47 protein-coding genes (1 of these 47 running past the window's edge) are annotated in these 57,671 nt (G+C 39.1%); 24 read left to right on the top strand and 23 right to left on the bottom strand.

Going from position 1 to position 57,671, the window contains the following annotated elements:
* Positions 1 to 82 precede the first annotated feature (82 nt).
* From UABAM_RS14760 to UABAM_RS14745, 4 genes are all read right to left on the bottom strand, one after another.
* Positions 83 to 1,318 carry an ATP-grasp domain-containing protein gene (locus UABAM_RS14760; RefSeq protein ID WP_151968774.1) on the bottom strand — a complete coding sequence of 412 codons (1,236 nt, stop codon included), beginning with the start codon at positions 1,316 to 1,318 and terminating at the stop codon, positions 83 to 85.
* 92 nt (positions 1,319 to 1,410) lie between these two features.
* Positions 1,411 to 2,166, bottom strand: coding sequence for a CsgG/HfaB family protein (locus UABAM_RS14755; RefSeq protein ID WP_151968773.1), 756 nt, complete (start codon positions 2,164 to 2,166; stop codon positions 1,411 to 1,413).
* Positions 2,167 to 2,174: 8 nt separating this feature from the next.
* The gene (locus UABAM_RS14750) at positions 2,175 to 2,894 is read right to left on the bottom strand and encodes a CsgG/HfaB family protein (protein ID WP_151968772.1); all 720 of its coding nucleotides are present in this window, start codon (positions 2,892 to 2,894) and stop codon (positions 2,175 to 2,177) included.
* Between the two features lie 12 nt (positions 2,895 to 2,906).
* Entirely contained in the window at positions 2,907 to 5,066 is a 2,160-nt protein-coding gene (locus tag UABAM_RS14745; RefSeq protein WP_151968771.1) for a serine/threonine-protein kinase, read from the bottom strand.
* Between the two features lie 97 nt (positions 5,067 to 5,163).
* Between UABAM_RS14745 and UABAM_RS14740 the strand changes: the two genes are divergently transcribed.
* The 9 genes from UABAM_RS14740 (at position 5,164) to UABAM_RS14700 (ending at position 16,264) form a co-directional block, all read left to right on the top strand.
* Positions 5,164 to 6,300, top strand: coding sequence for a M29 family metallopeptidase (locus UABAM_RS14740; protein WP_229759403.1), 1,137 nt, complete (start codon positions 5,164 to 5,166; stop codon positions 6,298 to 6,300).
* Between the two features lies 1 nt (position 6,301).
* Positions 6,302 to 7,099: an SDR family NAD(P)-dependent oxidoreductase gene (locus UABAM_RS14735; protein ID WP_173013330.1), complete on the top strand. Its 798-nt coding sequence runs from the start codon at positions 6,302 to 6,304 to the stop codon at positions 7,097 to 7,099.
* Positions 7,100 to 7,102: 3 nt separating this feature from the next.
* Positions 7,103 to 8,095 (top strand): alkaline phosphatase D family protein, encoded by a 993-nt coding sequence (locus UABAM_RS14730; RefSeq protein ID WP_151968768.1) that lies wholly within the window; start codon positions 7,103 to 7,105, stop codon positions 8,093 to 8,095.
* Positions 8,085 to 8,543 carry a hypothetical protein gene (locus UABAM_RS14725; RefSeq protein ID WP_151968767.1) on the top strand — a complete coding sequence of 153 codons (459 nt, stop codon included), beginning with the start codon at positions 8,085 to 8,087 and terminating at the stop codon, positions 8,541 to 8,543. The genes UABAM_RS14730 and UABAM_RS14725 overlap by 11 nt, the downstream gene beginning before the upstream one ends.
* The gene (locus tag UABAM_RS14720) at positions 8,540 to 10,012 is read left to right on the top strand and encodes a hypothetical protein (RefSeq protein ID WP_151968766.1); all 1,473 of its coding nucleotides are present in this window, start codon (positions 8,540 to 8,542) and stop codon (positions 10,010 to 10,012) included. Before UABAM_RS14725 ends, UABAM_RS14720 begins: the two co-directional genes overlap by 4 nt.
* 114 nt (positions 10,013 to 10,126) lie before the next feature.
* Positions 10,127 to 10,723 (top strand): macro domain-containing protein, encoded by a 597-nt coding sequence (locus UABAM_RS14715; RefSeq protein ID WP_151968765.1) that lies wholly within the window; start codon positions 10,127 to 10,129, stop codon positions 10,721 to 10,723.
* 26 nt (positions 10,724 to 10,749) lie between these two features.
* Positions 10,750 to 11,472 carry an ABC transporter ATP-binding protein gene (locus UABAM_RS14710; protein ID WP_151968764.1) on the top strand — a complete coding sequence of 241 codons (723 nt, stop codon included), beginning with the start codon at positions 10,750 to 10,752 and terminating at the stop codon, positions 11,470 to 11,472.
* Between the two features lie 9 nt (positions 11,473 to 11,481).
* Positions 11,482 to 12,978 (top strand): glycine betaine ABC transporter substrate-binding protein, encoded by a 1,497-nt coding sequence (locus UABAM_RS14705; RefSeq protein WP_151968763.1) that lies wholly within the window; start codon positions 11,482 to 11,484, stop codon positions 12,976 to 12,978.
* Between the two features lie 76 nt (positions 12,979 to 13,054).
* Positions 13,055 to 16,264 (top strand): bifunctional serine/threonine-protein kinase/formylglycine-generating enzyme family protein, encoded by a 3,210-nt coding sequence (locus tag UABAM_RS14700; RefSeq protein ID WP_151968762.1) that lies wholly within the window; start codon positions 13,055 to 13,057, stop codon positions 16,262 to 16,264.
* A gap of 41 nt (positions 16,265 to 16,305) precedes the next feature.
* Here UABAM_RS14700 and UABAM_RS14695 read toward each other — a convergent pair whose 3' ends face one another.
* A complete protein-coding gene (locus tag UABAM_RS14695) occupies positions 16,306 to 16,983 on the bottom strand; it encodes a TPM domain-containing protein (RefSeq protein WP_151968761.1) in 678 nt (225 codons plus the stop codon).
* Between the two features lies 1 nt (position 16,984).
* Positions 16,985 to 17,803, bottom strand: a complete 819-nt coding sequence (locus UABAM_RS14690) for a TPM domain-containing protein (protein WP_151968760.1) — start codon at positions 17,801 to 17,803, stop codon at positions 16,985 to 16,987.
* 85 nt (positions 17,804 to 17,888) lie between these two features.
* Here UABAM_RS14690 and UABAM_RS14685 point away from each other — a divergent pair, with 85 nt between their 5' ends.
* Complete coding sequence (locus UABAM_RS14685) at positions 17,889 to 18,674, top strand: TatD family hydrolase (protein ID WP_151968759.1); 786 nt, start codon at positions 17,889 to 17,891, stop codon at positions 18,672 to 18,674.
* 38 nt (positions 18,675 to 18,712) lie between these two features.
* On the opposite strand, the gene UABAM_RS14680 is transcribed toward UABAM_RS14685, so the two are convergent.
* The 3 genes from UABAM_RS14680 to UABAM_RS14670 all read right to left on the bottom strand — a co-directional run bounded on the left by UABAM_RS14680 (position 18,713) and on the right by UABAM_RS14670 (position 23,578).
* A complete protein-coding gene (locus tag UABAM_RS14680) occupies positions 18,713 to 20,134 on the bottom strand; it encodes a sodium:solute symporter family protein (RefSeq protein WP_151968758.1) in 1,422 nt (473 codons plus the stop codon).
* 112 nt (positions 20,135 to 20,246) lie between these two features.
* Complete coding sequence (locus tag UABAM_RS14675) at positions 20,247 to 23,066, bottom strand: serine/threonine-protein kinase (protein WP_151968757.1); 2,820 nt, start codon at positions 23,064 to 23,066, stop codon at positions 20,247 to 20,249.
* 95 nt (positions 23,067 to 23,161) lie between these two features.
* Positions 23,162 to 23,578: a DUF1761 domain-containing protein gene (locus tag UABAM_RS14670; RefSeq protein ID WP_151968756.1), complete on the bottom strand. Its 417-nt coding sequence runs from the start codon at positions 23,576 to 23,578 to the stop codon at positions 23,162 to 23,164.
* Positions 23,579 to 23,803: 225 nt separating this feature from the next.
* Between UABAM_RS14670 and UABAM_RS14665 the strand changes: the two genes are divergently transcribed.
* Positions 23,804 to 24,367: a hypothetical protein gene (locus UABAM_RS14665; RefSeq protein ID WP_151968755.1), complete on the top strand. Its 564-nt coding sequence runs from the start codon at positions 23,804 to 23,806 to the stop codon at positions 24,365 to 24,367.
* A 114-nt stretch (positions 24,368 to 24,481) separates the two neighbouring features.
* Here UABAM_RS14665 and UABAM_RS14660 read toward each other — a convergent pair whose 3' ends face one another.
* The 5 genes from UABAM_RS14660 to UABAM_RS14640 form a co-directional block, all read right to left on the bottom strand.
* A complete protein-coding gene (locus tag UABAM_RS14660; RefSeq protein ID WP_151968754.1) occupies positions 24,482 to 26,728 on the bottom strand; it encodes a serine/threonine-protein kinase in 2,247 nt (748 codons plus the stop codon).
* 125 nt (positions 26,729 to 26,853) lie between these two features.
* Positions 26,854 to 28,068, bottom strand: a complete 1,215-nt coding sequence (locus UABAM_RS14655) for a serpin family protein (RefSeq protein WP_229759425.1) — start codon at positions 28,066 to 28,068, stop codon at positions 26,854 to 26,856.
* Positions 28,069 to 28,098: 30 nt separating this feature from the next.
* Positions 28,099 to 29,226 (bottom strand): sugar ABC transporter permease, encoded by a 1,128-nt coding sequence (locus tag UABAM_RS14650; protein ID WP_229759402.1) that lies wholly within the window; start codon positions 29,224 to 29,226, stop codon positions 28,099 to 28,101.
* Positions 29,226 to 30,737, bottom strand: a complete 1,512-nt coding sequence (locus UABAM_RS14645) for a sugar ABC transporter ATP-binding protein (RefSeq protein WP_151968752.1) — start codon at positions 30,735 to 30,737, stop codon at positions 29,226 to 29,228. The genes UABAM_RS14650 and UABAM_RS14645 overlap by 1 nt, the downstream gene beginning before the upstream one ends.
* Positions 30,738 to 30,742: 5 nt before the next feature.
* On the bottom strand, positions 30,743 to 31,780 hold the full coding sequence (locus tag UABAM_RS14640) for a sugar ABC transporter substrate-binding protein (RefSeq protein WP_151968751.1): 1,038 nt from the start codon (positions 31,778 to 31,780) through the stop codon (positions 30,743 to 30,745).
* Between the two features lie 208 nt (positions 31,781 to 31,988).
* Between UABAM_RS14640 and UABAM_RS14635 the strand changes: the two genes are divergently transcribed.
* On the top strand, positions 31,989 to 32,768 hold the full coding sequence (locus UABAM_RS14635) for a TIGR01458 family HAD-type hydrolase (protein WP_151968750.1): 780 nt from the start codon (positions 31,989 to 31,991) through the stop codon (positions 32,766 to 32,768).
* Between the two features lie 205 nt (positions 32,769 to 32,973).
* On the opposite strand, the gene UABAM_RS14630 is transcribed toward UABAM_RS14635, so the two are convergent.
* Together UABAM_RS14630 and UABAM_RS14625 are read right to left on the bottom strand one after the other, a co-directional pair.
* The gene (locus tag UABAM_RS14630) at positions 32,974 to 37,902 is read right to left on the bottom strand and encodes a non-ribosomal peptide synthetase (RefSeq protein ID WP_151968749.1); all 4,929 of its coding nucleotides are present in this window, start codon (positions 37,900 to 37,902) and stop codon (positions 32,974 to 32,976) included.
* 28 nt (positions 37,903 to 37,930) lie between these two features.
* Positions 37,931 to 39,145 carry a serine/threonine protein kinase gene (locus tag UABAM_RS14625; protein ID WP_151968748.1) on the bottom strand — a complete coding sequence of 405 codons (1,215 nt, stop codon included), beginning with the start codon at positions 39,143 to 39,145 and terminating at the stop codon, positions 37,931 to 37,933.
* 229 nt (positions 39,146 to 39,374) lie between these two features.
* Here UABAM_RS14625 and UABAM_RS14620 point away from each other — a divergent pair, with 229 nt between their 5' ends.
* Complete coding sequence (locus UABAM_RS14620; RefSeq protein ID WP_151968747.1) at positions 39,375 to 40,199, top strand: DNA/RNA non-specific endonuclease; 825 nt, start codon at positions 39,375 to 39,377, stop codon at positions 40,197 to 40,199.
* A gap of 46 nt (positions 40,200 to 40,245) precedes the next feature.
* Positions 40,246 to 41,067: a hypothetical protein gene (locus UABAM_RS14615; protein ID WP_151968746.1), complete on the top strand. Its 822-nt coding sequence runs from the start codon at positions 40,246 to 40,248 to the stop codon at positions 41,065 to 41,067.
* A 115-nt stretch (positions 41,068 to 41,182) separates the two neighbouring features.
* Here the strand turns inward: UABAM_RS14615 and UABAM_RS14610 are convergent, their stop codons facing one another.
* Together UABAM_RS14610 and UABAM_RS14605 are read right to left on the bottom strand one after the other, a co-directional pair.
* Positions 41,183 to 41,626 carry a hypothetical protein gene (locus UABAM_RS14610; RefSeq protein ID WP_151968745.1) on the bottom strand — a complete coding sequence of 148 codons (444 nt, stop codon included), beginning with the start codon at positions 41,624 to 41,626 and terminating at the stop codon, positions 41,183 to 41,185.
* Between the two features lie 108 nt (positions 41,627 to 41,734).
* Complete coding sequence (locus UABAM_RS14605; RefSeq protein ID WP_151968744.1) at positions 41,735 to 42,643, bottom strand: FHA domain-containing protein; 909 nt, start codon at positions 42,641 to 42,643, stop codon at positions 41,735 to 41,737.
* A gap of 32 nt (positions 42,644 to 42,675) precedes the next feature.
* Between UABAM_RS14605 and UABAM_RS14600 the strand changes: the two genes are divergently transcribed.
* From UABAM_RS14600 to UABAM_RS14590, 3 genes are all read left to right on the top strand, one after another.
* Complete coding sequence (locus UABAM_RS14600; RefSeq protein WP_151968743.1) at positions 42,676 to 42,957, top strand: hypothetical protein; 282 nt, start codon at positions 42,676 to 42,678, stop codon at positions 42,955 to 42,957.
* A 65-nt stretch (positions 42,958 to 43,022) separates the two neighbouring features.
* On the top strand, positions 43,023 to 43,928 hold the full coding sequence (locus tag UABAM_RS14595) for a leucine-rich repeat domain-containing protein (RefSeq protein ID WP_151968742.1): 906 nt from the start codon (positions 43,023 to 43,025) through the stop codon (positions 43,926 to 43,928).
* A gap of 183 nt (positions 43,929 to 44,111) precedes the next feature.
* Entirely contained in the window at positions 44,112 to 44,804 is a 693-nt protein-coding gene (locus UABAM_RS14590; protein WP_151968741.1) for a hypothetical protein, read from the top strand.
* A gap of 64 nt (positions 44,805 to 44,868) precedes the next feature.
* Here UABAM_RS14590 and UABAM_RS14585 read toward each other — a convergent pair whose 3' ends face one another.
* The 3 genes from UABAM_RS14585 to UABAM_RS14575 form a co-directional block, all read right to left on the bottom strand.
* Positions 44,869 to 45,543 carry a glutathione S-transferase gene (locus tag UABAM_RS14585; protein ID WP_152022010.1) on the bottom strand — a complete coding sequence of 225 codons (675 nt, stop codon included), beginning with the start codon at positions 45,541 to 45,543 and terminating at the stop codon, positions 44,869 to 44,871.
* A 173-nt stretch (positions 45,544 to 45,716) separates the two neighbouring features.
* Positions 45,717 to 46,133 (bottom strand): EamA family transporter, encoded by a 417-nt coding sequence (locus UABAM_RS14580; protein ID WP_173013329.1) that lies wholly within the window; start codon positions 46,131 to 46,133, stop codon positions 45,717 to 45,719.
* A gap of 5 nt (positions 46,134 to 46,138) precedes the next feature.
* Positions 46,139 to 47,071, bottom strand: coding sequence for a bifunctional helix-turn-helix transcriptional regulator/GNAT family N-acetyltransferase (locus tag UABAM_RS14575; RefSeq protein ID WP_173013328.1), 933 nt, complete (start codon positions 47,069 to 47,071; stop codon positions 46,139 to 46,141).
* Between the two features lie 172 nt (positions 47,072 to 47,243).
* Here UABAM_RS14575 and UABAM_RS14570 point away from each other — a divergent pair, with 172 nt between their 5' ends.
* The gene (locus tag UABAM_RS14570) at positions 47,244 to 47,594 is read left to right on the top strand and encodes a hypothetical protein (RefSeq protein WP_151968738.1); all 351 of its coding nucleotides are present in this window, start codon (positions 47,244 to 47,246) and stop codon (positions 47,592 to 47,594) included.
* A gap of 48 nt (positions 47,595 to 47,642) precedes the next feature.
* Here UABAM_RS14570 and UABAM_RS14565 read toward each other — a convergent pair whose 3' ends face one another.
* Positions 47,643 to 48,011 (bottom strand): hypothetical protein, encoded by a 369-nt coding sequence (locus tag UABAM_RS14565; RefSeq protein WP_151968737.1) that lies wholly within the window; start codon positions 48,009 to 48,011, stop codon positions 47,643 to 47,645.
* A gap of 239 nt (positions 48,012 to 48,250) precedes the next feature.
* Between UABAM_RS14565 and UABAM_RS14560 the strand changes: the two genes are divergently transcribed.
* Positions 48,251 to 50,260, top strand: coding sequence for a C25 family cysteine peptidase (locus UABAM_RS14560; RefSeq protein ID WP_173013327.1), 2,010 nt, complete (start codon positions 48,251 to 48,253; stop codon positions 50,258 to 50,260).
* Between the two features lie 325 nt (positions 50,261 to 50,585).
* A complete protein-coding gene (locus UABAM_RS14555; protein ID WP_151968735.1) occupies positions 50,586 to 52,031 on the top strand; it encodes a hypothetical protein in 1,446 nt (481 codons plus the stop codon).
* Between the two features lie 5 nt (positions 52,032 to 52,036).
* Here the strand turns inward: UABAM_RS14555 and UABAM_RS14550 are convergent, their stop codons facing one another.
* Positions 52,037 to 54,499, bottom strand: a complete 2,463-nt coding sequence (locus tag UABAM_RS14550; RefSeq protein ID WP_151968734.1) for a tetratricopeptide repeat protein — start codon at positions 54,497 to 54,499, stop codon at positions 52,037 to 52,039.
* A 169-nt stretch (positions 54,500 to 54,668) separates the two neighbouring features.
* Between UABAM_RS14550 and UABAM_RS14545 the strand changes: the two genes are divergently transcribed.
* The 4 genes from UABAM_RS14545 to UABAM_RS14530 all read left to right on the top strand — a co-directional run.
* Positions 54,669 to 55,301 (top strand): hypothetical protein, encoded by a 633-nt coding sequence (locus UABAM_RS14545; protein WP_151968733.1) that lies wholly within the window; start codon positions 54,669 to 54,671, stop codon positions 55,299 to 55,301.
* 124 nt (positions 55,302 to 55,425) lie between these two features.
* Positions 55,426 to 56,334, top strand: a complete 909-nt coding sequence (locus tag UABAM_RS14540; protein ID WP_151968732.1) for a TolB family protein — start codon at positions 55,426 to 55,428, stop codon at positions 56,332 to 56,334.
* Between the two features lie 52 nt (positions 56,335 to 56,386).
* A complete protein-coding gene (locus UABAM_RS14535; RefSeq protein WP_151968731.1) occupies positions 56,387 to 56,848 on the top strand; it encodes a DIP1984 family protein in 462 nt (153 codons plus the stop codon).
* 801 nt (positions 56,849 to 57,649) lie between these two features.
* Positions 57,650 to 57,671: the beginning of a BRCT domain-containing protein gene (locus tag UABAM_RS14530; RefSeq protein ID WP_151968730.1), read on the top strand. The gene runs 3,116 nt beyond the window's last position; the window shows 22 of its 3,138 coding nt (coding positions 1-22); it begins with the start codon at positions 57,650 to 57,652; its stop codon lies beyond the right edge, outside the window.

The raw sequence follows: 57,671 nt of genomic DNA, 5'->3' as shown, positions 1-57,671 counted from the left end.
AATTGGATTTTTTCTTATTATACCGCGAATGCTAGATAAAGTAAAGGATTGATCAAGCTGCGAATGACGGCTTGTTACCCAGCTAAATAAATTCAAAATTCAGCATACTCATTACTTGGTCGTATTTGTCATACAGCTGTTGCCAACTATCAGCACCGAGATTTAATACGGCGTATTTATAACTGCCACTACTTTGAATGGTATCTGAAAGTCGTTGACCGGCTTTATGTTCTAGTTTCAAAATGAGATCAGGAAATTGCTTTTTGAGTTGCGCGATTTCTTCTGCTGTAGGGATTCTTTGAACAAATTTGTCCTCAAATAACCGTGGTGTAAATGTCGCGGCTACTTTAAATTCACCTTCAATGTTTGGTATGTGTGGTTTTTTTCCTAAAGCAATATCGACACAAGTTTCATAAGTGTTGACGCCTTGCACTTTTTCGAAATAATCGGCAGCAGCAAAAAATATGCGGGGGTTGACTTCGATAATATCTATTTTATTTGTAGATGAATCATAAAACATTTCTAAGTTAAACATGCCACTGTTGTATCCGCTGTTACTTACAAATGTTTTTGCCATTGTTATCATGCGTTGCTGTACATCTTTTGGTAACTTTGAGGGGTATTCAAAACTACGAAAGCTTTCCGTTCCGGGATACATGATGGAATCGACAATTCCCATAATGGTAACATCCCCGTTGTGACAGAATCCATCTAATGTTACTTGTGTACCTTTTAGAACCTCTTCTAAGATAAAGTGATTGGCATCAATTGTAAATTGTGGATATTGGGCTAGAATATCGTTAAATGGTTGCGAGAACGCTCGCAGTTCTTCGCGGTGACAATCGATAAATTCTTGGAGTTGCTGTTTGTTGTCGATTTGCGCCGTTAAAAAGGAGAATACCGCTTTGACTGGTTTGATAAAGCATGGAAAAAAGAGGTCTTCGCGATGGGAAATATTCTCGTCAATTGAGACCACGGTAAACCGCGGTGTATCTTCTGGTAAGTGTTTACATTGAGTTAAACGACTGTAATATTTGTGTTGCAGTGTTATTGTGGCTTCAGGAGTACATGCGGGAATTCCTATTTCGCCCGCGAGTATCGTCGCTGCTAATATGCCTGGATAATCTTGGGAGGTGATTACTGCATCAATTTTTGGGTACTTTTGTTTTATTTTTGCAATAAAACTCTGGATGCAAAACTCTTCGAGGTGTGAAGTGATATTATTTTCACCTTCGAAAAAAAATTGGTGCTCTGGAAATCTTTTCTGGTTTAGAAAAAGGGTGTCGTAATCATTGGGGAACAAAACTAAAATATTCATGAGCGACCTTTACAGTATAAAAAGTAAAACAAAAAAAGTAGGTCTCGCGAGACCTACTTTTTATCTAAACAATTTATTTTTTACTCAAAACCTTACTTATGCATATTTGCTTCCAAGCTGTAGTCAATGTCAGGTAACATTTTTTTTACGGCGCGGTCTAAAGCCATGCGTAGCAACTTACCTTGATTTTCATTGTCTATTTCAACTCTTCCATCGGGACGTGTTGAGATACCTGCGATGACGAGACCTAAACTACTTGCTGTCTCTGTACGTTTGACATCGGAAGAGTCAGCAAATAAGACTTCTCCTGTTGTTGTATCGACAATGCGTACATCTACTCCGATGTGAAAATCCAATTGTACTTTCAAATAGTCGAAGTCCAAGTTGGGTATGGGGACAGGACTATAGTAGTTTGCTACCACGTTTGCAAGGGTACTTAGAATACCGCCGCTGAGTGATTTATCATTGTGTTGAATTTCAAAGTTAGTGATAGAACCAAAACACAGTAAATCAACACCTTTGATTTTACCTTTTTTTATAAGCTCGTCAGGCTCTACGATGCCAGCGAGGTTTTGCTCGGCAAGCAGATCTTTTAGTCTTGTGCGCTCAATGACACGAAATCTTCGCGTTTTAAAGAGTAACGTTGTCATTTGATCGGCCCCGGCCTCCCCGCGTTGTCCACCTGTTTTGTCCTTAAAATCAATGACAGCTAAACGTTTTTTTGTAATACCTTTTTTAGGAGGAGGGTATTGTCCTATATCGGGAATTTCACTGTTTTCTAACTTTGACTCTGTAGAGGCGCAGCCGAGGAGTAAAAAAACAATACATATGGCGATAACATATCTCATAGCGGCCCCTAGTCGTAGTAGGTATTGACATAATCAATATCGCGAAGCATTTTTTTGACCACCTTGTCAAGGGCCATGCGCAATAGTTTTCCTTGATTGTTGTTACTAATACGTATAGAACCATCTCCACGAGCAGATATTCCCACAAGTTCAAGTCCCATAGCACTTGCTGTTTCTGTGCGTTTGACATCTGCGCTTTCGGCAAATATTACTTCTCCTGTTGTGGAGTCTACAATGCGAACGTCTACACCAATATCAAAGTCCAACTTTTCTTTTTTAAAGTCTATGTCCAAAACGCTAATTGGCAGCCTATTTAGAATACCACCGCGATTACGTGTTCTGGTTGTTTTCACTTCAAAGTTGGTGAGCGAGCCATAACATAATAATTCCGCACCTTTTACTTTTCGTTTTTGTGCCATGGTGTTTGGATCGACGATTCCTTCCATATTCTGCTCTTTTAGGACGTCGTCTAGGCGTGCGCGTTCGATAATGCGAAAACGGCGTGTTTTTAACAATAATGTTGTCATTTGATCAATGGCCGCATCCTCGCGATTTCCACCTGTTTTGTCCTTAAACTCTAGAACAGCAAGTGACTTTCTATTGATATTCGGTGGCGGCGGAGTGTAAGAACCCACACCCTCTATTTCATCGGACTTCCACTCGGAAGTAGTCGAAACACAACTTAGTAAAATTAAACTACAGCTCAGAATAAAAAAATGTTTGATCATGATAAACAACTCCTACTTTAGTTTTTGCATTTGCTGTTTGGCTTGAAAAGCCATATTAGAATTAGGAACGAGTTGCAATACACTGTTGAAATCTTTACGTGCAGCTGCTTTATTCTTTATACGCGCGTAGGTTTGCGCACGTAGGAAGTAGGCATGGGCAAATTGTGGATTGATTTGAATTGCTTGATTCAAGTGACGTAAAATATGTTGCATGTCTTTTGCATCTAAAGGTTTCTTCATGTAGAGTGTTTGACTCGCGTAAAAGTGATTCACTGCCGAAGGATTTAAATTTATTGCTTGGTGAGTCACTCGAGTTGCCTGTTCGTGTTTTCCCATAGCCATTAGACTTCTACCGAGGTTGATATATCCCATTGGATTTTGCGGATTGAGCTTTGTGATTTTGACAAAATCCTGTGTCGCTTGAGGAAACTGCTGGATTTGCATAAAAGTACCTCCGCGTTCTGCCAAAGCTTGAATATTGTTAGGATGGAAACGCAACAATGTGTTGAAATCTTGAATGGCTTGTGTAAATTGTCTTGCAGCACGCAATGCTCTTGCCCTGGTATAGTAAGCATCTACCATATTTGAGTTTAAACGCAAGGCGTTGTTACTGTGTTCTATTGCTTTGCGAAAATCTCGTTTTCCCATATAGCTCTGAGCGATGTAGTTATAGATAAGTGCTTGTTTGTTGGTGTATTGTAAGCATATTTTTAAATCTTCGATGCACAAATCAAATTCTTGCATGGAAAAATAAATGTAACCGCGTCGTTGGTAAGCATCCGCGTGTTGATTGTTTTTATTTAGCACTTTATTGCAGTATTCAATTCCAGTAATAAAATCTCTTTTACTTTGGTGTAGCGAAGCGAGTATGAGTAGATTCTCCGCGTCTTCATTATCTAAAGCTTCAATACGCTTTGCCGTGTCAATAGCTCCCGCAATATCTTTTAATTGCATTTTTGTTTGCAACTCGCTTTTTAGTTTTAGTATTTCTTCATAAGAGGCATTATTTTGTGCGGTGTCATCATTCGACAATTGTGTATCGTTGTTTTGTGCTTGTTCGGTGTTATTTTGTAACACGGCGTTGTTTTCGCTGTTTTCGCTGTTTTCACTGTTTTCGCTGTTGTCGATAGGTTGTTTGGTGTTACCTCCCAACCATATATAAGAGGCAATAAATGTCGTTGAAAGCAACATACCAACAATTGCGACAACCACATAAATTTTCATATCTCCGGATAATGCAGGCGTTTGACGATTCTTTTTATTTCTTTGCGTAGAACCAAGAGCTTCTCTTTTGAGGAATATTCCTAATTCTCTGCCGAATTCTCGCGCACTACCATGACGGTTTTGTGGTTCTCTTTTGAGTGCTTTGAGGCAGATATTATCTAATTCTTTCGGGAGCTCTGGATTTATGGTGCTTGGTGGGGTAACTTTTTTATTGGCGACATTGTACAACACTTCAAAGTCTGTGGCTCCGGTAAAAGGAGTTGTGCCGGTAATTACCTCATAAAGAACCGCTCCTAAAGAATAAATATCGGAGGCAGGAAGATTTTTGTCTCCTGAACTTGCTTGCTCAGGGGCAATGTAATGGGGGGTTCCTAGCAATTCGCCTTCCAGCGTAAGTTGTGTCGACTTTGATAAGTTTTTTGCGATCCCAAAGTCCATTAGCGTGGGTTTAAAGTCGGAACGGACCAATATGTTTTCCGGTTTTATATCACGGTGGATGACGTTATTTTTATGAGTGTACTCCAGCGTGGAAGCAACTTGCTTAATAATCTCAAGTCTTTTTTCCAGTGGAATATTGTACTCTGTGATTGCTTTGTTAAAAGGTAGGCCATCAATAAATTCTGTCACGATGTACGAAAAATTCTCCATTTGTTGCACATCATATATTTTAATGATATTGGGGTGATTCAGTTTGGCTGTTGTACGCGCTTCTTCTAAGAATCTTTTTACATCTTGAATAGATGTGTCGTTGTTGTAGACGAAAACCTTAATGGCGACAGTCGTTTGGCTGTGGACATGTTGCGCTTTATACACCTCTCCCATTCCACCGCGGCCAATTGTGTCGATAATTTTGTAAGGTCCTATGTATCGCGCCGCGTTGTTTTGTTGTGGAAGAATCATTTTTTTTGTTGGTTTATTTGCCTGATCCAGATTATCATAAGGATTCATTTGTTTTTCTCCGCGAAAACACTAAAGTGTTTCTTTTTTTTTGATTATACACCAAAATAATCCAGAATGAAAATAAAATAGCAAATAGGAAACTTTGATGAATCTAAACGAACGAGAAATGTCATCTCTTTTTCAGGCAGTATTTCCCAAACTAGAAGACGACCGACAAATTGCACTGCTTGTGGATTTACCCGATGACAAAGAGGAAGATAACTCCCCTTGGGCCTTACGTCGAAAAATTGCATACGAATGGTTCTTACTTTTGCAAGAAATAAAGTCTGAGTTACAAATAGACCACGTTGACCTAATCGTCTATCGCAATGTCAAATCAAACAATGCCGATTTGCCATGTGAGATGTACATATGGAATAAAGAAACACCAAGTACTTTTCCCAATGAAGAATTACCCCAGAGTACAAGTATAGAGGATGTGTTTGGTAAATATCAAATTTTCTTGGTGTTGTCGGAATATTCTGCGACAGCTCCGATGAAAATTGCCGCTAAAAAATACCATTTTCGCGCCGCAACAATGTCAGGTTTTTCTTCTGATATGTTGCCTGCACTTCGTATTGACTATGAGCTTGTGAATAAGCGTCTTTTACAACTAAAAGAATTGTTGGACGCGGCACATACATTGTGTCTAACATTTTCTGTTGATGACAAGTCGTTTTCGATGAAGTTTGATTTACGCTCTACTACGGCTCATGTGAGTGGGGGAAGATTTCCCACGGCAGGAATGGTGGGGAATCTTCCCAGTGGCGAAACGTACATTGTTCCAAATGAAACTCCTCAGAGTCAGAGCGAAGGTGTTTTGCCTGTACAATTTGACGATGAAGTTGTACTATACGAAATAAAACACAACAAAGTGGTAAATGTCATCAGTAGTGGTCGTTTTTCTGAAATAGAACGCGAGCACTTGCAAAAAGAGCCGGCGTATGGAAACATTGCCGAGTTGGGTTTCGGAATTTTGCGTGATTTTGGGATTTCTCCTATTGGCGAAGTTCTACTGGATGAAAAGTTGGGGTTCCACATAGCCTTTGGCCGCAGCGATCACTTTGGAGGACTTGTTGGACCACAACATTTTTCTTCGCCACAGCAAGTTGTACATATTGATTATGTTTATATACCTGAAACACAACCACGTGTTTCTGTAGATAAAATGGAACTTGTTTTCGCGGAAAAATCGCAAACCATAATGAATCATAATGAATATAGTTTATGGGAGAAACCATAAAATGAGTCGTTTGCAAAAGTACTGGCAAGGAAAAAAAATCGTCATTACCGGTGCCTCTTCAGGGCTTGGGCGCAGCTTGTGTGAAGCTTTGGTTCCATTTGGTGTGCACTTTGCTCTTCTCAGTCGGCGTGAAAATAAACTACGTGAACTCGCGGAAGAGTTCAAGGATAGCGATTGTACATTTTGGATTCGCTCATGCGATGTATCCAATCAAATGCAAATTCAACAATGTATATACGATTTCGCCGAGCATGTGGGTCAAATTGATATTGTATGGATAAACAGTGGTGTAAGTCATGATTCCTCTATGGATAATTGGAATTGGCAAAAAGTGGAAACAATGATAGACACTAACTTAAAAGGTGCTATTTATACCGCCAAGGCAGCTTTAGATGTCATGGGAGAGCAAGAGTCTGGTGCGATTGTTGGTATTGGTTCTGCTGCTTCGATGCGTGGACTACCACGACGTAGTATCTACAGCACCACGAAAATAGGTGTGCAATATTTTCTGGAAGCAATGGCTGTTGATTTTCCGAAATTACAGTTTACTACGATTCATCCGGGGTATGTCGACACTCCCATCAATAACAAAAGTCCAAAGCGTTTGTGGCTAATCGATAGTGAAAAAGCAGCGCAGTTAATGATCAAGGCAGTGGCAAAGCGCAAACATATATACATCTATCCTTGGCAGATGCGTCTGTTTTATCATTTCGTACGAAGTTTACCACATTACTTTTATTATAAATTAGCCGAAAGAATGAAAAATTTGAGTCGTCCGCCAAAGGAATTACAGGAGTAAGTGATGAGATATTTAATATTTGTTTTGATTTTGCTCGTAAGCTGCCATGCCGATCAGCGTAAACAAGATTCGTTTGTCATCGCATTTGGATCTTGCAACAAGCAATATAAAAAACAGCCTTTGTGGGATGTTATTTTGCAAAATTCGCCTAACTTGTGGGTGTGGTTGGGAGACGTTATTTATGCAGACACCGAAGATATGTCCATTATGCAACAAAAATATCAACAGCAACGCGATAAAAAAAAGTATCAAAAGTTTCGTAGCAAAGTTCCTATTATCGGTACTTGGGATGATCATGATTATGGTGTGAATAACGGTGGCAAGGAATACCCTGCTAAGGTAGGTAGTCAAAAGTTATTTTTAGATTTTTTGGATGAACCACAATCTAGTAAGAGACGTACCCAGCAAGGTATCTATTGGGCATACACATACGACGTTTCTCCAAAACTTAAAGTAAAAGTGTTGGTTCTCGATACGCGGTACCATCGCGAAATGCCGGGACGAAATACCGATATTTTGGGGGAAAGCCAATGGCAATGGCTTCAAGACGAGTTGCAAAACAGTAAGGCTCATATTCACATCATTTGTTCTAGTATACAAGTTCTGTCGCGTAAACACCGTTATGAAAAATGGGCGAATTTTCCCCAGGCGCGCAAACGTCTTTTGGATTTACTACAAACATGCAACTCAGTGTTGCTACTTAGTGGAGATCGACACTTTTCCGAAATCTCCTGTTTAAAACGTCAGGATTTGCCTCCCATTTTCGAAGTGACTTCTAGCGGCATGACGCATAATGCCTCTATTCCACTTACTGTTTTGCGTAAAGAGAATTCCGAGTATCGCGTTAGTGATTGTTTTAACAAAAAGAATTTTGGTGTGATCACCATAGATGAAAGTAATGAGAGTCTATCTCTAGAAATTCACGATAAAAATAACCGCAGTGTCTTGCAACAAAATGTCTCTTTTTCATCATTGGGGGTTCATTATGCAAAATAACTTTGTTGGTGTAATATTTTTCATTTATATTTTGACTCTTTTGACTATTTTTTTATATGGTTGGAGTAAACATCAGCAACAACATTACTTTGAAACAAATGGGGATAAATCCTCTGCGGTAATCACAAAAAAAAATCACATAAAAGATACATATGTTGTCGAATATTTGTATCATGATAATATTACACAGCAAGGTTACGCCGATTTTAAAATAGTTTCCGCAAATATGTGGAATGGTGTTGAAGTAGGAGATAAGTTGCTAGTTGTTTACGACAAAACCCACCCTACCCATAATATATTCAAATTTACTAGTGAAGATCAGCAACCTTTTCTCGAAGCTTTAAAGCTCATACTTGCTTTAATTGTACCAGTAATATATTTTTATATATTGACGAAAGTTTTATTTAATCAAATCGAATTTATATCAACACAAAGGGGTATAGGATGAAATATGTTGTGCTGTTTATGTGCTTATTTTCCTTAGTCTTTGGTGATGAACTTCCCCATCAAGATTTAGATGAAGGCATTTTGTGGCAAAAAGTAAACGACGATGACGATGATAAGCGCGAAGTTGCTGACGAGACCAACGATGAAGAAGCTAGTGATGACGACGAAGCTAGTGATGATGAAGCTAGTGATGACGACGAAACTAGTGATGACGACAAAGCTAGTGATGACGAAGAAGACGAGGCTAGTGAAGACGACGAAGCTAGTGATAATGACGAAGAAACTTCTTATGATAAAAATTCTCCTCTTAAGGTTACCGTTAGTAAAGCAAAAGGAGCTGTGGTTGTCGGACAACAACTTGTTTATACCGTTACGGTGACGAATATTTCCGATAACGAAGTTCGCGATGTAAAACTTGTACTAACGACTAGTTTTGGTATTGACCCTGTCGAAGTTTTGTCATCGGCGACATCACTTGTCGAAGACGATGATGAAGTGGATGAAGATGGAATTGTTTTTGAACCGCTTGCCAGTTTGAAGTCCTACCAAGCAATTGAATATCAAGTTTCTTGCGATTTATTTAACTTTTATCGTGGAGAAGATGACAATCATCCCGCTTCTGCAATTGTTTACTACAATGTAAGTGACGAATCTACGCAACGCAAGACCATGGCGCGTGGCGAGCATTTTGAAGTGGTTGCGGCTCCATATTTAGAGACAGATGTTGAATCGGCAGAAGGTTTTATTGATACCGGACAAGAATTGAATTATACCATCGAAATTTCGAATATTGGACCAGTAGACGCGGAAAATGTCGCTGTACTTATTACGTATGATGCCCAACAGCTACAAGTGGAAGATATTAAAGCTCCTTGTGAAGTTGTACTTCATTCCGCAGGACGCATTAAACTCGCGGAGTATCCACTCTTAAAATCCGAAGATGTAAACGCCGATGAACAAGAATCATTGGTCATTCATATCAAAGGTAAGGCGATGATTTCTGGCTATGCTTCCGGTTTACATGTGATTGCCAAAGTAGGCAAAAAACCTGTGCAGACTATTTCTGCCAAGGTGAAAAAAGAAGATGTACCTAGCGTGAAGAGTTTGAAGTTGCACAAGGCGACGTTTAAGGGGCGAAAAAATAATAATCGCCGCTGGGATATTGGTTGGAAAAAAGGCGTTTTGCCAGATTCTTTTGTGACCATTTCTGTCGCAGAGAATGGTACTTGGGTGAAGAAATTTACTAGTCAGGTAATGAAAAATAATCTACGACCTATATGGGAAATTGATACGCAAATTCAGGTATCGCCAAAAATGAAAATTCAGATAGAAGTGTATGACAAAGACTTGAAAAAACATGACATAATCGGTAGTCATACTTTTACTGTTGACGAAAAGGTTTTTGCACAACAGGAATTAGAATTTTCTTTTGCTGGTGTGGAAAAAATCTCTTTTTCTTTAGAAGATTAAATTTCTGTAAGTCTTATTTAACGGGCCTGAGATTATAATTTGTTTATCTCCTATGATTTTGTTACAATGAAAGTGTAAGAGTGTTGAACACTTTTACAAATCATAGGAGATAAAATGGATAACGTAAAAATAACCCTCAAAGCAATCGATTCTGATTTAATCGTGGCATGGGAAAACTTTTTTAGTGAGTTTCGCAATGTAAAGATTTCTTATGGCAATATTCTTGCTAGTACTGCAGATGCCATTGTAAGTCCTGCAAATAGTTTTGGCTATATGGATGGCGGTTTAGATTTACAGTATAGCCAACATTTTGGATGGGATTTAGAAAAAAAACTACGCCTTCATTTAGAAAAAAAATATGATGGTGAACTTGCCGTAGGCCAAGCTACCATCGTTGCTACAGATCGCATTGACATACCTTACCTCATTAGCGCGCCAACTATGCGCGTACCAATGGATGTTTCACAAACCGTAAATACTTACCTGGCGTTTCGCGCCATTTTAATCGCAATTCGCGACTTCAATCGTTCCAGTAATTCAAAAATAAATAGTGTGTTATGCCCTGGTTTGGGAACAGGTGAAGGACGCATGCCCGCAGAACGCGCAGCACGCCAAATGTACGCAGCTTATGCCAATATTGTTTTGGAAGAGAATGAAATACATGGTGGCCTAGCTTGGGCTGTCGAGGGACATATGTATCTCTTGAAATAGGTCGAATCAACAACGAAAGAAAAATAATGATTACTGTAAAAAACTTAGGCAAAATGTACGATGATTTTGTTGCAGTAAGTGACTTGAATTTTACTGTGGAACGCGGTGAAACATTGTGTTTTATCGGAACCAGTGGTTGTGGTAAAACCACTACATTGAAAATGCTCAATCGTTTAATTGAACCCACAAGCGGAGAAATCTTACTTTCCGGAGAAAATATTCTACAACAAAACGTGATTGATGTGCGTCGCGAAATGGGTTACGTAATGCAGCGTGGCGGTCTTTTCCCGCATTGGACAGTAAAACGCAATATTGCACTTGTTCCCTCTCTTTTAGGGTGGCCTAATGCAAAAATTCAACAACGTGTGGATGAACTTCTCGATTTAGTGAACCTTGATCCTGGAGAATATCGCGATCGCTTTCCTGCACAACTTAGCGGTGGACAGAGACAAAGAGTGGGAATCGCACGGGCGTTTGCCGCAGATCCACCTGTTATTTTAATGGATGAGCCTTTCTCTGCGCTAGATCCTGTTACGCGAAAACAATTGCAGGAAAAATGTATCGAATTAAAAGAAAAGTTTGAGAAAACCATTTTGTTTGTTACCCATGATTTAGAAGAGGCTTTCCTTCTCGCTGATAAAATAATGATTATGGACAAAGGGAAAATGGAGCAATACGATACACCAGAGAATATCAAAAATAGTCCCGCGACAGAGTTTGTTGAAAAATTTTTACAAAGCCACGAATAGGAATGTGTGATGAAAAAAATAGCTATTGTTCTCGCTTTACTGATATCTTTATATGCCAATAATACGATCAAGGTGGGAAGTAAAGTTTTTCCTGAGTCGCGTTTACTTGGAGAAATGATTAGTATTCTTATTGAACAAAACACGTCACTGAAAGTAGAGCGCAACCTGTGGATGGGAGGAACAAAAATTTGTTTTGAAGCTCTTAACTCAGGGGCCTTGGATGTTTATTGTGAGTACACAGGTACAGCGTGGAATGTAGTCCTAAAGAAAAAAAACAGAGCAAGCGCTGATGTCGTTTACAAAACGTTAAAAAAACAGTTCGCAGATACATATGATTTGCACTGGATGCCACCACTCGGATTTAATAATACTTATGTTATTGTTGTCAATAAAGAGTGGTCGATAAACACCGTTTCCGAGTTGGTGACCGTTCAAGATAAAATTAAGTTGGCGCTTAATCACGAATTCATGCACCGCGAGGATGGTTTTTACGCAATGTGTAAATTCTATGGACTTGATTTACCTAATGTGACGACAATGGAACACAGCCTTGCCTATAAAGCGATTTCAGAGAAAACAGTGGATTGCACAAGTGCTTTTAGTACAGATGGAAAATTGGTAAAGTATAACTTGAAAGCTTTACGCGATGATAAGAACTTTTTTCCTCCATATTTTGCTGCCCCTCTTGTCTATGGGAAAACATTGCGCAAATACCCCGAACTAGAGCCGCTGTTTAATACATTAGCGGGAAGACTCAACGACGAGAAAATGACAAAGCTCAATTATCGCGTAGAAATCAAGAAAGAAGACTTCTACGATGTGGCGTATGAATTTTTAAAAGTAGAAGGTTTAATTAAAGAGGATAGCGTTAAAAAAGAACGAGAAAGCCAAATGACAAAGCTAACACGGCAACATTTACTTCTCGTTGGTATCAGTACCATTTTAGCGATTCTCATTGGTGTGCCATTGGGAATTTTTATCGGTAAATATCGCTCTTTTGCCCCTCTTGTTTTGGGAACGACAGGTGTTATGCAAACCATACCTAGCTTAGCAATTCTGGCGATCATGGTGCCCATTTTTGGTATTGGTGTTGTACCATCAATTATCGCTTTGACACTTTATGCACTTCTACCAATTATTCGCAATGCCTATACCGGTATTATCTCTGTAGACCCCGAGTTGATTGAAGCGGCAAGAGCCATGGGAATGACCAATATGCAAATTCTCACCATGTTGGAAATTCCTCTGTCGACAACAATTGTTATGGCTGGTGTCAGAACAGCAACGGTAATCTGCGTAGGAACGGCAACATTAGCAGCTTTTATCGGGGGTGGTGGTTTGGGAGAGTTTATCTTGACAGGTATTAATCTCAATGATAACTATCTCATACTATGTGGTACTATTCCCGCTGCGGCTTTGGCAATCTTTGTCGATTTTTTATTGTCACGTGTTGAAAAGTGGATTGAACCACAAGGGTTAAAAATTCAAAGAGAATTGTCAAATTAGAGTGCTACCTACAGCTTCAAGCCTTTGTAAAAAAGGCTTGAAGTGATAATAATTTATCTATTTTGTGGAAAAAGCTATGAATGTACATTTTAACACCAGTGATGAAAGCACACCGAAGGTACTCTTGGGGCGCTACCAAATTATAAAAGAACTTGGTCGTGGTGGAATGGGAGCTGTTTATAAAGCGCGCGATACAAAAATGGATCGCTCTGTGGCGATCAAATTTATTCATGGTTGCAGCGATAAGGAAACAGTGACAAGATTTCATCGCGAAGCGCGAACTCTAGCACAGCTACAGCATCCTAATATAGTGTGTTCCTATGATATAGATGAAGATAAGGGAAATCTTTTTTTTGTTATGGAGTATGTAAGTGGAAAAACTTTAAAGCAAATGTTTGAAGAAAAGACACTTACGTTAGAAGGTGCTCTAAAAATTATGGCAAAGGTGGCCAACGCGATGCACTTTGTGCACAAACGCAATATTATTCATCGTGATTTAAAGCCATGCAACATAATGATCGACAAAAAATTAGAGCCTAAAATTATGGATTTTGGACTGGCAAAAGGCAAGGGGAATAATGATTTGTCACAAACAGGACAAGTGATGGGAACTTTGCGCTACATGTCGCCAGAGCAAGCCGAAGGGGCAAAAGATATTGATCATTTGACGGATATCTATGCTCTAGGTTGTATACTATACAAAATTATTACTGGAAGACCTGTTGTTACAGGGCAAGGGCTACGCGAGATTATGATTCAGATCGCAACGGCAAATCCGGTATCTCCGCGAAAAATGGGTGCCAATATCCCTGTTGCCTTAGAAAAAATCTGTCTACAGTGCATCAAAAAGAAAAAAGAGCAACGGCCACAAAGAACCAAAATTATAGCCCAAGAGTTGGCGCGCATTCTGAAAGAATCATCGGCAGAGGTTCTAGAACAGCAAGTACCACCTACACATCTTCGTGAACAAAATGATAAGACGCGTAGTAAAAGAGTAACCGCGCGTATAGATGCAAAGGGGCGTGTGGGAAAAACTCATGTGCGCAGTCGCGCTGCCCACACCAAGGCGACAGGTATTCGTGCCACCAAACGCAAGAAGTCGCCGTTGCCGATGTGGATTACAGCGGCATGTGCTGTGTTTGTGATCTTTTTTGTTGTGCAAATGTCTTCATCGTCGTCAGTGCCTGACTTCGGCGATGAGATACGCGCGATTCGCAATAGTGTAACGTTAACACCACTCAATGCATGGGAAAAATGGACTCGTTTGCTTTCTAAAGTGGAAAATACGTCTTTGGAAGAAGACGTTATACATGAAATAGAACAGTGTGAGAACACATTGCGCGAACATTTTCAACAAAACATAAAGGTGGTGTCTCAAAATTCATTTGATATTCCGCATCGTTATCTTTACGTCTCTAACAATGAAAGAGCGCTAAAGCGTTTGCAGGAAAAAAACAGCATTTTTGTGGATTTACAATCTAAATATGACCGTTTATATCGTAAATTAAAGTTATCACATCAAAATAAATCTGTACAAAAGAAACCTAAGCCAGATCAAGCTCGAAATACGGCACAACAAAAAAATCCGCCAAAACAAGACGTACGAAAAATGATGGAAAAAATACGTAAAGATTTACACAATAAAACGCGTAAAGAGCGTTGGGAGATATTGCAAGCGTCACTTGTTACGTATGTAAATTTAGAAGCAGTTACCTTCTTTATCATAAAAGAACAGCGTCTTATTTTAAACGCTTATGAAAACGATTTGCAGAAGTTACAAAAAACAACCGAGGAAGCAGATTACTCCGTAGTAGAAGAAATACAAACGACTCCATCACTAAAACGCGAATTACAGGAGCAGGTGGATAAAGTATTGGCGGCGCAACAAATTTTACGCAATAAAAAATGGCAACATCAGTGGGAAGAGTATATCGCAAATATCGAAGACAAAATAACTAAGTATGGGTATCGACAAGCTTTGAAACAACTACAGGAACTGCAACAAAAAATCGATTATCTCGATGATAAAGGTAAACGTATTGTGGAAGAGCTGCGTTTTATTGATAAATTTTATCGCTTGTCGAAAAAAGCGATGCGCAACAAAAAGAATATTTATTCGCTAAAGAAAAATGCACGCAGTTTTCGTATTGCGAAGATAACAAAGAACTATGTTATCACCACTAAAAAAAGTCGACACAAGGTCGAAGACTTTACCACTTTTTCTCTATACAAAACTATACCTGAAAGTAAATTAGATGCCGAAGTTTTGTATGCAGGAGCTATTTTATTTTCCCGAGAAGAAAAGTACGATTGGGCGGAAATTGCCTTTAAGCGCGCCAAGAAAAAGAAATTGACACAGTTCTCCATTTTGGCAAAGCAGCCACCGAAAAAACAAGAAAAACAGGAAAAGCAACAAGAAAAGTCAAAAGGTAATTCTCCCAAAGGTTGGAATACAAAGATTTGGAAAATATGTTGGAATAGTAAAGATAACTATCTGGACTTTACCAAAAAAACGTGGAAAAGTTTACCTGTTGCGACAAGGCGCGAGTACGCGACAAGTTACCAACGTTGGTATGCCAAAGAGTCTAACTTAAAGCTACAAATAAAAATCGACTACAACGGAGTTAGTGTATCTTTTGTGTTGGTTCCTCCTGGTAAATTTAACATGGGCCGCAAAGGAGATCGCCTAGTGGTGTTGCCAAAAGCCTTTTTTATTTCGCAGTATGAAATTACAGTGAAACAGTGGACGGCGATCAGTGATGGACCAACACAAGATAGCAATTATCCCGCAGTGAATAGAACCTGGGAAGAAATCCAAGACTTTTGTGCAGCGTTAAAAGTAAACCTACCAACAGAAGCGCAATGGGAATACGCATGTCGCAGCGGTATGCACGAGCGTTTCCATTGGGGAGATGAGGTAGATATCGATGCCAGTAACGCTCTAGATTATTGGTATAAGCAACCCCTACAAAGTTTCGATGAATGGAAAGAAGTACATAAAAAAACCAAGCAAGCGCGTTTGGATGTGGGTAATTTTCCCCCGAATAATTTTGGAATATACGATATGATTGGTAATGTTTGGGAAGTGGTACGCGATTTTTCCGAACACGAAGCCGGATTATTTATAAATCCGGTAGGGGTAGACCCTCTTTCTGAAAAATTTACCATGCGTGGTGGTTCGAGTGTACACTGTAATATCGTTAATTCAAATGCCGTATCACGTGAGCATGTAGACTCTGTCAAATCAGGAGATCTAGGATGGCGTGTCGTGAAGGAGATTGATTAGCGTTTTTTGACAGGATTAACATTAATCCTGTCAAATTTTTCTTATAAATTTTGCTTAAAAATGCGCAAGTGATCTTCCAGTTGATTTTTTTTGCTTTTATTACTTGGGAAATGCTGTTTGAGTTTTTCTCCGCATTTGGTAATTCCATCGCAAAGAGCTTCACTGCGTTTATTGCGTCGTAAATTTTCGATGATAATATTGCGGACTTCTACGAAATCTTCGTCTTGAAATTTTTTGCGTATTTTCTTATCTCCCAAAACATACACCATTCGTTCAAATAGAGATATATAAATAAGAACGGCATTGCTATTAGAAGTCTTCCACAATTCAAATTCATAAAACGCACGCTGTGCACCGCGAGCAACACATCTTTTCATTTCAGAGCGTGGAGTGAATAGGTGGCGTATGAACCATATGCGACTGGCCAAAAATGCCCCCACAGCAAAGGCGACAATGATGGTTGCGATAATCAGTGGCAAACTGTATTGATATTGCGTTTTGCCCCATTCGCCAACACTGGTTTGTTGTGTGTATATCCATAAAACACAAACACTCACAATCGTCAAGATAAGTCCAAATACATCCTCCGCACGATCGTATTGTCCGCTACTGTCTGTTATGATCGGTACAATTTCGGCATTTGTTTTCTTTTCTGCCTTAATAACAGCTTTGTTTACTTGTTGTTTTTGTTCTTTTGTTAAAAATTTATCTATGTTCATTTTACCAAGAGCCAGAAGCTCCCCCTCCACCAGAAAAACCACCGCCGAATGAACCACCCGAGAAACCACTACTTCGACCACCACTTCGTCCGCTTGAAGTTATAATACCTATGAGAATAGCACCTAAAATGGAGAATACGGCCCCCCAAAACACCCATGCCCACCCACTGGCTCCTTGGCGTGACAGAGATACAAAGGTAAATATTCCTAGTACAACGAAGAGAGCGATTAAAATATAATGCGATGCGGGAACGGGAGGATTGGGAATTTTTTCATTACGCGCCACTTTTTCTAAAGCGTTGACACCCGCCTCAATACCTTTTGAAAATTGTCGTTGTCGAAAGTAGAAAATAATATGCTGATCCATAATTTTTCGACATTGTTCATCTTTTGTATAACCGTAATCAGCACCGAGTTCTATTCTCGCTTGGCGATCCTGAACAGAGATGAGAAGTAGTATCCCTTTATTCCAAGAAACTTCTTTACTTCCTCCATTTTTTCCCTGTACGCGAACTTTTTTATATCCTATGCCCCAGTGGTTAAATAATTTTTTAGCATAGTCGCGCATTCCGTATTCTCCGTAATACGGCGCATTGTATTTTTGCAGTGATTTGATGGTGACCACGATAATGGGAATTGCTGTTTCGGTAAGCAATTTATCGAGTTTTTGACGCATGCGTTGCTCTTGCTCTGTGGAAAGCAAGTCGGCTCCATCGAAAATAAACTCCCTGTCTCCTGGACGTTTAGGGTATGAAACAGAATCATTTATTTGTGCACTAAGTGCATAAATAAATACCCACAAAACGACAATATATTTCATAAAAATTCTCCGAGATTTCTGGAACTATTGAGTGTATGATAAAGGCAAATCTAATATTTTGAAAACTACTCACCAAGGATGAATCATGAAGCTAATTGATATAGGAATCAACGTCACAAATCGAAGATTTAGTAAAGATTTACCACAAGTAATCAACCGCGCTACGCAGGCTGGTGTTGAACAAATGGTCATTACTGGTACAAGCATACATGGTAGTAAGCGCGCTGCAGAAATAGCTGGCAAGTATCCTGGAATTTTATATTCTACTGCTGGGGTGCATCCTCATTATGCCCAAGATTGCAATAACGAAACCATTGCCACGCTAGAAAAACTGGCACAGAAAGAACACGTCGTTGCCATCGGCGAATGTGGCTTAGATTACAATCGTGATTTTTCTCCTCGTCCATTACAAAACAAATGGTTTGCTGCGCAAATTGAATTGGCATGTAAACTACAGCTACCTCTTTTTTTACATGAACGCGAAGCTCATGACGAGTTTATCAACATTCTACGTGATTATCAACAAAACCTTCCCAAAACAGTTGTGCATTGTTTTACCGGAACAGAAAAAGAGCTAGAGCACTACATTGAAATGGGATATTATATCGGAATTACCGGTTGGATTAGCGATGTAAGAAGAGGAAAACATTTGTGGAAAATCGTAAAGAAAATTCCCGAAAATCGCTTAATGGTCGAAACGGACTCTCCTTTTTTATTACCACATAACATGCCTTCACGACCAAAAAACAGACGCAACGAACCTTCTTTTCTTCCGTATGTAGTAAAAAGCCTAGCGAGGTCGCTACAAAAATCTCCGGAAGAAGTGGCCGAACTCACAACAAATACCGCAAAGGAATTTTTTGCTATTTGAGAAAAAAATTGACAGGATTAACGTTAATCCTGTCAAATTTATTCTGGCTTTAGTTCCACTGTGTTTTCGCTGTTGGGAAACAAGTTACAAAACAATACGAAAACGACCGCGCTAGAGGCCAAACCCAGAAAAATGGGCTCTAATCCAAAAAAAGAAACCAATTTTTGCTCTACCAAAATAACTGCTGTGCTACCAACTATCACAGAAGCCATAACCCCCGCCCAACTTGCTTTTTTCCAGTAGTGCCCTACGATGTAAGGAAAAAATGCGCCGCCTGCGCGTAGGGTCATAGAGAACATTAATAATGCAATAATGCTTTGCGTGTTGGCCCAAGCGATTAGTAAACCAGCAAGACCGATGACGACCATGCTCATTTGAGTGACGCGAAGAATTTGTTTGTCGGAAGCGTTTTTGTGTAAATAAACTCGATATATGTCGTTGGCAAAGATAGAGCCCGCTCCGAGCATATTAGAATCAGCGCTGGACATCGTTGCTGAAATAATACCGGCGAATAAAAACCCTGCCAATACCGAAGGCATCGTGGCCATTGCTAGGGACGGCAAGGCGTATTTTGCACCTCGCGCCATGAGTTCAGGGTCCATTTTTCCTTGTTCTACCATTGCAAATGCAATAAGGCCTAAAATGACAGGAATAAAAGCAAAAATAACATATATACCGCTAGCGATTAAAGATCCTTGCACCGCGGCTTTTTCATCTTTGGCAGCATAGTATCGTTGAACGGCTTCTTGTCCTACGGCAAATGAGGTAATGTATATAATGGTTAAGGATATAATTGTTCCCCAACCTATTCCGGCAGTAAAACTTAGTTTTTCCGCTGGCATACTGGCTTTAACTACTTCCCAGCCACCAACAGCATCAAGAGCGTACGGAACGGCGAGAAACATTCCACCTACAATTAAAAACATTTGAATGAAGTCTGTTAAAGTTACACTCCATAGACCACCTAAAACAGCGTAGACAGTCACAATGACAGATACGACCAAGACACAAGTACTGTAACTCCAAAGAGTCATCGCTTCTAGAATAACAGCCGATGCGATAAATTGAGCCGCGGTTAAACCGATAAGAGGTAGCATCATGATGATTGCCGTGATGATACCTGGTGCATCACCGTAACGCCTTCTGAAGTATTCGGGAACGGTTTTTACCATGGCATTTCTTAACTTGGGAGCAAAAAATGATAAGATGACGAAGGTAACGGCCATCGCTAGTACATACCACACCGCACTAAATCCCCAGCTACCATATGCTTTTTCCACAACTCCCAGAGAGCTTCCGCCTCCGATTTCTGTTGCTGCGAGTGTTCCCGCCATCATTACCGGTCCCAATCTACGACCGGCAACCATAAAATCTTCGTTGGATTCAATTTTTTTCGATGCATACCAGCCAATAGCGACCATCCCCAGGAGGTATACTACAACAACACTTATTACAACCATTGATTTCTCCTATGTGAAAATTGTATTTTATTTGGTTATGTTCTAACTTTCCCATTCATTAGAACAGTATTTGGTTATGTTTGAATGGACTGTAACATTTATGTAGCGGTGCTTATTCGTTTCCCATCACGTACAAGTTACCCGCAGTAGTGACAACGTAAATTCTACCGTTATACAGGAGTGGTTCCGCCACAATATCTCCTTGCAGAGGTTTTGATTCATGGTGGATTCTGATTTTATTTTTTTTATGAATTAGGTTATTAAGATCAAATACGTGTAAAATAGAGCCTTCGTCTTGCGAAGCGTTGTTTCCTATGTACATATAACGTTTTGTGATGACAGGTGAACATCTTGTTGGGCCTATGTAACCGAATGCCGCAGGTTTCTTTTGGGCGCGGTCATAAATTTGGAAAACACCATCACTAAAAAACATGTATACGTAGTTGCCCGACACACCTAGAGATGAATGAATGGGAACTTCTGGTCCCTGGTGATGCCACTCTACATTTTGAAAACTCTTATCGATACACACGACAGCTCCTGTCGCCGTCGCCGCAAAAGTCATATCATCATAAGCAACAGGTGTCGTTGCTCCCCAATGATCCACCCTTATCGATGTAGGTTGGTGGCTCGGAAGGTTTAACTTGTAACGAAAAATACTCATACCATCGCATTGGAATATTAATTGATCGCGGTATAAAACAGGCGCCGATACGACGGCGCGAAGTTTTTTCCCCAGGTATTTTTTTTGTATGTGAAATGTGTTACCTTGAAGTTTTAGCGCATATACGTTGCCATCTTGACAACCGATGTAGATCGTGTCCTTGTATACTGTTGGGGAGGTTGTTATGCGGCTAGGAATCGGTGCACTGGCGATTAATTTGCCTCTCCCTCTTGTTTGCACGGCGCAAAAATCAGAATAATTTTTGTTTGGATTGGGGTGGTTGCACGCAAAGTATAAGATTCCTTTGTGCAGTAGCAAAGCAGAGCGTTCTTCGGGAACGGTTCGATGGCGCTTTTTGAATGTACGCGGTTGCTCATGCACTTTTTTGTGTAATTTGGAAAAGGCAGAGATGATTTTGTTGTTGCGTAAATCAATCTTGTATACCGCAATAATGCTATGAATGTACAGCATATTATCATGAATAACCGGTGCGGTAATAAAAGGAAACTCATCGATGAACATTTGGTATTTCACCGTAGGTCGGGTGACATCTGGTGCTGTAGTGTGTCCGTTGCGCGCAGGATTATAACGAAACATTTGTGTCGTAGTATTTGTAGAAGGTTCTTCCTCTAGTATTTTTCGAAAAGGTTGGTCCTTGAGTATTTTTCGAAAAGGTTGGTCCTTGAGTATTTTTCGAAAAGGTTGGTCCTTGAGTATTTTTCGAAAAGGTTTTTCCTCTGAAGATGTGTTGTTGTCGTTTTGTTGTTGCTTTGATGCTAGGCGCTGTCTTTCTTTTTCTTTGGCTTGTTGCTTTTCGCGTTCCAAATCTTTTCTTTTTTGCTCTGCCATTTCTTTTTCTAGAGCAGCTTGCATATCTTTGAGATTTTTTTGTAAGTTGGCAACAGTTTTTGTTAAATGGTCATCCATGAGAAGCGCGTTTTTATCTCTTAGTTTGTGTAGAGCGTTTTGCGCTTTTTTGAACGATTTTTGGGCAATAAAATCATGAGTGTCCAAAGCATGTTGTAGTGCATCTCTCTCTGTTTCTAAACTAAAGGGAAAGTTCTTTTCCATCTTTTTTATGTTGTTCTTTACATCCGCAAAGAAACTTTTCGATAGCAGTTGATAATTACCAAGAAACCAAATTTCCCAAGCCTCATCGTCAGTAATCTCTTTGTGTAAGATTTGTTGCGCTGTTGTAACTGCTTTTTGTGAAAATCCTTCTGCTATGTAAGTTTCCGCTTCTTCACGTAGTTCATCTAGTGGTGATGTTGTCATCATACTCATGAGAGCCACTAGTACGAAAACGATGGCACTTATGGAAACCCACAACCATGTTTTGTTGGCGGCTTTTTCTTTTTTGGCCAAACGCAGGTTAACTTTGCCGCCATCCAAAAAACGACGTAAATAACGAGCGAAAAGGTGCATGGACTGATAACGATTTTCTCTCTTTTTTTCTAAGGCTTTTAAACATATTTTTTCTAGATTTTCTGGTATACGTGGGTTTATTTGGCGAGGAGCTACAGGGTCCTCTTTCATGATTTTCATTAAAGTTTTCATGATGCTGTCGCCAGCAAAGCCTGTTTTCCCCGTCAAACAGCGGTAAAGAATCATTCCCAAAGAATATATATCGGAGCGGTGATCTATTTTTTTTCGATCCCCCTCTGCTTGTTCGGGAGACATGTAGTGTGGACTACCCATGATGGAACCTGGTTTTGTCAAACCGTCTTCACTAACCTCTTTTGCGATACCGAAGTCCATGACATAGGGCTTGCCATTTTTGATCATAATATTCGAGGGTTTTAAATCGCGGTGGATAATTTTTTGGCTATGGCAATAGTGCATGGCTTGACAAATTTTTTCAATGAGCGCAACGGTTTGTTTTAATGACATTGCTTTTTGTTTTAGTACTTCATCAAGAGTCTGTCCCTCGATGTAGTCCATTGTGAAAAAACAAACACCGTTGTCTTCGCCATAGTCGTAAAGTTTGATAATATTTTCGTGGTTTAATTTCGCCATGGAACGCGCTTCGGCGAAAAATCGTTCCTTGCGTTCTTGAGTCAGAATGTTGCCGATAAGTACTTTTAAAGCGACAATTCTATGTAATTTACTGTCTTGGGCCTTGAATACCACTCCCATTCCTCCACGACCCAGTTCTGAAATAATTTCGTAGCGACCTATTCTTTTAGGCATTTGTTCTCTTTTTGTACCTGCAGGTACTTCGACAAGTGTTTCCTGAATAGTGTTTTTTATTTTTTTATTATCATCCATAATAGATCTTTCAACTGAGGTATGAAAATCAAGAAATAGGAGAGTTTTTCTGCGGCAACGAAGTGCCAGACACTTCTGGCACTACACCGTTACGTTTATTTCCATAGAGCTAAAATAATGGAAATTCCAAGTATCATCGCTGTTTGACTACCAATCATCATCAAGAAAGCGGACCATCTTTTCAAAAATGCATTACCTGGAAGACTTGTTGATGCTGCAAAACCAATCGCGACAAATAGACCACTACTAATAGCGCCACCAAGGGTATCTACTTTAAGTACTTGTTGCAAAATAGCAATACTGAGTACTAGAACAATTGTGCACACAAGACCAACTGCATATGTGTAACCTGGTATTTCTTTCGCGTGTTGTTTTTTGTCACTAACTCCATATTCCCTTGCCCAAGGATTTCCTACTATTGCCACAAACCAAATCGTAGAAATTATTTGCCCAGCTACAACGCTCGCGGCAATAGCGAGCCAATTTAAGGTAGAAAAATCAATATTGAACATAGTTACGGTTCCTATTGGGTTTTAAAGTAAAATAAAAATGCTTTAACTATTTATATCTTTGTTAGCAACTTTTTTATCAAACCGCAAGTAATTTCTCTACAAATAGTTTTTTGTATCGTTTTGTGGTTTGCGAAACGCAAAAGAAAAAAGTGTTGTGACAAACCTGAGGCCTTTGTATTATAGTAAAAAAACTAACCTTTTAACTACAAATAACGGGAATGTACGATGAGTAAAGTTCAAGAAGTTATCCAACAAGCACAGCATCTTTTTTCACAAAACAGTTCACCGCAACACATTATCGATGTTCTTGGCAAATTGTTAGATCAGATAAACGCGCAGGATCTTAATTTAGATGAATTGATGGCCAATTTAAATCCCGAGTGCGAATGGGATTCAGAGCCGATTTTTAGTACCCCAGATTTTTCCTTACAGCTGTTTATGATCAAAAAAGGTAGCAAAATACCCTTGCATGATCATCCGCATATGTGGGTTTTAATGCGCGTTCTATACGGCACACTACATCTTCGTACGTTCAATTGGGCAGAAGAGTATCCTCTGAGTGGTTTAGCGCGTAAATGTTGCGATGAAACCGCCAATGGAGCCACGTCAACTATTTTGGTAGAACCAAACAATAATAATGTTCATGAGATCTATGCGATCGATGATTGTGCATTTCTCGATTTACTGTTTCCACCATACGATCACGAAGAACGTGCGTGTCATTACTACAAAGAAGAACAAGTAAATGTGAATGGCGAAACTTTGACAAAATTGGAGCGTTTAGACTAGCGTTTTCTTTAAAATGGTGGATGTAGTAAATCGAGTATTTTTTTACCGTAACGATAAAATATCTTTTTTCTCAAAATAAGTAGAATGCCAACATATCACTTTTTACCAATTGGGTTACTTTGCCTTTGTGTTCTGTAAGTGCAGGTGCGTTTGCTTGTTGTACTCTTTTATGTCCGCTTCGGCAAGTTCATGTTGTCCCAGTTGTTGATAGACGCTCGCGCGAGATCGGTAGGCTTTAGAGTATTGAGAGTTCAGCTTGATGGTTTTTGTGTAATGGATGATTGCAAGATCATACTTTTCCAAAGCCTGGTAAATTAGGCCTTGTAGATAGTATGGACTATGATCGTTAGGAGTCAGTTCGATCGCTTTGGTGTTATCAGTTATCGCTAAGTGGTACTTTCCCAAACGATAGTAAGCCATTGCACGCCGGTAGCTTGCATAAATATGTTGAGGTGTTATTTCTAGAGCTTTACTACTATCAGCAACCGCAAGAACGTATTTCTGCAAGTTATAGTACGCCATTCCTCGTATATGGTACGATTCAGAACTTTGAGGATTGATGTTGATTGCTTGTGAAGTGTCGGAGATAGCAAGAGCATGTTTCCCCGACCAATAATAAGCTGCTCCGCGTAGAAGGTACACATTGTGGTCGTGAGGAGTCCGTTCGATCGCTTTGCTACCATCGGCAATTGCATGACCATATTTCTTTAATTCATAATAAGCCATCCCACGCCGGTAGTTTGCATAAAGATGTTGAGGGTTTATTTCTAGTGCTTTACTACTGTCAGCAACAGCACGGCGGTATTTCCGTAAGCTATAGTAAGCCATTGCTCTTAAATAGTACGCGTCTGAGCTTTGAGAATTGAGCTTGATCGCTATGTTCGCATCGGCGACAGCCAAGTTGTCATTGTGAAGGTGATACCAGGCGGCACCACGCAGAATGTATGGCTCAAAATATTGAGGTTTGATCTGGATCACTTTGGTCGCATCAGCAGTGGCAAGACGGTATTTCTTCAATTCATAATATGCGACTCCACGTGCATAGTATGCATCAAAATATTGAAAACTAAGCTCTATCGCTTTTGTATAACTTACTACCGCAAGGTGGTGTTTTTTTTGGCGATCGTAAATTTTTCCTTTTTGGTAATGGTCTATAGCATTTTGAGAAGCCAATGAAGTTGCTTTATCTATGACGTTTTTATCTACATGTTTAACATCGAGGTTATGTTTTTTTTGACGACGGATGATATTTTTAGAAATGAGCTTTTTGGGTCTATTTGTAGCGCTTTGCTCTACATTATTGATATTAGGCCTATGCTCTTTTTTGGGCTTGTTTGTCGTTGATAAAAGATAAACTAAGCCAAAACAAATGGATAAAAATGTCAATAGAATGGGTAACCTTTGTGCTATTTTACTTGGCTTTTTGTTACTTGCCTTAGTTATGTTTGGTTGAATTTTTACTTGTTTCGTAGCGGTATTGTCTAAATTTAATGGATATTGTATTCGCGTGGTGTTTGTTACATTGCCTTTTGTTGGAGATAGTAATTTTCGTAGGTTTACACAAAGCTGCTCTAGAGGTACTCTGCGACTACTTTTTTTACATAAACATGACTCTAGTAAATCGGAGAGTTTTTGCAAACGCAAATCCTGAAACGGCGACAAAGATATTAAACTGGGAATTTGTAACTCCAATGTTTTTGTCATTGTCGAGGCGATATGTCCGCCATAAAGTGGTGATCTCTCCGTCCAAGTGAATAATTGATATAGGATAACACCTAGGGAAAATACATCGGTGTTTGTGGTAATTTTTTCTTTGGGAATAAATTGTTCGGGTGCCATATAACCTGGAGTTCCGATTAAGCTATTAGCATTTGTTATCGTTGCCAACTCTTGGTCAATACATTTTGCAATTCCCAAATCGAGTAACTTGGGCTTTAAATTTTCGCTGTAAAGTATAATATTTGAAGGTTTTAAATCTCTGTGGATAATACCGTTTTTGTGAAGAAATGCAACGGCTTCGCAAAGTTGTAGCGATATCTCTAGTTGTTTTTGTAAATCTATACATTTAGACTTTTGTTTTATAAAGTTAGAAAGAGAAATCCCATCTACGTATTCCATCACAATAAAATAATGATTGTTGTATAGGCAAAAGTCGGAAGCTTTTACAACTCCAGGATGGTGGCATTTCAACATAAAATAGTACTCACGTTGTACACGCTCTAATATATTTTTGTCTTTTTTAACAATGCATTCTTTTATGGCAACAGGTTTTTTGTGGTGAACGTCTATAGCGTAGTAAACTTTCCCCATTCCCCCTTGACCAATAATGCGTTGAATCTGATATCTTTGATTTAACAGCATATTTATTCCACTGATAATGTTGATTTTATTTGCGATTTATTCCAGGAAAGGCGGACAGCATGTCCGCCTTTGTACTTAAAATTTAAACGCTATTCTAGAATTTCGTTTTATAGCAGTATGAGCACCTACTTGTTGGGGTTTGTTACACGTCCAACAAATAACGTACTACCGGTTTTGGGATGAACAATGGTAAATACAAATGGACGATCAACGAAAAATCTCTTTGGCGGGCGAGGCATACTTTTACGGCTCATTACGACACCGGTTGCTGCGGCAGCTTCTGTTCCTTCTTCGTCAATAGCAACGAACGCTTCGTGAATCACTTTGGTGATGCGTAGCTCTTTGTTACCATTCATTCCTGAAAAGTCTGCGGCGAGTGCAAAAGCATCTTTCATTCCCATTAGTTGCAGAACTTCTTTTGCATCAAATTTATAACGCGTTTTGAATTTGGGCATTTTTATCCATACTTTGGTGGTGCGCATTTTCGTCGCGATTTCTTGCAACTTTTGAGTGGAAATTTGTTTGTCGAAGAGTGATAGTTGCTGTGGTAGAAAAATATACATGGCAACATCGTCGCCCTTGTAAGGGAGTTTAACTGCCTGTAAACCTTCTTCTTCATAGTAGGCAAATTTTTTGGGTTTTTGCGTCATCATATCGACATTTTCCGTTGTCTTTGCATCTATGTGAAAGACATCTTGTGTTGTTTTTTCCTTGTCAAAAGCGGAGGACCAGTCACCTTTGAAATAGATGGTGTTGGTAAGTACTAACCGCGTTTCTGATGTAATGGCATTCGGAGGTAGAAGGTCTTTTATCTTATCTGCGGTGTTTTTGGCTACCCAAGTATTGATTGTTTTGCGTGCTTGTTCTGTTTCTTTCACAAAGTCTACTGTATGTAAACCAGCACCGTAATTTTTTCCGGTTGTGTCCAAAAAAGATGGTAAGAATTTGTAGCTTTTTTGTCCCCATAGGGCGTTGGCAACGTTGAGTTTGTATTGATTGTTTTGCGCTTGTATGAGGTCTATCAAGCCAGAAAACGCTTTGTGAGGTTCATCTTTTACAAAGTGTAGTGTCTGTTGCATTTCTTGTGCTGTATTGCCTTTCGCTCCAGCATATGTCATTGCTAAAGCTGTTGAAATGCTATATGGAGAATAAAAGATATTTTTACCAGACTCTTTGTTGACGAGTTGTTGGTATAACTCCCAGGCAAGAATGTTGTTGTTTTGCGCTTGTTGTTTTACTTTTTCTGGAGTTACTTTGGCTTTTTCCTTTGCAGGAAAAAGATTTTCCTCGTTTGAATTACAAGCAATAAATGGAATAACTATTGCTAGAAAAATGAGCATTTTTTTCACTGGATTTTCCTTTCTTAAATTTTATTTATTCGACAGACGAATATCCATCCATACGGCAAGTGTAAGAACAGTCCCTCTGGTAATAAATTTGATTTCGGGTGAAATGGCGAGAAGTGTCATACCATTGAGTAAACTTACCATGATAAGAGAACCAAACAATACACCCATGACATTTCCTCTTCCTCCCTTGAGGCTTGTTCCCCCGATCACACACGCCGCGATGGCGTCGAGTTCCATTAAGTTACCAATTGTGGTTGTTGAAGCTCCGGCGTACGCTGTTTGTAGAAAGCCTGTTAAGGCGACAATACCTCCCATAATAGCGAAAGACATAATGACCAGTCTTTCCACGGGTATTCCCGAAATAAAGGCTGCTTTTTCGTTACTTCCAATGGCATATAGATAACGACCAAAACGCGTATGTTCGGTTAGAATATGTACAAAGAGAGCTAGCATACCCAATATTACCACCGAAAGCGGTATACCTTTGTATTGATTGCTAATAAGAACAAAAAGTAGAGCACCTTGCGCAGTGACAAATACCTTCATAAATGAAATCTCGCGACTTTCTACTTCAAATCCATACGCGCGACGATTGCGTCTATTTATTATTTTGCGATACGTAACACAGGCTACAATAATAAAACATAAAATATATCCTGCTGTCGCTGGTAAATAGTAGGTAGTTAGCAATGAGTAAAGATTGGTGTTTCCACCTTTGACGACCGGTATTGTTGAATTTTGAATAACTAGCCAAAAACATCCTTTGAAGATAAGTAATCCACCAAGAGTGATGATAAAAGCAGGAATTTTTTGTTTTACAACTAAAGTTCCCATCAACCACCAAACAATCACCGCAAGAATGGAAGAGCAACACATTGCAAGAGTGGCATTCCAATCATATTGAAAAACGAGAACGCTGGCAATTCCACCAAAAAGGCCAACACCACTACCGACGGATAAGTCGATGTGCCCTGGCAGTATAATTAAGAGCATACCTAATGCCAAAACGGCGATGATCGAAAATTCAATCATCAAAATGGATAAATTTCTCGCACTGACAAATGTCGGGGATAAAATGGCGAAGATAATCCAAATAATCAATAAAGATATGAGCATGGAAAAATCGCGTGTCGAAAGTTTGCTGTTCATTATTTTGCCTCCATTGCAGCGGCCATGAGTTGTTGTTGATTTATATTTTCATTCACAAAAGTACCACCAACACGTCCTTCGCAAAGCATCATAATACGATCGCTCATTCCCAATAATTCTGGTAATTCACTAGAAATCATAATGATCGCATAGCCTTTTTCGGTGAGCTGATTCATTAGTTCGTATACTTCCAATTTTGCACCTACATCAATACCTCTTGTTGGCTCATCGAGAAAAACAATTTTAGGGTCGGTCATTAGAGCTTTGCCAATCACCACTTTTTGCTGATTTCCTCCCGATAAGTTTTCCACAATAGATTCCAGATTGGGGGCTTTTACTCTCAAAGACTTAAAATACTTGTCATTGGCAACAAACTCGCGCGCACTGTCGATAAGGAACATGTTGCTAAAAGAATTTAGCGAGGAGAGTGAAAGGTTAAAACCTATATCTTTTTCGAGGATTAAACCATACATCTTGCGATCCTCAGAAACCATAACGAGTCCTTTTTGAATAGACTGTGTCGGGGTGTGATTTTGCAGAGGTTCACCATGTATTTCCACAGTTCCACTACGGCGTTTTCCCCAAGCACCAAAAATATGTAGTAGTAACTCGCTGCGACCTGATCCCATAAGACCACCAATACCTAATACTTCGCCAGCTTTTACTTCCAGAGAAATATCGTGTAGTGCGGCTTTGTCCTCCTCATCGTGGACGCATAAATCACTGACTTTTAAAAGTGTTTCTCCTGGAGAGGTCTTTTTGCGCGGAAAGAGGTCCTTTATTTCACGTCCAACCATGTAGTGGATGACTTCATCGCGATTTGTTTTTTTTGCTTCGAGAGTGGTGATAGATTGTCCATCGCGGATAATCGTAATGCGGTCAGAGATGTCAAATACCTCTTCTAGTTTATGGGAAATATACACACACGAAATGCCTTGGGTTCTTAAGTTTTTCACAATGGAAAGCAGTACCTCTACTTCTTTTTCGGTAAGAGCGGATGTCGGTTCGTCGAGTATTAAAATGCGCGATTTTTTTCCTAACGCTTTGACGATTTCTACGAGTTGCTGCTGTCCCACTCCCAAGTCTCCCAAACGCGTGGTGGGATCTATGTCAATATGAAATTGGTTTAGCAACTGTTGCGCTTCGTTGTAAATGCGATGCCAATCGATAATGCCATTATGCGTTGGTTCGCGTCCTAGGAAAATATTTTCGGCAACTGTCATGTCCTCAATAAGGGCTAGCTCTTGATAGATGACTGTAATACCCGCTTGTTCCGCATCTTTCAGCGAAGAGAGAATAAGCGGTTTGTCTCCTAAATACAAATTTCCTTCGTAAGAGCCATGTGCATGTATTCCCGAAAGTACTTTGATCAGAGTGGATTTACCTGCGCCATTTTCTCCACAAATAGAATGTATTTCTCCGGCACGCAGTTCAAAATTCACTCCGCCAAGAGCAATAACACCTGGAAATTTTTTGACGATATTCTTCGCAGTAAAATTTAGAGTTTCCATAATGACTACTCACCGTATACATCTTTGCGATTATGGAAACCATCTTTTACGATTGTGTCTTCCATATTTTCTTTGGTAACTACCTGCACATCAATTGCGATTGTTGGTACGTCAATTTTTCCATTGGGAATGCTCTCCTTGGCAATAATGACTTTGCGTTTGGCCATGTCGACGGCTAGGCGCGCCGCACGTAACGCGAGTTTTTTTAGCGGTTTGTAGATCGTCATTGTTTGCGTTCCTTGTATAATGCGTTGGCAAGCAACAAGTTCGGCGTCTTGTCCGATGACCTTGACTTTTCCCGCTAGACCTTCTTCGGTAAGTGCCTGGATCGCACCGCCAGCCGTGCCGTCGTTTGCCGCAAGTACCGCAGCAAAGTTGTCTCCGTGAAGAGAAATGGCGGCATTGACAATTTTTTTGCCATTTTCAGGCTTCCAATCTTCGGCCCAATCTTCGTGAATGACTTCGATCATGTTCTTTTCAATAAAAGGCTTCAATACGTTGTCCTGTCCTTGCTTAAACAAGAAGGCGTTGTTGTCGGTTTTTGATCCATACACGCGAATAATTTTTCCGTGGTTGCTCAACGTTTTCAATAAAAATTTGGCCTGCATTTCGCCAACTTTTACATTGTCAAAACTAATATAAACATCGACATCGCAATCTGTAATCATGCGATCATAAGCAATGACTGGTATGCCGGCATCATGAGCTTTTTCTACGGCCTTGGCCATTGCCTTGCCATTGTGAGGAACGATTACGAGTACATCGACATTGCGGCTGATAAGCGCTTCGATGTTTTGCATCTGCGTTGTGTCATCGCTATTCGCCGCTTGTACCAATACGTCGGCACCCAGTTCTTTGGCGCATGCGACAAAGATATCGCGATCTTTTTGCCAGCGGGCTTCCTTTAAAGTATCGAGAGAAAGACCTATGACAATTTTGTCATCACTTTTACTTGTTGCTTTTGCACCACTTTGCGAAACAACTAAACCTATCAACACACTTAATATAAAAGAGACGGTCATTAACAATGTGCGGATACTCATTTTGTCCTCCTTGTATATATTTATATTCTAATTTTGAAATGATAATACTCCCCAATTATAGAAAAAAATTTTCATAGCTACCACACTCAAATTTGTGGAAACAAATGAAAAGTAGTTTTACAGTATGCGTGGGTGATTTTGCTATAATAAGAAAATTCATTATTTACGAATTGGTTTGTGATGTTTTTCTCGATGAAAGAGACTCAAAATGGCTTTCGACAATATAAAAGGCTTTTTGTTCGATATTGATGGAGTGTTGAGTATTGGGAATGATCTTATCCCTGGTGCATTGGCCACAATCGAAAAACTCAAAGCACAACAAATTCCCTATCGTTTTGTCACCAATACTTCGACAAAGTCTCTCGATACTTTACATAAGAAATTGCAGAAACAAGGATTTCCCATCGCAAAAAATGAGGTATTTCATTCGCCTCTCGCCGCTGTTTTGCATATGCGTGAGCAACAACAACGCACATGTTATTTGTTTGTCGAAGAGGAAGCGAAGAAGGACTTCGCGGAATTTACCATTAGCGAAAAACCCGAAGTGATTGTTGTGGGTTTTATGGAAAAAGGTTGGGATTTAGCGTTACTCAATAAAGCTTTTCGCATGGTCATGGCGGGAGCGGAATTCATTGCGCTACACAAAAATAAATATTTTCAAGTTCAAGATGGTTTGCAGTTAGATTCTGGAGCACTGGTTGTTGGTTTAGAGTATGTTACGGGAAAAGAGGCCACTGTTGTTGGAAAACCAAGCGCGTCTTTTTTTGAGTTGGCGCTGCAAAGTTTGGGTTTGCCACCACATGAAGTTGCCATGATCGGAGATGACATTGAGGCTGACATCGGTGGTGCGCAAAATTGTGGATTGAAAGGTATTTTAGTAAAAACGGGTAAATATCGCGAAGAACTCGTGCGCACTTCGTGGGTAAAGCCTGATTTGGTCATCGAGTCTGTAGGCTGTTTATTCGATTATGTATTGATGTCTTCATGAGTGTCTGATGATATGGTGCATGACAATGCAAAGTATATGTGTATCATGACTTTAAACAATTTGAAGCACACTAACGGAAACTCGGTAAGTTTAAAAGGCGTATGCAATTCACCATTGATTTGCATACGTGAAGATTCATTTCTAAAACTTTAGCACAATTGACAATACTCCGTCTCTTTTCTTTGAGAGACTACGGCGTTTTTTATTACTGTCGGTATGGTATAGATTTTAAAAATTTTGCCAATGACTCAACTGTCTTATGTTCAAAAACGGCAGCGATAGGAATTTGTTTATTCGTTTTTTGTAGAATTTTTTTTCGTAACTTAAAGATAAGTAAAGAGTGTCCTCCTAAATCAAAGAAGTCGTCGTGAACGCTTACTTTCTCACAATGGCAAACGTCTGCAAATACTTCAGCAATAATTTGTTCTTCTTTGTTGCGCGGTTCTTGATAGGGCAAAACCGCTAAATTTTGTGGTAAATGCAGTTGTTTTCTATCGATTTTGCCATTGGCGTTTAATGGCATAGACTCTAAACATACAAAATGTTGTGGAATCATATATTGAGGTAAAGTTTCTTCTAAAAATATGCGCAAATTTTTCTCTGCATATTCCCTATGTGTAACAATGTAGGCAATCAGTAACTGTTCATTGTATACTACGGCCGCTTGTTGTATTTGTGGATACCGCTCTAAAGCAACTTCGATTTCTCCGAGCTCTATACGTAGCCCCCTTAGTTTCACTTGATTGTCCAATCGCCCCAAAAATTGAATATTGCCATCAGGCAAGTATTTTGCAATGTCACCCGTTTTATACAATTTCGTTGAGGTTTGGCTAAATGGGTTTTTAATAAACACTTTTTTTGTACGTTGTTCATCATTTAAATAACCATCACCAACTCCGACCCCTCCCACATGAAGTTCACCGGGAATCCCCACGGGAAGTATATGTAAATTTTTGTCGAGAACATAAGTCGTTATGTTACGTATAGGTTTACCAATAGGCATATTATGAGCATCTGTAGTGGGAGGGGTATCAATCACATAATGAGTAACGTCATCAGAGCACTCTGTTGGTCCGTAGGCATTTACCAACGGAATTTGCGGATAACTCTGTAACCACTCCTTTGCAAGATGTGGAGAAAGTACCTCTCCCGTGGGAATTAACCATCGTAGGCGTGCGAATGGCATGGGGTCGTTTTTCAAAACGTTTAATATTAGTTTCATTAGTGACGGTACTGTTTCCCAGATAGATATTTGGTTGTCGTTTATTTCATGGACTAAGGTTTGAGGGTCATACACTACATCGTCAGGGAAAATTTGCACACAGCCACCCACAAGCAAATTGGCTAAAAATTGCCACACAGAGATATCAAAACATTGCGAAGCGGTTTGGGCAATGATGTCTTGTGCCGTTAATTCTAAATCTTCTATTTTTGCATAGATATGGTTGACCATCCCTTTGTGGTTCACCATTGCTCCTTTGGGTAAACCAGTAGAACCAGAAGTGTAAATAACGTAGGCTAAGTCTTGCAGTTCCGTCGAAATATTTAGCTGTTGGGTAGGCAATTTTTCAAAATCTATACTAGAGATATTGTAAATCTTATTCACACACAGTTTTTTGGCTAGGGCACTGTATTGATCACAAGTGATGATGTGGGAAACGCCACTACTGTCTATAATTTGCTGGTGTCGTTTTTGCGGATGCTTTGGGGAAAGAGGTAAATAAGCCGCTCCCATTTTGAAAATAGCAAGTATTGTTACGAGAAAATCTAGGTTACGGTCCATTAGGATAGCAATTAGTTTTGCAGGTTGTTGTGCGTGTAAGTAATGTGCTAGCTGATTCGCGCGGCAATCGAGTTGGTGATATGTGATTCGTTGATTGCAAAAAATAGCTGCTGTCTGATTAGGCGTTTTTTTGGCTTGTTCTGTGAATAACTCATGAAAACACCTTGGATAAATTTCTCGTTGTGGTCCTGTTGAAATCGCGATGAGTTGTGCACGTTCCTCGTCGGAAACCATTTGTAGTTGCGAAATTCTCTGTTGTGGATTTGTTATGATTTCGTCGATTAGGTGACAAAAATGATCTACGAACTTTTGTGCTGTTGCATCATGGAACAAATCTGTAGCATAGAAGAAGAACCCTTGTAGTTCGTTTTGATTATCCACAAACTCAAAAGAAATATCTAAAAACGAGAACTCACTTGGATCTTTCTCCGGGAGAATGTCAATATTGTCCATTTTTTTCGGAAGAGTAGGAAAGTTTTCAAAAATAAATAACGTTTGAAATAAAGATTCGTAGTTGGCACTACGCTTTACACCAAGTTCTTTGCTAATCAATTGCAGTGGCATCTGATTGCTATGCGCTTGTAGGTAAGTTGTGTGGACTTTTTTGAGTAAATCGGCAAAAGTGATATCATCACTTAAACAGATACGCATAGGCAAGGGGTTCATAAACATACCGATTAGGTTTTCGACTTCTACTGTATCGCGTCCAGCAAATGGTACCCCGACGACAATATCTTGTTGCTGTGAATATTTGTACAGTAATGTATAAAACACGCTTAGCACCGTGGTAAACAACGTCACTTCATGTTTTCTACTTTGTGCTTTTAAATTTTGATAGGTTGTTTTAGTAAAAGACAATGGTATTTTTTTTCCTTGGTAGGACTGTGACTTTGGACGCATTTTGTCTTTAGGGAGTTCTAATATAGGTAAGTTCGCCAGATGCTCTTTCCAGTAAGCTATACGTGAGCGAAAGTCTTGTTTCCGCGACCAAGCGGCGAAATCTGTGTACTGTATGGGTAGGGGATTTAGATCTACAGATTCTCCACCGCTAGTCGCTTGATAAATATTGGCTAAATCGCGAATGAATATGTACTGTGACCAACCGTCAAAAATCATATGGTGAAACGTCATTAGTAATAAATACTTTTCTGCGTTGACCTTTAGTAATTTTCCACGTACCATTGTTTCTTTTTCTATGGCAAATGGTGTAGTAACTTCGTTGTGTAAATGATTTTGAATTTCCTGTTGCTGTTGCTGTTGGTCGAACGAAGATAAATCGACCATATATAACGACATTGTTGTATTTTCCAATATTTTTTGTACAGGTCTCCCCACCGAATCCATTGCAATTAACATACGTAGTGTTTCGTGACGCTGGAGGAGTTTTTGCAAACTTTCTTGCAAGATATTAATGTTGAGTTTTCCCAATAGAAGCAGATTGCAAGGGCGATTGTGAGTAATACCCTCAGGAGCGATATTGTGGAGATACCATACGCGTTCCTGAACAAAAGATAGTGGAGTTATTTCACTTCGCGATACGCGAGGAATGCTTTGCGAGAAATTGTGTTTTTTCGTATCTTCACAAATAAATTGATATTGCTGTTGAATTGTCGGATAGCGAAATAATATTTCAATCGGTAGTTGTAGCTGTAATTGTTTGTTGATACGGTTAACTACGCGTGCTCCCATTAGCGAATCTCCACCACAAATGAAAAAATTGTCGTGGATACTCAAGTTATCTACATCTAAAACCTCACTCCATATTTTTGCGATCTCTTTTTCTAATGGAGCACTTGGAAGAACGCATGGTCGTTTGAGTTCGTTTTCTAATTTGTCAGCTAGACCGATGCGTTGCATTTTTCCTGTAGGACCAAGAGGAATTTTATCGACGAAAATAATTTGGCTGGGAACTTTAAACTCCGCAAGTTTGGTAAAGGCAAAATTGCGCAATTGTTGTTCACCTACGGTAAATCCTTTTTCGACAATGACCGCAGCCGCAACGTCTTCTCCCAATCGTTTATGGGGAACCGCAAAGGTAACAGCTTGGCATATGTGTGGAAATTCCAATAGCACTTCATCAACTTCATGCGGCGAAATCTTTTCTCCACCGCGATTGATTATTTCTTTAACGCGACCATTAATAAACAAGTATCTATCTTGGTCAAGGTACCCTAAGTCTCCGGTGCGAAACCAACTATCTACGAATGCTTCACTGTTTGCTTGTGGATTATTTTCATAGCCATTTGTAACGCTATTTCCTTTTATGACAATTTCGCCAACACTTCCGGTGGGTAGAATATTACCTTGTTCGTCCATGATATCAACTTCAATGTTTGTCGCAATACCCACAGATCCAGGTTTACGTTTACTCGGTGGAAGGGGATTGCTAGTCATTTGATGTGATGCCTCCGTCATACCGTACGCTTCAATAACTGGTACAGAGAAAGTTTTTTCTAGATTTTTAAGGACGACGGGAGGTAGAGAAGAAGATGAGGAGCGGATGAGTCGTAGGCGGCTGTTTTTTATGATATCTTTACTGGCAGAAGATTCCATCAATATGGCCTGATGCATAGTAGGAACGGCACTATACCATGTTGGGTTGTTGATTTTTACCCAAGAAAAAAAATCCTGCATCGCAAAACCTGTCGTACAACAAATACTTGCGCGCGCGACAATCGATGATAACAATACTCCCATCAAACCATGAATATGAAAAAGAGGCATAATGTTTAAACAACAATCATGTGATTGTAGTTGCAGTGTGCGGCAAATGCTTTTTGCCGAATTGCATATGTTTGAGTGGGATAGAGGTACTATTTTTGGTCGCGATGTCGTTCCTGATGTGTGTAAAACAAGAGCAATGTCCTGCTCTTGACAAAAATCAACGTCGGTAACGCTTTGTGTGGGAAGTTGTGACGGCTTAGTTAAATCGAACATTCCTGGTTTTTCGATATTGCTTTGTAGTTCTAAAATAGGGATAGATAATTTATCAGCCACAATTCTTACCGGAGAAGCCTCTCCATGAGGAACAATCACTGCTTTTGCATTGAGGTCTGTCAAATAAAATTTGTATTCTTTTTCTGTGTATTTGGGATTGAGAGGGGCACTTGTTGCTGCGCAAGCAACGGTTAAAAAGGCGCTTGCCATCTCGGGGCCATTAGGCAATACAATGGCTATACGCTCATTACGTTTTATTCCCCATTCGCGGAAAAGAGTAACTTTTTCCTCTATATGTTGTAATAATTCGCCGTACACAATACTTTTACTTTCTTGGTTAAGTATACAGTGAAAATGACGTTGTTGCGGAGTAATATTTTGTACAAGATTGTAAACCGTGTTTTGCGAGGACATTATGATGTAAACCCCCAAATTGAATGTTTTATTTTATATATTTTTGTAGTTGGCGAATCATTGGTTGTGTATGTTCACGGAGTTCCTTTTTTTCATGTGCCTTTTGAAAGCGGGCAAATATTTTAGATATAGGACCTGTAAATTTTTTGTCCAAAAATACGTTTTTGTGTTTACTTTGACTGAGGTAATTGAGCGATTGTAAAATCGCTGTATTGAACTGTTGCAATTGTTTTTCGCGTTTTTCCGCATTATTTTTGGCTAAAATTGCCGCATTTTTTTGTCTTTCTGTTTCCACCAAGGTGGAAAAGATCACAGCGCTAAAAACAATAGAGATGCAAAAAACCGTGGTTAGCAAGATCGATATTACTTTATTTTGCGCAACCGTACGGTTTATTCTATCAAAAGAAGTGTATTGTTTGGCAATAATGGCGCGTTGCATTTTAAAATTCTTGAACTCTTGTGCTAACTCGCCAAAACTGCGGTAGCGTTTTTGTGGTTTTTTTGCAAGACATTTTAAACATATTGCTTCCATGTATGGCGAAATATCCGGGTTGAGTTCTCGCGGAGGAATGGGGTCTTTTTTTGCAATTTGTGCGAGAATACTCACGTTAGAGTTTCCTTGGAACACCGGACGATATGTCAAACACTCATAAAACGTGGCCCCCAATGCGTAGATGTCACTTGTTCGATTTGTCGTTCCTTGTATTTGTTCGGGGGACATATAGTGAATCGCCCCCTCAAACTCGCTCGAACGCACTAAATTTACTTGGTTGTCGGTGAGTTTTGCCAAGCCCAAGTCCATCACCTTTACTTCATCTCCTGTGAGTATGATATTGCATGGTTTTATATCGCGGTGCAGAATATTTTTTTGATGCGCGTGTTGTAGAGCAAGACAAATTTTTTCCATAATATCAAGTAGCGACGTACCAGAAATATTTCTGGTTTGTATATAGTTTTCTAATGTAATACCTTCTAAGTATTCCATTGCTATGTGTGGACGCGGATTATGTCCGAATTCGTAAAATTTTACAATGTTAGGGTGGTCAAGAGTTGAAAGAGCGGTAGACTCTAACATAAACCGCTGTATACTTTTTGTTTCGGCATTATTCATAATCTTTAAAGCAACGACACGACGCAATTTAGAGTCAAAAGCTTTGTATACAATCCCCATGCGACCACGACCAATTTCCGATATTATTTTGTATTTATCAAAATATTGTGTGTTTGTATTGTCTGTTTGCATAATAGTTTCTCTCAAAATATTATGTCATCAATAAAAAATATAAATGTAGTTCATTCCTGGTAAGAAACGTTTTGGTTATTTTGTGAGAACGTATCGAAAACTCACATCATAATATGTATGTGTGAACGTCAGCAAATAAAAGATATTTAATTGAGGTCTATTTTAGTATAATAGCCCGAAAACATCGAGATATCTATTACGTTCGCTATAAACTATAGGGAGAATACCCATGGGTTACAATGAAAAATTTATCGAGGCATTCAAGATACATCTTCCACGACTAAAAGACAATGCTTTACAAGACTCGCTGAGTAAAGGTAAAGCTTTTGACTACACACACTTTTCTATCGTAATGAATCGCGTGCGAAAATTAGCGATATATACAGCGCATAATATCGATGGTGATAACCTAGTTTCGGTTCCGAGGACTGGAAAATGGCGTCACGACGAGCGCGTGGGAGAATACCAAACTGGTAACGAAGCATATTCAAGAAATCCTTGGGATCGTGGCCATCTTGTTCGCCGAACTGCTGTGGCGTGGGGAGAAGATGCACACAAAGCTAGTAGCGATACTTTTCATTATACAAATGCGGCACCACAACACGAAAACTTTAACCAAGATGAATGGCTTGAATTGGAAAATTGGGTACTAGATAAAGCAAAACAGTCGCAACGCCGTATGTGTGTTTTCACAGGGCCCATATTTAGCGATCGCGACCAAGAATATCGGGCCATTCAAATTCCCAGCGCTTTTTGGAAAGTTATCGTCTTAACCAAACCAAGCGGCGAGCTATCCACAGTGGCTTTTTTGATGAAACAAGACGAACTGTGGCAAGATAAAAAGGGCAAAGATTTTTTGGACCTAACTCTTTATCAAGTGGCTGTTGGCGTTATTGAAGAGTTGACGGATCTAGATTTTATCTTTGATCAAGATGCCGAAATTACAGCGCAGTCCGAAAATTACCTGCGCCAATTTGATCCCCTCGCAGCATTTGTCAAGAGTGAAGATAAATCTTGGCCTGTGATAAAAACAGCGAACGATATTGTTGTTTAAATGAAGTAACACTATACACAAATAAACTTTTATCAAGGAGATATATATGCACAAAAACTTATGCATACTTATCATTCTTTCATTTACCACACTTATTTTTGCAAATGTAACTGCTGGTAAGTGGAAAAAAGAATGGAAAAATATTCTAGAGGAATATGCCGAGGCAATCGGTAAAACCAAGAAAAAAGATTTTGAAAAAAGCCTGAAAGACAAAAAAGTAAATAATGAATGTGATGAAATTGAAGACCTATTGAAAGCTTTAGACAAAAAATTCAAAAATAAAGATAAAAATCCGAAAATATATAAACGAGATATCTTTGGTGATCATGAACGTCTAGGAGCCACTTACTCCAAAATGCACATGAAAACCGCCAAATATGTTAATAAAATGTCTAAGCTTTTTAAGAAGAAAAAACGCAAAAAAGAACTGGAAGCTTTGAGTGAGTTGGGGAAAAAATTTAACAAAATAAAAAAATCTATCAATAAGTCATTTGATAAAAAACCGCCAAGTCTCAAAAGACAGAAGCTCGAAGAACTAGTAGATGAAAGAGATGATGCCTTAAAGAAAGTCTCTAAGTTAAAGAAAAAATTAGAAGATGCCGAAGATCCTGATCTAAATAAAATCATTAGAAAAGTATCAGGCTACATTGAAAACGTAAGAGAAAAACTGGATGAGTTGCGTGGTCTTTATGATGATGAAGGTCCAGGGGGGTTAACCCTTATGTACTCGCAACTAGGTTCCTCAAAAGCCGCCTTAGATGATGAAGACAAAAATAGACTGCTCCAACAAATGACGAATCTCGAAAGCTATTTTTCGCGATTTATGCAATCATATTTCAACGATTTGGAGCGACAAATCCGAGAATAGACGCATACAAAAAAGTACATGCAGGGCAGATTAAATCCGCCCTGCTCTAAAACCATGATGACATTTTTACACCACAATTGCTACTGTACATCTCCCAAATTCATAATTTTTTGAACTAAATCAATTTTTGTAACGATTCTTGCCATTTCTTTGGCTTTTTTATACGCCAAACAGCAGAATCTGTTCCATCGTTAAACATCACCTCTAGCAGTTCGAACCATAAATAAGGTTTGATTTTTATTTTTGTTATATAGTCAATAGGGATACGCAACTTTATTTGTGGACTCCACATTTCAAAATACAACTCATCTTTTAGCAAAACAAGGACACCATTGCCCCGCCCATAAAAATTGCCATCATATGCTTTTTCTAGAGTTTTTTTGTCCGTAAATTTACACAGTATTTCCGGTGTCCCAAAAAAATAGGCGTTGGATGCTTTTTGTAAAATTTCTTTGTCTGTAAACTTACTCAGTATTTCTCTTGTTCTTTTTTTTGCTAGTCCTACCAACGCTATAACAACAAAAAACACAAAAAGTATACATGCGAACACAGGATTCATAGCATCTCCTTTTGTAGAAAAATTTTCAAGATTTCTGGTTCAGTCTGGCACCATTTTTTTGATAACAAATAGCCTGATCTGATCTCAATTGTTTTTTTTTAAATACACCTAAATTTTCATGAAAAAAGGATTCATATCTATGTTATTACCAAAGACATTTCTTAAAGTTAAAAACAATTCCGCGCTATAGCGCATGCCTTCAAAAGAGTTACCGTACTTTCCATATTTGGGTGATGCGTGATCGCAATCATCTTCTAGTAAAACCACGTAGTTTCTTTCACTGTTACGCCACATATCCGTATTTTTGTACTGCCAATCCTTTAAAAAGCGCTGTAACATTTTACTGTGTTCGGGAATAGAACATCTTTGTAGGTATCCTCGGTACGCATCTAGACCTGGAATAATTTTTTGCTTGCCTAGCTGAACAAACTCATTCCACGTGTAGCTGGAAACAACGCAACCATAGTAGTAGCGGACTTTACCTGTGTGCAGGTTTTTCCACTGTGTATTTTTTAATAACTTACTATTGCGGTATAATAAAACCAAAAGGCTGTAGCTTGCAACAACAATTGACTCATGAAGCAAGCCTTCATATAAGCATTTGTCGGGAAAATCGCGTTCGTTTTCAAAAACACAGCTAAGAAAAAGACTGTCAAGTGCTATTTCTCCCCCGGCTCCTCGTCCTCCGACACTAACACTATCGCTCTTGGACCATACTTCGCGTACGCAATGCCATTTATTGTAATATAAAGGAGGAAAAACAATTTTGTTCTCGGAAAACACTAGTTGCATATCGTCGACGCGAATAACATCACCTTCTTTTAGCTGGTGAATAAAAATTTTGTTATCATTGACGAGAACCTGAGAAGTGGAGTCTTCGATAAAAATGGCATCCATGTCGCTGTAAATCTGTGCTGTGGTTTTTGTTGCTATTAAATCGCCAAGGCTGATAATCTCATTGGGAATGGTAAACACAATTTTCAGGTCTGGACAAATTTGTTGGTGTAATATCGCCATTTTATAGCTTTCTGTTGAATTAGGATGATCGCATGTCGTCAATCAAGACAAAAACACTGTACACATTTTTGTTGTTTATTTCTTTTTTTGCCGTTTGTTGCTGTAGTTTCCTCGGTGCAAAATACAAATCGCACTATGATGTTGCTCATTATATCAAATCACAAGAAATTCGATATTTGGGAGTACAAATATCGTTGCGCAATATTGTCATTTTTTCTTATGAGTGGGAAGATAAGAAACGTTACAGCATTAACTACTATCATTGGCATTTCATTCCTTGGGGAAAAATCATTCATGAAAGCACACCTGATTGATTTTGTTTCCCAAAACAAAATATGATAAGTTTGTATTGTGGAAAATTACAAAATAGTGAGAACAAATGAAAACAATAAAAAACGAATCCTTACAAGACATAAAAAACAATACCAAGTACATATGCTGTGCGTTTTACTTAAACGAAGATAAATACTACTCTATTCAAAATTGCTTATTTATTGATTGTAGTTTTAGATCTCGCGTTAAATTTCACACAATACAAGGCTATCAGTTTACGAATTGTGGATTCTCTAATGGGTTTGTTGTTGATTTGTCCCGTTACCAATTAACAGAGCTATCAAAAGAGATAAAACAATTTCAAAACCTTACGGAACTCTATTTTCACAATAATTGGTTAACACAGTTACCAGAAGAAATCGGTCAACTCCAAAATCTCACCACACTCGATTTGCACCGTAATCGGTTAATACAGTTACCAAAAGAAATCGGTCAACTTCAAAATCTTACTACACTTGATTTGTACGATAATCGATTGACACAGTTACCAAAAGAAATCGGTCAACTCCAAAATCTTGCTTATCTCGATTTGTCTTCCAATGACCTCGCAGAGTTACCAAAAGAGGTAACACAGCTCAAAAACCTTACTTGCCTTGGTTTGTCTTCCAATAACCTAACAGGTTTACCAGAAGGGATCGGGCAGCTCAAAAGTCTTACTCATCTTTGGCTAGGTAACAATCAACTCACCGAAATACCAGAAAAAATAGGGCAACTCAAAAATCTTAGCGAATTCATTCTGCATACAAACAAACTGACGAAGATACCAAGAGAAATAGGAAAGCTGCAAAACCTTACCCACCTCTACTTACAAGATAATCCGCTAGCAAAACTGCCACAGGGTATAGAGAAACTGCAAAATCTTACGTATCTTAATTTAAAGGATAGCCTGTTTACAGAAAACCAAATAGCTGAAATTAGAAAGTTGTTGCCAAAATGTCGGGTGGATTGGTAGCGTATGTCGTGGTTGAAAGTTGATCAAAAATTTATATGGGGGAAGTCGCAAAATTATTGTATAATGAGTGCTGGTTGGTTTTATCGGATTTGGCGGTCATTTTATCCACTACGAAAACGCACTCCTGAGACTACAAAAACGCTAAAATTAACTTTTTGTAGGTTTAGATAGTTAGGAGAATATATGTTTTCTCGTTTTACATTTGTGTTGCTACTATTGCTGTCAATGTCTTATGTCTCGGCAGCAACTATATCCATAAGAGCAACAGGGGAAGTTGACAAAGTTGTAAAAACTGCTGGTCTCTTTGATCTCAGCAGTGTAGATGTTGGGGATGTGGTCACTTTTGAGTGGCTTCTCGATTCCGCCGATTTTGTTGGTAGTGTAACAGGCCCTGGTCAAGACATTACCAACTTTTTGTCATCGGCAAATTTTCGTATTTTTGACAATAGCGGTGATATTATCAATGTTGATTTTGTTGATTTTTTTGGCTCTCGCAACATTAATGGATTTGGTTCAAGAGGGATTCTCGATGATCAAGGAAATCCACTTGAAGGAGCTGTTTTAGCTTTTATTAATCACAATGATGATAATACTTTGCGTTTAGAGAATCGAGTAGGTGTTACCGGTAATACCTCTGAGTTTGGTTTTGGTCCCGCAGAGTTTGACAATCAATCATTTGAAGACATGGCAGAATTTATTCACAATAATATACCGTTTGCGTCTTTTGCGGCTGTAGACGGTGGAAATATAGATTTGATCCAGATGTTTTCGGACGATGGGACTACGGTTACCGTTACTGCTGCCATTCCCGAACCACAAACGTATTGTTTACTTGTATTCTTTGGCCTAATTTTTTTCAGCAAAAGAAAAAAGTAAACGACTCCCTAATTTATACGTTCCCGAATAGCATTTTGCAAAAGCTATCGGGAACTTGAATAGTCTATGAATTCGTTGGTATAAAGGTACCACCTTTTTCTACAGATTTTTGGTACCCTTCGCGCTGTTGAATTCGGGTAAGAAAATCATATATTTTGGGATGTTGATTTGGCGACACCACTCCTTGGGCAATGGCCCCTTCTACGGGATTGCTCATAATGATATCCGCCGCTGAAAATTGATCCCCAGCAAGCCATGAAGAACGATTCAATTCCGCCTCGATATAAGCAAACATATTGTTTAGCCCCGGCATTATGTACGAATTATTCACCTGACCGGAAATCGCCTTGGCAATAGGCCTTACAAAAAAAGGTGATTTTGTACTGATCACACCAAAAATCAATTTCATAACAAGAAGCGGCATAATCGAGCCTTCGGCGGTGTGCAACCAGTATGTATAACGCATATACTCAGGTGTGCCCGCGGCGGGTTTTAAATTTTTATCTGTGTACTTATCTACAAAATATTCAATGATGGCACCTGTTTCCGCAATAACGTTTTCACCATCTGTCACCACCGGAGATTTACCTAGTGGGTGTATTTTTTTTAATTCAGGTGGCGCTAGGTTGGTTACTTTGTTGCGTTTGTAGTGTTCAATTTTGTATTCTAGTTGCAGTTCTTCTAATAGCCATAATATCTTTTGTGAACGTGAGCTTTCTAAGTGATGTACGGTGATCACGACATATTCCTTAAATACTGTTCCCGTTCCCGACTCCGATCCCGTTCCCGACCCCGATCCCGTTCCCGAAAACATGATGAAATGTAGTTTATCTTGGAAACATTGGTTTTGATTTTATTTACAATACCACAGAACACTAGAAAAATGCCACTATCAAAAAAAACATGTGTTCTTTAGACCATGGTGATTAGTAGTGAGCCACATACCATTAAAGCAATGCCTACGATTTTCGTCGTTGGTAAAGGATTGCCAAATAAAAGGGAGCCCACAATGGTGATGATAATAATATTACATGACAAAATACCGACGACATACCCTGGATTTGGTGCGGCGCTAATGGCTTTCATTGCAAAATAATTGTAGAAAAATGCGATAATTGCCAGAACCATAAACCACACCACAAACTTTCCGGGTATTTGAAAACGCACATTTCTCGTGGCAGCAAAACAAAAGATCACGATTGTGGTGAATAGTAAAAAATAAAAATTGATGATCTCTGTTTGCAGCCCAGAGTTGGTAACCTCTTTTAGAATAATCATCAACGCCGAATGGCTGATCATGGCGATTACGGCAAAATGTATCCAATGCATTGTCTTTACAATTCCTTTATATACCAACATTCACAACGGTAATGTCCTGTATCTCCCATGGATTTTTTTAGTTCCGTAAAGCCCAGTTTTTTGTAAAGATTACGCGCTTTGTTCATGGCAAATGCCGTCTCTAGGTAACACTTTTTATATCCCATTTCTTTGGCTTTTTCTAGGGACTGCCGCAGTAGCTTTTCTCCAAGACCTAGTCCGCGTGCCTCGGGAAGTAAGTACATTTTTTGCAACTCGCAAATATCAGATTTACTTCCTTTTAACGGAGCAAAACCTCCACCACCAATAACGCGATTATCTTTTACCGCAATAAAGTACGCTGTTTTGGGTTTGTTGTAAGTGGCGAACATATCCTCAAGTTCGGTATCGTCTGCGGCTGTTCCCGGCCCGGAAAATTCAAATTCTGCTAGGACACGACGTACGATTGATGCCATTGCGGCATTGTCTTCTTTGGTAATTTCTCGTACAGTAAACTCTTGCTCTTGGCGGCAATTTGCCAGCGCTTTTGCATAAAGAGCAAGGCCTTGCTCTACTAATTTTTGTTCTTTTGCGGTGAGTAGGTCTAAAGCTCTTTGTACATGACTATTGGCGACGTTGTTAATCGCGTCAACTTGTTTTTGCCCTTGCGGAGTAAGATGAACTAGTTTTTGGCGTCGGTCGTTTGGATTTTGGCTGTACTCTAAACATCCTTTTTGGATAAGCTCATAAACAACGCGACTCATTGTCGACTTGTCAAGTTGCAGAATTTTTGCCAAATCGCCGATGGTAAGCATTTTGTGTTTTTCTACTTCTAAAAGAGTATGTCCCTCGGAATACGTCACTTCCAATTTTTGGTGTCTGCCCGCTAATAACCCTAACTCACGAACCATCCCTCGCGAAGACTGGCGTACAGACGATACAAATTCATTGTGCATTTTTGTCGCGGTCATTTTACTCTCCCATAGAAAACAATGATGACTATTATAGTTGTATTGATAAAAAGTTTTATTTTGAGATAGTTGTTTTGTACAACTATATTTTTTTGAGAATATTTTGTCAAACATTTTTTGTAAAAAAGAAGTCCTATATAAAGAAGTGAACCACTAACTATGGGAGAAAATTATGCGAAGCAAAAAGAATAGCCGAAAAATTGTGGTAGATGATATCGAGTATCGTTGGCGTGCAAAAGGAGGCCCCGGATCTATTTCTGTTGGGATTTGGCCTGCAAATGACATCGGGCCATACATGATGGCAATTTTTGGTTATGATGAAACGTTTGTTCGTCGCCCCGATGGATACATAACTTCAAATGGGGATCAGATTGTGATTACCAATAAAATTGTGAAACGTGTCATTGATTGTGCCAGGCAAAAGTACGGTTATGATCCCAATACCAAAGGTAAACAGCTTTGTTTGTCAGGTGATGAAGTTGAATGGCGAGATGCAGTACGTAGTTCCTCGAATTACTTGTAGCAAAGAGCCTAAAATAAAAAATGGGTGTTAACATCACCCATTTTTTATTTAGGTAACACTCTTTATCATGACTTTTTGCTTCGAAAGAGGTAATAAAATCGTAAGCCCTATGTTGAGTGCCATGTCATGTATGAGTTTATTTAATCGCGTTAAGGCGTCGTTTTTTATTTGGTCGGTGACCATAAAGTGCGCGTCTTGTAGAGATTCCTCGTACAATTTGGTAATGGTGTGTAAATTTTGCACTTGTTCCTTGCTTTGTACCACGGATGCGTAAAATGTAATTTTGGCTAAGTCATACAGTAAAGGTTTTAGTATATCCTTGGTCTGTGTGAAAATCGTTGTGCCTTCCTTTTCGATAAACACATCGCACAAGTTTTTGTAGATTTTGTTTATCCTGTCGAGTTTAGATTCTTTCATAATATACCTTCCTTTTTCCATTGCTCCTGGTGTACTATTCATACGAAAATGCGTTTGAAAATTTGTATAAGTAGCTTATATGTAAGAAGACCAATAACCTTAATGATGCCTTAGTCGCAAAATACGACGTTAAAGTTCCCAAAAAAATAGAAATGCATTTTTACTTATTTTTCAATGCGCGTCGTTTATGGTATAATCTTGGAAAAAAACGTATCTAAATGTCAAATGGGGAGTTACAGATGAAAAAAATGATGTGTTTAATGCTAATTTTGATTGGCATTGGCATGCATGCAGAGTGGCAAGCAATTGACCCACAAGCGCAAGTGGACCAAGAAATACAAGTGAAGGTTCTGCGCTTTAGTGCACAAGAAATGCAAATCGAAATATCGATTCCAGGTTACCACGATGAACAAGTACTTGCTGGGGAAACTGTATGTTCTAACATAAGTATTCCGGGTGCTTCTGTGCTGATGAAAAAAGGGTATCCTACCATACCTAAATTGGGAAAATTATTGTGTGTACCGGACAATTGTAAGGTAAGTATGCGCGTTGTTTCTAAGGTTGAAGTCGAAAAAAACATTACGCAGCGCATTATTCCTTCCAAAGGGCACCTAACGCGAGACATCAATCCCAAAGATGTCGATTTTGAGTTTAATGAGGTTTATGGACAAGACTCTTACTGGCCTACAACTCAATTTTCCTTGGGACAGTGTTTTCAATTTCGCGACATTAGTGGGGTAAGGCTACGCGTTTTGCCGGTAAGGTTTAATCACGTGCAGAATAAAATGAAAATTTTGCAGAAAGTTGTCGTCGCGTTTGAATTCAAGGCCAAAGATTCTGCTAAACTACGTTTTAAACCTATTTCTCCTAGTAAGGTATATGATAATCTTTACCGCAATACATTTTTAGGCTATGGAAATTTACCCAAACAACAGATTCGCGAAAGTCGTAAACTTTTAGTTGTGACTCCTGTGGAGTATACAAAAACGATTCAGCCATGGATCGAATGGAAGCAAAAAGCCGGCTATGAAGTTACGACACATACCACATCAAATCGCGACAGATCTTTTGAAATAAAAGATGATATACAAAGACTATTTGACAAATCCGCAACGCGTTTCGACTATGTCGTGCTGATGGGAGACGCGAAATACAGTGCGTATTTTGAAGATTGCCAACCAATGCCAACATTTGAAGGAAGCAAAGAAGGGGCTGCTGCTGACCGAGTTTATGTACGTTTACGTGGTTTTGATAATTACCCCGATGCTTGTATTTCGAGAATTTCGGGTGATACACCACAAGATATTGCTGTTCAGCTCGAAAAAATTATGCAATACGAGCAAAATCCAGCCAAAGGCAAATGGCTAAAGAACGGTATTTGTGTTGCAAGTGATGAAGGTCATTTTAAAGATTGGCAACGAGCAGAATGGCTGCAAAAAGGTGGTAGTAAATCACAAAATGTGCCCATCGAAAACGGCGGGTTATTGGCAAATGGTTTCGATTCTTTTACCGACGTGTATGATCCTGGGGCAAATCCTGCTAAAATTACCGAAGCATTAAATAGGGGAAGCAGTATCATTTGCTATATTGGACATGGTACACCAATCAGTTGGGTTTCTTCTGGATTTAACAATGACGACATTCATCAACTTTCCAACAGTGGTCTTTATCCGGTGATTTGGAGTGTGGCGTGTGTTAATGGTAAATTCGTGCATCTTGACGAATGTTTTGCCGAAGCATGGCTACGCAAAAAAGATGGGGGAGCGGTGGCAGTAGAAGCCGCTTCGACAAACGAATCGTGGATACCTCCGTGTGATAAACAATCGGCAACAATCAATTCTATTATCAACAATAGTGCTTTGACGTTTGGGGCGCAGGAACTTGCAGGTTGCATTCGCGCGATGGAAATATGGGGAGACGACGACGATTCCGAAGGCAACAAAATGGCCGAGCAGTGCAATCTATTTGGAGATTGTACACTGATACCGCGTTATGGCAAACAGTCTGAACTTCAAGTTCATGTCGATTACCAAGCTGGAAAAGCTGTGTTTAGGGTTCAGTCCAATGAACGCAAAGTAAAGAACGCCATTGTGACCGTATATACTTCAGACTTCGGTTATCGTGTCAGTCATACGACAAACGATCGCGGAGAAGTTTCTGTTGCGGCGGAAAAACTTTTGCGTGGTAAACTTTTTTACACTGTGGTTGCTCCTAATGCAATTCCGATCGTTGATCGTCTTTTGCGATAAATAGGAAATTTTCAAAAGTGTCATCAATTAAAGCTTGTCTTGATAAGTGTGACAGGTCAAGCCCATAGACTTAAGAGGTAAGTGTAAAACCTAAAAAGGTTTACAACACTTGTCATCCCGTACCCAAAAACCGAAGGTTTTTGGAAAGATACGGGATCCAGCAATATAAAGTCGACTTATATTCGTGGATCCCTGATCAAGTCAGGGATGACACGAGTAGGTAAGTCTTTTATTATAAGTGTTTACGCTTAAGTCAATGGGCTTGGTGTGACAGGCTACGTTTTGTTCGAAAAAATTTAAAAGTCCTTTCCAAAAGTGAGAAAAAATGAACAAAAGTTTAATTCTCTTTGTATTAATAGCTTTCAGTACTCTCTATTCTGAACACAGCTTGTTTTTTTCTGCTGACAATGGAATAGATCAATCGCGTATTGTGCAGTTTGATTTAAATAGTAAAACTTCGAATATCCTAGTGGAAAAACCAGTGATTGGTTTAGATTTCTCTATTGATCCTGCCAACCGCAGAGTTTACTGGATAGAAAAAGATCCAGCAAATCCTATTGAGGTGATAAAACGAAAAGATTTTACGAAAAACAATGAAGAAGTTATATATGCTCTACCCGCAGGAGCAGAGTTAATCCATATTGATGAAGTTGTTGTCGATGGGTTTAACAATCAATTATTTTTCTCTATCTGTAACATCTTAGATAAAGAAGCAAGTCTTGTTCAGCTTGATCTAGCAACAAAGAAATCTAATATTCTTGTGAAAAAAAGTGGACTAGATTTGGATCTCGATTTAGATTTTGCCATTGATACGATTAACAAAAGAGCGTATTGGATAGAAAACAAGTCTGAGGAAAGCGTGATCAAAAGAAAAGATTTTGATGGTTCAAATGAAGAAGTGGTATATTCAAAATCTACTGGCGGAGAAATAATTTCCATGGATGAAGTTAAGGTCGATGGAAAGAATAATCAGCTATTTTTCTCTATGAACTTTGATGTGAACGATGCTAGAGTCATGCAACTTGATATGAAGGCAAAATCAGTCAAAATTATCGTACAAAAGCAAATGGACGATATGGATTTTGCGATCGACTTTACCAACAAGAAAGTATTGTGGATTGAAAGAGATTTGGCGAATGAACTTTCGGTGGTAAAAAGAAGTAATTTTGACAAATCAGAGGAAGAAATTGTCTACGCGTCGACAAACAAACAATCTTTCTTTATTGATGAAATAGTGACCGTTAACTATGATCCCAAGATGGTATTTGATGCCGGTGTGCTTGGAAAAGATCAAGAGTACAGTTTGCACATGAACTTTCCGCAACCACAACAAAGCGTTAACGTCAAAATAGAGTGGGAAGGAAATGCGGTTCTTGGACTTCCTGTGTCCATGAAAGCACAATTTCAAGACAACCAGTTGCAATTTACGCGAGATAATGTCGAAACGTTGATGGTGAATTTTCGCCATTTGTCTTTTAGTAAAGAGACTGCGCGAAATATTCGCATTACTATTTCTGGCTTTCAAAATGTGCCGAAAAGTATTTTGTTCCAACCTCTTTTTGGTGACCCTGACAATTCTCCGGCAAAATTAACACAACGCATTGCTATTGATACCAACCGTATCGTAGAGGCCACTTATAACTTTCCTGCAAAGTCAAATGTAGAAGTGCAAGCCTCTGCAACAAAAGGACTATGGATTTTAGAACTTCACGATACTTCTGTAAAGCCTTTGCCAACAAAGGGCTATGTGGATATTCTAATTTCTAAGTAACAGGTCTAAATAAATTTTTGCGATAGTTTTTTTTGCAATTTGTAGCGGCGTCTTAGCGAGTAGGCTTCTTCTAAACGTAGATAAAGTTCTTTTGTTGTGGTTTGCTTGCTGAGATGTTTGCCTACTTGTTTATTTAACCACCATTCCAGTTGCAAAACATATTGCGGATTTTGGTTACCCTTCTTAATTTCACTCAGTAAATCTGCTTTCGGCCAGTAAGAACAGTCGATAAATTTTCCAGGATTAATTAACATTTGTGTGATTCTTTGCAAAGCTACGCGACAGCGTTCAATCCAGTACTCAATGTCTCCTTGTTCTTCTAATGTGAACCCTAAACGCTTCAATAAATTTTCTTCATATTTTAGCAATACGCTCGCGGAGGAATTTTGCTGTTCTTGGTTTAGAATACGTATCGTTTGACAATAGCAAACAATGAAGTCGGCATACATCTGCTCTATTTGGCGACGATTGTATTTCATCCACAAGCTTAAGATGGCCAAGTCTTTCCAGGTGGTAAAAATCGAAAAAGGATTGGGAATAAACGACATGATCGTATCTTTAAAAGAGTTGCGAATGGTCTGCGTTGTTTGTTTTGTCGTAAGAAATGCCAAATCTTGTTTCATTTCGTCTAGATGCCCACGCGACTCGATAATGAGCTTCACCGCAAAGGAAGGGCGCAGTTGTTCGTTGTACAGGTGGGGATCATATCCATGTAACATAAACAAACGCGAAAGACGCGCGCGATTTTTTTGCAACTCTAGTGTAAGTTCTGCGGCGTGACTGTTGTTGACGTTTCGTTGTAGATTGCGGTGTATACTTTTGGACATTTTCCAAGTGCGAAATATTCCCGTTATGTAAGAGCTAATAGCGTCGACTGTCAAATCAACGGCGTTGACGATGACAATGCACTTCAACCCCAAAGTATATTGTAAAAATTTCATGAGGTTTACTGATTGGGCAATGATGCGTTCCATGGGGCCGGGGCGGCCAGCGTCTTCGCTTAAAAATTTTTCAAATGCGGGGAGTTCTTCGCGATCCACTTTGGGAATTTTTGCGATAATCTCTTGTTTGCGAAATTCCTCGGGAGCTTGACGTTTTCGTGAGACGATTTTTACTGTTTCCTCTTCGCTTACAGTGATTTGTGACGCAGGAACAATGGGCTCTTTTGTGCTTATTTTTTTCTTTTTCCGTTTCACGGCTTTTTCTATAGGCTCAGGTGTTTGCAATTGTAATTGTGGTTTTAATTTTTGTTTTGGCTGTGGTTTGCGAACTGGTGCGGCGTCTTTTTTTTGTGATATTTGACCGAGCCTTTCAAGTCTGTTGGCCTCGTCTTTGTCTTTGATCAAATCTCTGCTGTATTTTGATTCGGTATATACGTCTGTTGTCTTTATGGCCGCAATTCTTTTCACTTCTTTTGCAATTTCGTCATCAGAGGGTTTTAGTTTTACGGCTTTTTGGCAATAGAATATTGCCTTGTCGTATTCCTTCATATCTTTGTGTATTTTCGTCAAGGCAAGTAACGCTCTGATGTTACGCGGATCAAGTGTGAGAATAAGTTCAAAAATAAAAATGGCACTTGGTAGATAATCACTCTTCACAAAAGCATTGCCCAGAATGTGTAAAATGCGGATATTTTGGGGATTATATGTTAGATAATCGTTCGCCAAAGAGATCACTTCTCGCCAGTTCTTTGTTATGCGTGCAAGGCGTATTTGTATAAGTAGAATTGCTTTTTGTGTTGTATTACGTAGCTTACCAGGGTAACCTTCTTCTTTATATTTGCGATTTATTGTTCCAATGAGTAACCTCTGCGCTTTCACATCTTCGGGGTTATTAATCAGAATTTGCTTGTTCAGAAGCATTATAGCCAAATCGTAGTGTTGGTTTTTTAGGGCTTTTTCTATTTTTGGATACGATGTTGGTTTTTGCTCTATTGTTTGTTGTTTTGCGAATTCTGGCTTATGTTGTTTGGCCAGTATTTGTAAAATGGGGAATAGGTCTTTGTCATTTGCTTTAAAGTATTCTTGTGGTTTTGGGTGACAAAAAGAAAATGCTTGCTCCTTTTCACCTTCATTCGCCTGAGTTTGCATGTGCTGCTTTACTATGGCAGATACTTCTTTGTTGTTTAGTGAACAGATTTTTTCATTTTGTAGCAAAGAGTTTGCGATTTGTTTCATGTGGCATCTCTTTTGAGATGCTGTAGTCGTATGCGAAGAACGAGCCAGTACTTTGAGCAAGTCCATCGCAAATAAACGAATGTGACGGTGCTGATTCTCCAAAAGATGTAATAATTGTGGTTCTACCTTCCAAATTTGTTTGTGACCACAGGAGGCATACATCAACAAGATTTCTTTTGCTTCTTCGACGGAAAAGTTGTCACCATGCAATCCCAAAATAGAGCGATTTTTGTTGACACATCGTACGAAGTCCTTCATGTATATATGTAAATATTTCGCTTTGTAATGCATCTGAGTCTCCTTACCGATTTAAAGAAAACGTTTTGTTTTGTAGTTTCAGATAACACTCTACTAATTTTTGAATAAATTTTTGTGAAAGCTTTTAACGACAATGAAAATATCTAACATTAAACAGTGGCAAAGTAGTGTGCACAAGACCAGCCATGTTTTGGGTTTTCCTATGAATAATTTAACGAGGCGCCTTTTCTTAAATAGTGCACAAATATGCGGGTTTTTCATTGCGATGATGTTTATCTCCATCTTTATGAAAAACGACACTTTTTCTGTAGGCGGATTTGCTTGCGCGATCTCTTTTAATATATTGTTAATTATCGCCTACAAAAGTTACGATAGCTACGTACTAGATTTTAACAAAAAACAGTTTTATACACGACGAAAGTTTTTTTCGTGGGTATTCTCAACATGTATTGCGCATTTTGATGATATTGTCGGTGTTTCTGTTGATGGAGAGTTACACTCTGCGAATCGAGTAGAGTGGTGGGAGTATTTTACCATTATTATTTTGAAAAATGGCAAAACCTATCGCATCTCTGATTACCAGGCATCTTTTTTTTCTGAAGATGTAGACGACGAAAAGTTTTTTCGAGAAAGCGAAGAGGTTGCCAAACAATTGGCCGAAATTCTGCAGGTAAAGTTTTATCCTGGAAAAAGGCAGCACTTTTTGATCGTCACGTCTAAGCACGGACAATTGGAAATTACACATAAAGCTGCCAAGAGACGACTTATGTACTTATATCTTATTGGTCTTGCGCTAATTATGATGGTGATTATTGGTAAGTTGTTGATAAAATAAAATAATCTTTGGTAATATTTTTATTATCTACACAACTATCTTATAATAATTGTTATAATTTAGTTTTTAAACGGCAATATTAAGTTTACCTGTGATCAAATTTAGGTGTAAGGAACAAATAACAATGGCTGTGCATAAAATATACATAATTTTATTTTTTCTCTGTGGTTTTATTTATGCGGAAATGGAACCGGGGATTTATTTTTCGCGTAAAGGTGACAACGGTTTTTGGTCGGTACATTTTTATTGTTTCTCCGACAAAAGTACCACCTGTGTTTTACAGGGAGAAGACTGCGACTATGGTACACCCGCTTGTTCCCCCGATGGAAAATATGTTGCTTTTACCACCAATAAACGTGGACGCTACGATCTCGTATATTTTGCCCTCAATACAAAAAATGATTGGAAGTACACGACCAATGAAGCCAATAACAGCCACCCGACATGGTCAGCGGACAGCAAAAAAATCGCTTATGTAAGTACGCGTGGCCAAAAAACACAAATATTTGTTTACGATATACACACGAAAAAAGAGCAGTGTATTACATCCTCTTTTGCCATCGCCGGACAGCCTAGCTGGCATCCACAGCATAACAAAATTGCTTTTTGTGGAAATCGCGATCTTGCCGTGTATGATGGACGTAATGATATATTTATTTACGATGTCTCCACGGATTCTTATACAAAAGTCACTCCTGGTGATGACTCTATAAAAGAAAGTCATCCGGTGTGGGATTTTGATGGAACCCTTTTGTTCGATCAGTCAAATATCGAATACATCGGCGGGATGCCCGTTGCCAAAGATTCTTTTATCGTCAAATATGAAAAACAACAAATTTCAACGGTGGCTAAGGGAGGTAAGTTCTATTCTTACCCGGCAACGTTACCGAAGACGAAGAACATGGTGTTCTTACGTCATGAAGCGGGTTTTCGTTTTAGTATTGTATACTACGAAAATAAACGTTTTATTACAGAGCTAACATTTGGTCATACGGATAGAACACCGCGTTTTGGCTATTATTTTGTGAAGTAGTTTGTTGCCAGATACATATTAAATCAAATTTGAATAAGTAGAGGTACAGAGTATGAAACTTGCAGAATCACTCATTCTAAGAGCGGATTTACAAAAGAAAATGGAACAACTTCGTCCGCGTTTAACACGCAGTGCCAAAGTCCAGGAAGGTGAAACTCCTCCGGAAAATCCACAAGATTTAATCAAAGAATTGGAAAGCCTCGGTACACAATTAGAAGAACTCATAAGACGTATCAATAAAACCAACGCTGTGACAATGTGTGAGAATGACATGTCACTAACAGCTGCCTTGGCCAAAAGAGATGTATTGGGAGTGAAAAGAAGCCTCTATAACTCTTTAGTGGATGCTGCGGCAACACAACAAAATCGTTACAGCAGTTCCGAAATAAAAATATCTTCCACAGTAAAAGTCGCCGAAATTCAAAAACAAGTAGACGATTTATCGCGACAATACCGCGAACTAGATACAAAAATTCAACAGATCAATTGGAATACGGATTTGTTGGAAGACTAATAGAATTTCTAGTCGGTAGCCAATTAAAAAAAGCGAGCATAAGCCTTGACAGAGGTTAAACTGTCACCATCATGGTTGACGTTGGGGCGACGTTTAGGGGTTCGATTCCTCACTTTTATTGTTACGCCTAGCAACGTTACTGGTTATTGTTATCGTTACTGTTATTACCATATGCTGATTTTTTAGTTGGTGAGGGTGGGTTCGGGGACTTTAAATTTTAGATTTTTCAGATTTGGTAGCCGTCTAAAAAAGGCGAACATCAACAATGTTGCTATTTAGCCAATCGAGAAGACGATATGGCATTTGGGGCGAATGCACACCTTTACAGCTCATGCCTAGCAACGTTACATGTGACTGTTACTGTCATTGTTACTACCAGGTGTTGATTTTTTAGTTGGTGAGGGTGGGCTTGGGGATTTATTATTATCATTTCTTGTTGGCGTTGTGCATCGCAAAGTTTAAACTGACATACCTAACGAAGATAGACACTACAAATATTTAAGCATGACGGGTAATTAAAAAGTCGAAAAGATATGGTTTTGCGAGTGTAGGCCACTCGGGAAGCTTGAATATATTAGTTTTGGACTTTTGGTTGTGCGAAATACATATTTCTTTTAACATTGTTTTATCGAAACTCACCACAAACAAAGAAAACATATTTCATTATCATAAAATTTAAACCGTACAAAAACCAATAAAAAACCGTATATTTGTTGACAAAATATTTTTTTTGACATATTCTTATATCGTTTACACATCTGTCCGAAAAATAATAGTATTTGATTGGAATGGAGTGAGTTAGTGGAAACAATTACACTAGAAA

The organism is Candidatus Uabimicrobium amorphum (assembly GCF_009002475.1).
GTDB classification, from domain to species: domain Bacteria; phylum Planctomycetota; class Uabimicrobiia; order Uabimicrobiales; family Uabimicrobiaceae; genus Uabimicrobium; species Uabimicrobium amorphum.
The sequence above is the reverse complement of the archived record's forward strand: the minus strand, read 5'-3'. Positions and strand labels throughout refer to the sequence as shown.

Bases quoted from the DNA above. Each gene is read 5' to 3' on its own strand.
- UABAM_RS14760 (WP_151968774.1), bottom strand. From the start codon at position 1,318: ATGAATATTTTAGTTTTGTTCCCCAATGATTACGACACCCTTTTTCTA.
- UABAM_RS14755 (WP_151968773.1), bottom strand. From the start codon at position 2,166: ATGAGATATGTTATCGCCATATGTATTGTTTTTTTACTCCTCGGCTGC.
- UABAM_RS14750 (WP_151968772.1), bottom strand. From the start codon at position 2,894: ATGATCAAACATTTTTTTATTCTGAGCTGTAGTTTAATTTTACTAAGT.
- UABAM_RS14745 (WP_151968771.1), bottom strand. From the start codon at position 5,066: ATGAATCCTTATGATAATCTGGATCAGGCAAATAAACCAACAAAAAAA.
- UABAM_RS14740 (WP_229759403.1), top strand. From the start codon at position 5,164: ATGAATCTAAACGAACGAGAAATGTCATCTCTTTTTCAGGCAGTATTT.
- UABAM_RS14735 (WP_173013330.1), top strand. From the start codon at position 6,302: ATGAGTCGTTTGCAAAAGTACTGGCAAGGAAAAAAAATCGTCATTACC.
- UABAM_RS14730 (WP_151968768.1), top strand. From the start codon at position 7,103: ATGAGATATTTAATATTTGTTTTGATTTTGCTCGTAAGCTGCCATGCC.
- UABAM_RS14725 (WP_151968767.1), top strand. From the start codon at position 8,085: ATGCAAAATAACTTTGTTGGTGTAATATTTTTCATTTATATTTTGACT.
- UABAM_RS14720 (WP_151968766.1), top strand. From the start codon at position 8,540: ATGAAATATGTTGTGCTGTTTATGTGCTTATTTTCCTTAGTCTTTGGT.
- UABAM_RS14715 (WP_151968765.1), top strand. From the start codon at position 10,127: ATGGATAACGTAAAAATAACCCTCAAAGCAATCGATTCTGATTTAATC.
- UABAM_RS14710 (WP_151968764.1), top strand. From the start codon at position 10,750: ATGATTACTGTAAAAAACTTAGGCAAAATGTACGATGATTTTGTTGCA.
- UABAM_RS14705 (WP_151968763.1), top strand. From the start codon at position 11,482: ATGAAAAAAATAGCTATTGTTCTCGCTTTACTGATATCTTTATATGCC.
- UABAM_RS14700 (WP_151968762.1), top strand. From the start codon at position 13,055: ATGAATGTACATTTTAACACCAGTGATGAAAGCACACCGAAGGTACTC.
- UABAM_RS14695 (WP_151968761.1), bottom strand. From the start codon at position 16,983: ATGAACATAGATAAATTTTTAACAAAAGAACAAAAACAACAAGTAAAC.
- UABAM_RS14690 (WP_151968760.1), bottom strand. From the start codon at position 17,803: ATGAAATATATTGTCGTTTTGTGGGTATTTATTTATGCACTTAGTGCA.
- UABAM_RS14685 (WP_151968759.1), top strand. From the start codon at position 17,889: ATGAAGCTAATTGATATAGGAATCAACGTCACAAATCGAAGATTTAGT.
- UABAM_RS14680 (WP_151968758.1), bottom strand. From the start codon at position 20,134: ATGGTTGTAATAAGTGTTGTTGTAGTATACCTCCTGGGGATGGTCGCT.
- UABAM_RS14675 (WP_151968757.1), bottom strand. From the start codon at position 23,066: ATGGATGATAATAAAAAAATAAAAAACACTATTCAGGAAACACTTGTC.
- UABAM_RS14670 (WP_151968756.1), bottom strand. From the start codon at position 23,578: ATGTTCAATATTGATTTTTCTACCTTAAATTGGCTCGCTATTGCCGCG.
- UABAM_RS14665 (WP_151968755.1), top strand. From the start codon at position 23,804: ATGAGTAAAGTTCAAGAAGTTATCCAACAAGCACAGCATCTTTTTTCA.
- UABAM_RS14660 (WP_151968754.1), bottom strand. From the start codon at position 26,728: ATGCTGTTAAATCAAAGATATCAGATTCAACGCATTATTGGTCAAGGG.
- UABAM_RS14655 (WP_229759425.1), bottom strand. From the start codon at position 28,068: ATGCTCATTTTTCTAGCAATAGTTATTCCATTTATTGCTTGTAATTCA.
- UABAM_RS14650 (WP_229759402.1), bottom strand. From the start codon at position 29,226: ATGAACAGCAAACTTTCGACACGCGATTTTTCCATGCTCATATCTTTA.
- UABAM_RS14645 (WP_151968752.1), bottom strand. From the start codon at position 30,737: ATGGAAACTCTAAATTTTACTGCGAAGAATATCGTCAAAAAATTTCCA.
- UABAM_RS14640 (WP_151968751.1), bottom strand. From the start codon at position 31,780: ATGAGTATCCGCACATTGTTAATGACCGTCTCTTTTATATTAAGTGTG.
- UABAM_RS14635 (WP_151968750.1), top strand. From the start codon at position 31,989: ATGGCTTTCGACAATATAAAAGGCTTTTTGTTCGATATTGATGGAGTG.
- UABAM_RS14630 (WP_151968749.1), bottom strand. From the start codon at position 37,902: ATGTCCTCGCAAAACACGGTTTACAATCTTGTACAAAATATTACTCCG.
- UABAM_RS14625 (WP_151968748.1), bottom strand. From the start codon at position 39,145: ATGCAAACAGACAATACAAACACACAATATTTTGATAAATACAAAATA.
- UABAM_RS14620 (WP_151968747.1), top strand. From the start codon at position 39,375: ATGGGTTACAATGAAAAATTTATCGAGGCATTCAAGATACATCTTCCA.
- UABAM_RS14615 (WP_151968746.1), top strand. From the start codon at position 40,246: ATGCACAAAAACTTATGCATACTTATCATTCTTTCATTTACCACACTT.
- UABAM_RS14610 (WP_151968745.1), bottom strand. From the start codon at position 41,626: ATGAATCCTGTGTTCGCATGTATACTTTTTGTGTTTTTTGTTGTTATA.
- UABAM_RS14605 (WP_151968744.1), bottom strand. From the start codon at position 42,643: ATGGCGATATTACACCAACAAATTTGTCCAGACCTGAAAATTGTGTTT.
- UABAM_RS14600 (WP_151968743.1), top strand. From the start codon at position 42,676: ATGTCGTCAATCAAGACAAAAACACTGTACACATTTTTGTTGTTTATT.
- UABAM_RS14595 (WP_151968742.1), top strand. From the start codon at position 43,023: ATGAAAACAATAAAAAACGAATCCTTACAAGACATAAAAAACAATACC.
- UABAM_RS14590 (WP_151968741.1), top strand. From the start codon at position 44,112: ATGTTTTCTCGTTTTACATTTGTGTTGCTACTATTGCTGTCAATGTCT.
- UABAM_RS14580 (WP_173013329.1), bottom strand. From the start codon at position 46,133: ATGCATTGGATACATTTTGCCGTAATCGCCATGATCAGCCATTCGGCG.
- UABAM_RS14575 (WP_173013328.1), bottom strand. From the start codon at position 47,071: ATGACCGCGACAAAAATGCACAATGAATTTGTATCGTCTGTACGCCAG.
- UABAM_RS14570 (WP_151968738.1), top strand. From the start codon at position 47,244: ATGCGAAGCAAAAAGAATAGCCGAAAAATTGTGGTAGATGATATCGAG.
- UABAM_RS14565 (WP_151968737.1), bottom strand. From the start codon at position 48,011: ATGAAAGAATCTAAACTCGACAGGATAAACAAAATCTACAAAAACTTG.
- UABAM_RS14560 (WP_173013327.1), top strand. From the start codon at position 48,251: ATGAAAAAAATGATGTGTTTAATGCTAATTTTGATTGGCATTGGCATG.
- UABAM_RS14555 (WP_151968735.1), top strand. From the start codon at position 50,586: ATGAACAAAAGTTTAATTCTCTTTGTATTAATAGCTTTCAGTACTCTC.
- UABAM_RS14550 (WP_151968734.1), bottom strand. From the start codon at position 54,499: ATGCATTACAAAGCGAAATATTTACATATATACATGAAGGACTTCGTA.
- UABAM_RS14545 (WP_151968733.1), top strand. From the start codon at position 54,669: ATGAATAATTTAACGAGGCGCCTTTTCTTAAATAGTGCACAAATATGC.
- UABAM_RS14540 (WP_151968732.1), top strand. From the start codon at position 55,426: ATGGCTGTGCATAAAATATACATAATTTTATTTTTTCTCTGTGGTTTT.
- UABAM_RS14535 (WP_151968731.1), top strand. From the start codon at position 56,387: ATGAAACTTGCAGAATCACTCATTCTAAGAGCGGATTTACAAAAGAAA.